The organism is Chlorobaculum thiosulfatiphilum, assembly GCF_006265165.1.
Taxonomy (GTDB): Bacteria; Bacteroidota; Chlorobiia; order Chlorobiales; family Chlorobiaceae; genus Chlorobaculum; species Chlorobaculum thiosulfatiphilum.
Map to the genome: position 1 here is coordinate 1 of NZ_VDCH01000018.1, position 52,181 is coordinate 52,181.

General features: G+C 56.7%; 48 protein-coding genes. 26 read left to right on the forward strand and 22 right to left on the reverse strand.

Annotated features, from left to right (window positions below; genetic code table 11):
- Positions 1–51: 51 nt before the first annotated feature.
- The 4 genes from FGF66_RS08515 to alr form a co-directional block, all read right to left on the reverse strand.
- Positions 52–453, reverse strand: a complete 402-nt coding sequence (locus FGF66_RS08515; protein WP_139457227.1) for a hypothetical protein — start codon at positions 451–453, stop codon at positions 52–54.
- Positions 454–790: 337 nt separating this feature from the next.
- Positions 791–1,654, reverse strand: coding sequence for a hypothetical protein (locus FGF66_RS08520; protein ID WP_139457228.1), 864 nt, complete (start codon positions 1,652–1,654; stop codon positions 791–793).
- The gene (locus FGF66_RS08525; protein ID WP_139457229.1) at positions 1,654–2,169 is read right to left on the reverse strand and encodes a ComEA family DNA-binding protein; all 516 of its coding nucleotides are present in this window, start codon (positions 2,167–2,169) and stop codon (positions 1,654–1,656) included. The genes FGF66_RS08520 and FGF66_RS08525 overlap by 1 nt, the downstream gene beginning before the upstream one ends.
- Positions 2,170–2,317: 148 nt before the next feature.
- Positions 2,318–3,472: an alanine racemase gene (alr, locus tag FGF66_RS08530; protein ID WP_139457230.1), complete on the reverse strand. Its 1,155-nt coding sequence runs from the start codon at positions 3,470–3,472 to the stop codon at positions 2,318–2,320.
- A 180-nt stretch (positions 3,473–3,652) separates the two neighbouring features.
- Between alr and FGF66_RS08535 the strand changes: the two genes are divergently transcribed.
- From FGF66_RS08535 to FGF66_RS08555, 5 genes are all read left to right on the forward strand, one after another.
- Complete coding sequence (locus FGF66_RS08535) at positions 3,653–5,023, forward strand: cystathionine beta-synthase (RefSeq protein ID WP_139457231.1); 1,371 nt, start codon at positions 3,653–3,655, stop codon at positions 5,021–5,023.
- Positions 5,024–5,283: 260 nt separating this feature from the next.
- A complete protein-coding gene (locus FGF66_RS08540; protein ID WP_139457232.1) occupies positions 5,284–5,844 on the forward strand; it encodes a hypothetical protein in 561 nt (186 codons plus the stop codon).
- A gap of 32 nt (positions 5,845–5,876) precedes the next feature.
- Positions 5,877–6,074, forward strand: coding sequence for a 30S ribosomal protein S21 (gene rpsU / locus FGF66_RS08545; RefSeq protein ID WP_139457233.1), 198 nt, complete (start codon positions 5,877–5,879; stop codon positions 6,072–6,074).
- A 76-nt stretch (positions 6,075–6,150) separates the two neighbouring features.
- Entirely contained in the window at positions 6,151–7,455 is a 1,305-nt protein-coding gene (gene aroA / locus FGF66_RS08550; RefSeq protein ID WP_139457234.1) for a 3-phosphoshikimate 1-carboxyvinyltransferase, read from the forward strand.
- Between the two features lie 622 nt (positions 7,456–8,077).
- A complete protein-coding gene (locus FGF66_RS08555; RefSeq protein ID WP_139457235.1) occupies positions 8,078–10,249 on the forward strand; it encodes an ATP-binding protein in 2,172 nt (723 codons plus the stop codon).
- Positions 10,250–10,470: 221 nt separating this feature from the next.
- Here the strand turns inward: FGF66_RS08555 and FGF66_RS08560 are convergent, their stop codons facing one another.
- The 7 genes from FGF66_RS08560 to FGF66_RS08595 all read right to left on the reverse strand — a co-directional run bounded on the left by FGF66_RS08560 (position 10,471) and on the right by FGF66_RS08595 (position 16,669).
- Positions 10,471–11,241, reverse strand: a complete 771-nt coding sequence (locus FGF66_RS08560; protein WP_139457236.1) for an alpha/beta fold hydrolase — start codon at positions 11,239–11,241, stop codon at positions 10,471–10,473.
- A 3-nt stretch (positions 11,242–11,244) separates the two neighbouring features.
- Positions 11,245–11,568 carry a YtxH domain-containing protein gene (locus FGF66_RS08565; protein WP_139457237.1) on the reverse strand — a complete coding sequence of 108 codons (324 nt, stop codon included), beginning with the start codon at positions 11,566–11,568 and terminating at the stop codon, positions 11,245–11,247.
- 275 nt (positions 11,569–11,843) lie between these two features.
- Positions 11,844–13,256, reverse strand: a complete 1,413-nt coding sequence (locus FGF66_RS08570; RefSeq protein WP_139457238.1) for an HD domain-containing protein — start codon at positions 13,254–13,256, stop codon at positions 11,844–11,846.
- Between the two features lie 143 nt (positions 13,257–13,399).
- On the reverse strand, positions 13,400–13,672 hold the full coding sequence (locus FGF66_RS08575; protein WP_069810691.1) for an RNA recognition motif domain-containing protein: 273 nt from the start codon (positions 13,670–13,672) through the stop codon (positions 13,400–13,402).
- Positions 13,673–13,826: 154 nt separating this feature from the next.
- On the reverse strand, positions 13,827–15,329 hold the full coding sequence (locus FGF66_RS08585; RefSeq protein ID WP_139457239.1) for a B12-binding domain-containing radical SAM protein: 1,503 nt from the start codon (positions 15,327–15,329) through the stop codon (positions 13,827–13,829).
- Between the two features lie 165 nt (positions 15,330–15,494).
- Positions 15,495–16,229, reverse strand: coding sequence for an LPS export ABC transporter ATP-binding protein (gene lptB / locus FGF66_RS08590; RefSeq protein WP_170181298.1), 735 nt, complete (start codon positions 16,227–16,229; stop codon positions 15,495–15,497).
- Positions 16,214–16,669, reverse strand: a complete 456-nt coding sequence (locus FGF66_RS08595; RefSeq protein WP_139457241.1) for a hypothetical protein — start codon at positions 16,667–16,669, stop codon at positions 16,214–16,216. The genes lptB and FGF66_RS08595 overlap by 16 nt, the downstream gene beginning before the upstream one ends.
- Positions 16,670–17,085: 416 nt before the next feature.
- Between FGF66_RS08595 and FGF66_RS08600 the strand changes: the two genes are divergently transcribed.
- The 10 genes from FGF66_RS08600 to FGF66_RS08645 all read left to right on the forward strand — a co-directional run bounded on the left by FGF66_RS08600 (position 17,086) and on the right by FGF66_RS08645 (position 27,761).
- A complete protein-coding gene (locus FGF66_RS08600) occupies positions 17,086–17,616 on the forward strand; it encodes a gamma carbonic anhydrase family protein (RefSeq protein ID WP_170181299.1) in 531 nt (176 codons plus the stop codon).
- Positions 17,617–17,739: 123 nt separating this feature from the next.
- Positions 17,740–18,939: a protoporphyrinogen/coproporphyrinogen oxidase gene (locus FGF66_RS08605; RefSeq protein WP_139457242.1), complete on the forward strand. Its 1,200-nt coding sequence runs from the start codon at positions 17,740–17,742 to the stop codon at positions 18,937–18,939.
- A 133-nt stretch (positions 18,940–19,072) separates the two neighbouring features.
- Complete coding sequence (locus FGF66_RS08610; RefSeq protein ID WP_139457243.1) at positions 19,073–20,119, forward strand: mechanosensitive ion channel family protein; 1,047 nt, start codon at positions 19,073–19,075, stop codon at positions 20,117–20,119.
- Between the two features lie 271 nt (positions 20,120–20,390).
- The gene (locus tag FGF66_RS08615; RefSeq protein WP_139457244.1) at positions 20,391–20,819 is read left to right on the forward strand and encodes an FKBP-type peptidyl-prolyl cis-trans isomerase; all 429 of its coding nucleotides are present in this window, start codon (positions 20,391–20,393) and stop codon (positions 20,817–20,819) included.
- Between the two features lie 157 nt (positions 20,820–20,976).
- Positions 20,977–21,774 (forward strand): SDR family NAD(P)-dependent oxidoreductase, encoded by a 798-nt coding sequence (locus FGF66_RS08620; protein ID WP_139457245.1) that lies wholly within the window; start codon positions 20,977–20,979, stop codon positions 21,772–21,774.
- 113 nt (positions 21,775–21,887) lie between these two features.
- Positions 21,888–22,643, forward strand: coding sequence for a four helix bundle suffix domain-containing protein (locus FGF66_RS08625; protein WP_139457246.1), 756 nt, complete (start codon positions 21,888–21,890; stop codon positions 22,641–22,643).
- A gap of 148 nt (positions 22,644–22,791) precedes the next feature.
- Positions 22,792–24,051 (forward strand): DNA cytosine methyltransferase, encoded by a 1,260-nt coding sequence (locus FGF66_RS08630; RefSeq protein WP_139457247.1) that lies wholly within the window; start codon positions 22,792–22,794, stop codon positions 24,049–24,051.
- On the forward strand, positions 24,051–26,213 hold the full coding sequence (locus FGF66_RS08635) for a sensor histidine kinase (protein WP_139457248.1): 2,163 nt from the start codon (positions 24,051–24,053) through the stop codon (positions 26,211–26,213). The genes FGF66_RS08630 and FGF66_RS08635 overlap by 1 nt, the downstream gene beginning before the upstream one ends.
- A 1-nt stretch (position 26,214) precedes the next feature.
- Positions 26,215–27,303, forward strand: a complete 1,089-nt coding sequence (locus FGF66_RS08640; protein WP_139457249.1) for a response regulator — start codon at positions 26,215–26,217, stop codon at positions 27,301–27,303.
- A 2-nt stretch (positions 27,304–27,305) separates the two neighbouring features.
- On the forward strand, positions 27,306–27,761 hold the full coding sequence (locus FGF66_RS08645; RefSeq protein WP_139457250.1) for a very short patch repair endonuclease: 456 nt from the start codon (positions 27,306–27,308) through the stop codon (positions 27,759–27,761).
- A gap of 98 nt (positions 27,762–27,859) precedes the next feature.
- On the opposite strand, the gene FGF66_RS08650 is transcribed toward FGF66_RS08645, so the two are convergent.
- The 5 genes from FGF66_RS08650 to FGF66_RS08670 form a co-directional block, all read right to left on the reverse strand.
- A complete protein-coding gene (locus FGF66_RS08650) occupies positions 27,860–29,134 on the reverse strand; it encodes a Ni/Fe hydrogenase subunit alpha (protein WP_139457251.1) in 1,275 nt (424 codons plus the stop codon).
- Positions 29,124–29,888, reverse strand: a complete 765-nt coding sequence (locus FGF66_RS08655) for an NADH-quinone oxidoreductase subunit B family protein (RefSeq protein WP_139457252.1) — start codon at positions 29,886–29,888, stop codon at positions 29,124–29,126. Before FGF66_RS08655 ends, FGF66_RS08650 begins: the two co-directional genes overlap by 11 nt.
- Before the next feature lie 15 nt (positions 29,889–29,903).
- Positions 29,904–30,728: an FAD/NAD(P)-binding protein gene (locus FGF66_RS08660; protein WP_139457270.1), complete on the reverse strand. Its 825-nt coding sequence runs from the start codon at positions 30,726–30,728 to the stop codon at positions 29,904–29,906.
- Positions 30,729–30,781: 53 nt separating this feature from the next.
- On the reverse strand, positions 30,782–31,861 hold the full coding sequence (locus tag FGF66_RS08665; protein ID WP_139457253.1) for a 4Fe-4S dicluster domain-containing protein: 1,080 nt from the start codon (positions 31,859–31,861) through the stop codon (positions 30,782–30,784).
- A 109-nt stretch (positions 31,862–31,970) separates the two neighbouring features.
- Entirely contained in the window at positions 31,971–33,209 is a 1,239-nt protein-coding gene (locus tag FGF66_RS08670) for a peptidase U32 family protein (RefSeq protein ID WP_139457271.1), read from the reverse strand.
- A 65-nt stretch (positions 33,210–33,274) separates the two neighbouring features.
- Here FGF66_RS08670 and FGF66_RS08675 point away from each other — a divergent pair, with 65 nt between their 5' ends.
- The 4 genes from FGF66_RS08675 to FGF66_RS08690 all read left to right on the forward strand — a co-directional run bounded on the left by FGF66_RS08675 (position 33,275) and on the right by FGF66_RS08690 (position 36,953).
- Positions 33,275–34,060: a hypothetical protein gene (locus FGF66_RS08675; protein ID WP_139457254.1), complete on the forward strand. Its 786-nt coding sequence runs from the start codon at positions 33,275–33,277 to the stop codon at positions 34,058–34,060.
- Positions 34,057–34,857, forward strand: a complete 801-nt coding sequence (locus FGF66_RS08680) for a TrmH family RNA methyltransferase (protein ID WP_139457255.1) — start codon at positions 34,057–34,059, stop codon at positions 34,855–34,857. The genes FGF66_RS08675 and FGF66_RS08680 overlap by 4 nt, the downstream gene beginning before the upstream one ends.
- Positions 34,858–35,007: 150 nt before the next feature.
- Positions 35,008–35,634, forward strand: a complete 627-nt coding sequence (locus tag FGF66_RS08685; protein WP_139457256.1) for a MarC family protein — start codon at positions 35,008–35,010, stop codon at positions 35,632–35,634.
- Positions 35,635–35,831: 197 nt separating this feature from the next.
- Positions 35,832–36,953: a carboxymuconolactone decarboxylase family protein gene (locus FGF66_RS08690; protein ID WP_139457257.1), complete on the forward strand. Its 1,122-nt coding sequence runs from the start codon at positions 35,832–35,834 to the stop codon at positions 36,951–36,953.
- Between the two features lie 52 nt (positions 36,954–37,005).
- Here FGF66_RS08690 and FGF66_RS08695 read toward each other — a convergent pair whose 3' ends face one another.
- From FGF66_RS08695 to FGF66_RS08705, 3 genes are all read right to left on the reverse strand, one after another.
- Complete coding sequence (locus FGF66_RS08695; RefSeq protein ID WP_139457258.1) at positions 37,006–37,848, reverse strand: universal stress protein; 843 nt, start codon at positions 37,846–37,848, stop codon at positions 37,006–37,008.
- Positions 37,849–37,874: 26 nt separating this feature from the next.
- Positions 37,875–40,304 carry a Lon protease family protein gene (locus FGF66_RS08700; RefSeq protein ID WP_139457259.1) on the reverse strand — a complete coding sequence of 810 codons (2,430 nt, stop codon included), beginning with the start codon at positions 40,302–40,304 and terminating at the stop codon, positions 37,875–37,877.
- Positions 40,305–40,463: 159 nt separating this feature from the next.
- Positions 40,464–41,219, reverse strand: coding sequence for a TerC family protein (locus tag FGF66_RS08705; RefSeq protein ID WP_139457260.1), 756 nt, complete (start codon positions 41,217–41,219; stop codon positions 40,464–40,466).
- Between the two features lie 276 nt (positions 41,220–41,495).
- Between FGF66_RS08705 and FGF66_RS08710 the strand changes: the two genes are divergently transcribed.
- From FGF66_RS08710 to FGF66_RS08725, 4 genes are all read left to right on the forward strand, one after another.
- Positions 41,496–42,884, forward strand: coding sequence for an aldehyde dehydrogenase family protein (locus tag FGF66_RS08710; RefSeq protein ID WP_139457261.1), 1,389 nt, complete (start codon positions 41,496–41,498; stop codon positions 42,882–42,884).
- 4 nt (positions 42,885–42,888) lie between these two features.
- On the forward strand, positions 42,889–43,671 hold the full coding sequence (locus FGF66_RS08715; RefSeq protein ID WP_139457262.1) for a patatin-like phospholipase family protein: 783 nt from the start codon (positions 42,889–42,891) through the stop codon (positions 43,669–43,671).
- 96 nt (positions 43,672–43,767) lie between these two features.
- The gene (locus FGF66_RS08720) at positions 43,768–44,235 is read left to right on the forward strand and encodes an aminoacyl-tRNA deacylase (protein WP_139457263.1); all 468 of its coding nucleotides are present in this window, start codon (positions 43,768–43,770) and stop codon (positions 44,233–44,235) included.
- A gap of 172 nt (positions 44,236–44,407) precedes the next feature.
- Positions 44,408–45,538 carry a glycosyltransferase family 4 protein gene (locus FGF66_RS08725; protein WP_139457264.1) on the forward strand — a complete coding sequence of 377 codons (1,131 nt, stop codon included), beginning with the start codon at positions 44,408–44,410 and terminating at the stop codon, positions 45,536–45,538.
- A 220-nt stretch (positions 45,539–45,758) separates the two neighbouring features.
- Here FGF66_RS08725 and FGF66_RS08730 read toward each other — a convergent pair whose 3' ends face one another.
- Together FGF66_RS08730 and FGF66_RS08735 are read right to left on the reverse strand one after the other, a co-directional pair.
- Entirely contained in the window at positions 45,759–46,802 is a 1,044-nt protein-coding gene (locus FGF66_RS08730) for a M14 family metallopeptidase (RefSeq protein ID WP_139457265.1), read from the reverse strand.
- On the reverse strand, positions 46,790–48,223 hold the full coding sequence (locus tag FGF66_RS08735) for a glutamate-cysteine ligase family protein (RefSeq protein ID WP_170181300.1): 1,434 nt from the start codon (positions 48,221–48,223) through the stop codon (positions 46,790–46,792). Before FGF66_RS08735 ends, FGF66_RS08730 begins: the two co-directional genes overlap by 13 nt.
- Before the next feature lie 223 nt (positions 48,224–48,446).
- Between FGF66_RS08735 and gnd the strand changes: the two genes are divergently transcribed.
- Complete coding sequence (gene gnd / locus FGF66_RS08740) at positions 48,447–49,364, forward strand: phosphogluconate dehydrogenase (NAD(+)-dependent, decarboxylating) (RefSeq protein ID WP_139457266.1); 918 nt, start codon at positions 48,447–48,449, stop codon at positions 49,362–49,364.
- Positions 49,361–50,797, forward strand: a complete 1,437-nt coding sequence (gene zwf / locus FGF66_RS08745; protein WP_139457267.1) for a glucose-6-phosphate dehydrogenase — start codon at positions 49,361–49,363, stop codon at positions 50,795–50,797. The genes gnd and zwf overlap by 4 nt, the downstream gene beginning before the upstream one ends.
- 422 nt (positions 50,798–51,219) lie before the next feature.
- On the opposite strand, the gene tnpA is transcribed toward zwf, so the two are convergent.
- Positions 51,220–51,651 carry an IS200/IS605 family transposase gene (gene tnpA / locus FGF66_RS08750; protein ID WP_139457268.1) on the reverse strand — a complete coding sequence of 144 codons (432 nt, stop codon included), beginning with the start codon at positions 51,649–51,651 and terminating at the stop codon, positions 51,220–51,222.
- A 235-nt stretch (positions 51,652–51,886) separates the two neighbouring features.
- Here tnpA and FGF66_RS08755 point away from each other — a divergent pair, with 235 nt between their 5' ends.
- On the forward strand, positions 51,887–52,051 hold the full coding sequence (locus FGF66_RS08755) for a hypothetical protein (protein WP_342779651.1): 165 nt from the start codon (positions 51,887–51,889) through the stop codon (positions 52,049–52,051).
- Positions 52,052–52,181 lie beyond the last annotated feature (130 nt).

Sequence of the window (52,181 nt, forward strand, 5' to 3'; positions counted from 1 at the left end):
GCGTCAAGATATGGATATTTCAGTTAAATCGATAGATTTCAATACCTTATGTCAGTACTGACTTTTTAGAGATGCCCTTAATTCAAATGGCACAACAGTTGTTTGATGCATTGACTCCAGAAAATCAATCTGCTTAAAGATGAGCTTGTCATTTTCTGGTAATTCATCTGGAATTTTTATAAATTTATTTTTAATATATCTGTAATGCTCATATGTTTCTCTTAAGCACATAACAATAAAATTTTTTCCAGTAGTAATCGCTTCATTGTATTCCGTTTTCCAAGTGATTTCTCCGTGACTTTCATTAATGACAAAAACAAGTATATCTACATCGTTGACTGTGGACTTGGAATTGTCAACCCATTTATTTTGTCCGTAGTTATGGTAATAGATATTTCCGCTTAAATAGTTAAAAGGCATGAAACCCATTTCATTAGCCACTTTTTCAAACATGGGAAGTAGATTGTTTAAATCGTTTGCCCCACAAAGCATAACTCTCATTTTTTAGTGCATTTAACGGTTTTTAGGTTAAATTGCTCAATATAGATATTCCATGGTCTCCGCTGATAACCCAGCGCCGCACTCCCATCTTCCGCGATAATCGACAACGCCCAATCCGGTTGCGGATGAACTTCTGTAATTCTCACTTGTCAAGCCCTTTGATTGGAAGTGGTTTTTTCTTCGCGATGAATTTCGACCCATGCAAACGACCATCCTTTCGATTCAGAAAAAGAAAGCAAGCCAACTCTTCAAATCTAAACAACATTCGCAGTTCGTCAAAAATAGCGGATCACCCGCCGTTCAGCGCCATGATCGCTGCGCTGACGGCGCGGATGGTGGCGGTGGGGGATTTTGCTTTGTTGGCTCCTTTTTCCGCCGATACCCACGGGTGCAGCTCCAGCGGTGCGATGGCCCGCGAGGTTTCGCGGCTGATGCGCTCCATGACTTTTGCGCTTGCCGCCGGGCCGGTCACTTTGACGGGCGCTCCGTCGAGCGGGGCTGAGGTCAGCTCCGTGATGGCGAAGTACTCCCGCTCGCTCGCCTCTTTCACCGGCCAGTATTTGAAATAGCCGATCTTGCCGTTCGTCGAAATGGAGAGCGCCGCGTAGCGCTCTTCGAGCTCCAGCACCGCCAGCGTATCGCCGGTTACGGCCGAGAGCCGCGCCACCGCCTCGACGTGCGCCCCGCGCCACTCAACGCGGCACTGTTTCCGCAACTCGTTTTCGATGAATCGCGCCGGCGCGAGCGGATAGAAGAGCAGCATCCGCCGATCCACTCCGGCGGGCTGGCTGGGGGCTGGCTCCAGCGCCATGTCGTGCCACTGCCAGCGCTCGATCTCGTCGAGGAAGTAGCCCGCTTCGATTCTGCAAAGCGTGTCGCGGTACTCCGCCGAACTTCCGGAGGGGAGCCAGGCGGGAAGGGGCATGAGTCCAGCGGGCGAAAAGCTGAGAGCGACAGGCTCGTCGCGCCATTCGCGCAGCATCGAGACGAGCTTTTTGGCGAGCCGGGAAGCTTTCGGGCCGCCGAGTTCGTCCATGCCGCCCTCGATGGTGCGGCACATTGTCATCGTGAACGAGCCGTGGCCGGTCGATTTGACTCGCGCCACGGTGGTGCTGCCCGCATCGAACGCGCAGGCGATCTGGCTTTGGCTCATCAGTCGAGGGTAAGGTGCTGTTGAAGGAGTTCGAGCTTTTTCTTGCCGATTCCTTTGACCTTCAGAAAATCGTTAAAATGTTCGACTTTCCCCCCCTTTTGTTTGCGGAACTCGATGAGCCGCCGGGCCATCACCGGGCCAACGCCGGGGATCCTCTGAAGCTGCGCGGCGGAAGCTGTTCTGAACGCCATCGTTCCGGTAAATTTTTTCTTCGACGAACGCCTCGCCGTTGATCGCGTCGCAGGCTCCTCCTGTTCCGCATTGCCTGCCACCATGCCGGGGGTTTCAGCGGCGACAGCATCGCCGGGTTTCATGGCGAGGCTGAGCAGGCTGTCCACTTCCGCCTCGGAGTAGCGGGCCACTTCGGCCTGCGCGATCGCCTTGTCGGCCTCCTGCACCGAGCCGCTGTACTTCAGCGCTCCGCCGAGCAGGAGGAAAAAGGTGAGCAGCGTAACGGCGGTCATCTCCGCTTTCGTGATGCCGAGTTTCACGGCAACATTATCCAGAAATTTCATAAGGGGTTGAAAGTTCTGTTGTTGTAAGGGGTATTTCAGAGCATCGCAATTCTTCCGTATCCGACAGGATACCGTACGCGAACCATTCCTGTCAGAAACCTGTCATTTTCTTCTGTAGGGACGACTCTTGTGGCCGTCCTCTTGTTCTTCAGACAAAAATTCTTTTCACCCGGCGCGAGACCGAGCAGAGCAGTTCGTAGCTGATCGTTCCGGCGGCGATGGCCTGTTCGCCTGCCGTCGGGCCGTCCCAGCCGAAGAGCACCGCCGTGTCGCCGACCTTGACCGAGCGGTCGCCGCCGAGATCGAGCATCGTCTGATCCATCGTCACCGTGCCGACCTGCGGGAAGCTTTTGCCGCCGATGCAGACTCGCGCACGGTTCGAGAGCGTACGGTGGAAGCCGTCGGCGTATCCGGCGGAGAGCGTCGCGATTCGTGTCGTTCCGGGGGCGTTCCAGGTGCGGCTGTAGCTGATCGATGTTCCCGCCGCGACCTCCTTGACGAAGATCACCCGGCACTGGAACTGCATCACCGGCCTGACCGGCACGGGCGACGGTTCTGCGTCAACCGGGTGGCAGCCGTAGAGCAGAATGCCGGGGCGCACCATGTCGAACCGCGAGTCCGGCATCGAGACGATAGCGCCGCTGTTCGAGGCGTGTTTCGTGACGGTTCTGCCCGTCCGCCGCTCGCAAGCGTTCGTCACATCGAGGAAACGCTCGCGCTGGCGGGCGGTAAATCCTTCGGGCTTGTGACTCTCGGCGAAATGGGTGTAGATGCCGACGAGTTCGAGGTTCGGGCTGGCGTCGATCCGCTCCAGCAATCCCGCCGCCTCTTCGGGCGTGACGCCGAGCCGCCCCATGCCGGTATCCACCTTCACCTGCACCCGGAGCCGCCCTCCGCTCGCGGCGGCAATCGCTTCTGCGGCGCGGACGGTTTCGTGGTCGCACACAGTCATCTCCACGCCGTGTTGCAGGTACAGGGCGATGTGCTCCGTGAGCGGCGAGGCGAAGGCGAGGAGGCGCGAGTCGTGCTGCATCCGGTGCTCCTGGCGCAGCTCGATCGCTTCGTGGATGTTGGCCACGCCGAAATCACGCACCCCTTCCGCTTCGAGCGTCGCCGTGACCTGCGCGGCTCCGTGGCCGTAGGCGTTGGCCTTGACGATGCCCATGATGCGGCACTGCGGCCCGGTGATGGCGCGGATGCAGCGGAGGTTATGCCGGAGGTTGCCGAGCGAGATGAGCGCTTCGGAAAGATATGGCGCGTTCGGCGCGGCGACGGAGGGGTTCTGTTCGTGACTGGCGCTCACAAGAGTGACGGATGGGTTGAAAGTTCAGGCCAGAAGGTTCAGGCCGAAAGCCGGACATGCTCTAAAAAAACGCTTTTTGCCCATGATTTTCAAAACAATGGCGATCCGCAGACGGAAATGGACAATTATTATTATATGTATTATTATTCACGAAAAACCATCATCAGAGCATCGAGCGCCATGACTAACGATATTTTCGACATTTCGGACAACACTCCGCTGGTTCTCATGAAGCAGCTCACCCGGCAGAAGCGCGCCCGGTTCATGGCGAAGCTCGAATACATGAACCCCTGCTTTTCGCACTACTGCCGCGTTTCTGCGGCCATTGTGCGCGACGCCGAAGAGCGCGGGGCGATTCATCCCGGCATGACGCTCGTGGACTGGACCTTCGGCACCAGCGGCATCGCGCTGGCGATGGCCGCCGTCAGCCGGGGCTACAAGGTGTTGCTGGCCGCTCCGGAAAGCATCTGCCGCGAGAAGCAGGAGGTGCTCCGGGCGCTTGGCGCGGAGCTGGTGTTCACCCCGTCGGAGGCGCTGCCCGGCGACCTGCAAAGCTGCGTCGATGTTGCCGAGAATCTCGTCCGCACCCTGCCGAACGCCTGGTTCGCCAACATGTACGAAAATCCGGTCAGCCGTCAGGTGCATCAGGAGGGAACCGGGCCGGAAATCTACCGCCAGAGCGAGGGCCAGGTGACGCACGTCTTCGTTCCGATGGCATCGGGCGCGATGATCTCTGGAATCGGGCGCTACTTCAGGTCGGTCAATCCGCAGGTTCAGATCATCGGCGTCGAGCCGGAAGGCTCGATCTATGGCGATCTGCATGGCGGCAAGAGTCATGGCAGTCCGGCGGCGTTCCGGCTCGAAGACATTGGCGCGGTGAGGCCGACCTCCTTCTGGGATCCCGAAGTGATCGACCGGATCGTGCAGGTCAGCGACGCCGACGCCTTCAACTGCGGTCGCGAGCTGCTGCGCTCCGAGGCGGTGTTCGCGGGCGGAGCCTCCGGCGCGGCGATGGCCGCCGCTCTTCGCGAGGGCGAGGCGTACGGCCAGGACGCGCTCGTGGTGGTGATGATGACCGATTTCGGCGGCTACGACCTGTCGCGCATGTACAGCGACGACTGGATGCGGCAGCGCGGCTTCTACCGGAAGGCGAAGGGGGCGCTCGACCAGATCACCGCCGACGACATTCTGCAACGCAAGGCCCGCAAAGACCTCATCTTCGCCCAACCGGAGCAGACGCTCGCCGAGGTGTTCGAAACCATGAAGCAGAACGATGTCTCCCAGATGCCCATCGTCTCGTTTGGCGCGCCCATCGGCAGCATCAGCGAAAACAGGATTCTCTCCATCCTGATCGAAAACGATACGGCGATGAACGCCAAGGTGGTGGCCTTCATGGAAAAGCCCTTCCCGGTCTGCCAGCCCGACGCCACCATTTCCGAACTATCGGAAAAATTGCAGGCAAACGCCTCCGGCGTACTCATCAGCCTCAGCGATGGCCGCTTGCAACTGATTAATAAATCAGACCTTATCGATGCACTGACCCACAAGTGACGTTGGCCTGAATTATGTGGTTGTTTTTTCGGGTTGATTTACTTATCTAAGCACTCTTGAGCAGAGAGCTTCACGGAACCAGCGCTGACGCTGGTTCTCGCTTGTCTGCCTGTTGAAGCCGCATTTCTTTGGACATGAGGCGCGAATCGATGGCCTGAACCGGGTGACGTTTCCGGAACCCTGTTCAGGAAGGTACTTCCGAACCTCATGCACGCGCATGACAGAGTGTCAGAACAGGCACTCCAACAACAGCGACATTTATGAAGGTAGAGTCCAGAAAAAGGCAGTACATCCTCGAAGGCAAGATCAAGCCTGGTTATTGCGACGGCTGCGGCAGCGTCACCGAGCAGGTATTTGTCGGCGAATGGAAGCCCAGCGACAAGCCCAGGGAGGAGGATCCGCTTTTCGAATCGTCCGATAAAAAGTCGAAAGAGAGAAAATCTGCCGTGCCGGAGGAGGCTTCGGCTGCCGAGAACCAGTACTGGATCCGGTGCACCTCCTGCAACCAGGTGCATCTTCTCAAGGAGTGGCAGATCCAGATCGACAAGGAGATGAGTCCCGACGAGCTGAGGCCGGAGGATTGCCAGCTCTACACTCCTCATGGAATTTACGCGCAGGGCGATGCCGTGTATCACAAAGCCCTCGACGAAGTGGGGGTGGTTCGTGAAAAGCAGGCGACCGGAAGCGGGGCGCATGTCATCATCGTGGAATTTTGCAAAAGCGGCCGGAAACAGCTTCTCGAAAACGTGCAGCTCAACAAGGGCAAGACGAAAAGCTCCGAGTCGGTTACCGATATTATCAAACTCAAATTACGGCGTTAAAAGTCGGATCACAGGCAAGGGGGTGAATTTCATTGGTCAGCGTTCAGGTAAATGAAAATGAATCGATTGACAAAATGCTCAAGCGTTTCAAAAAGAAATACGAGAGAGCAGGCGTTCTGAAGGAGTTTCGCAAAAATGCGTACTTCGTGAAGCCGTCGATCGACAACCGTCTGAAGCGTTCAAGAAGCAAGCGTCGCGCACAGCGCGCGAACGAAGAGCGCAACTCCTGATTTTTCAGGAACTCAGTATTGAAAAGCAGCTCCCTTTGGGGCTGCTTTTTTTTATCAACGATAAAACGAGCCAGCCATGAGCGTCTTTCAGGGCGAAGTTTCGAGCCTTCCACCGGACAAATCGATCTCCCATCGCGCTGCCCTCATCGGCGCGCTTGCCGAAGGCGTGACCGAAATTTCCAACTTTTCGGGCGGATACGACAACCAGTCCACGCTGTCGGTGCTGCGGGATGCCGGAATTTCCGTTCGCCAGGAGGAGCTTTCCGCCGGTGACGGGCGCGTCGTCCGGCGCGTCGTCATCGAGTCGAACGGCCTCTGGAGCTTCCGCGAGCCGTCCGCGCCGCTGATGTGCAACAACTCCGGCAGCACGATGCGCATGATGGCGGGCATCCTCGCCGCGCAGCCTTTTCGGAGCGAGCTGGTGGGCGACGCATCGCTGATGAAGCGCCCGATGAAGCGCGTGGCCGATCCCTTGCGCCAGATGGGGGCGGAAATTTCGCTCTCAAGCGCCGGAACCGCGCCGGTGGTCATCAACGGCACCAAAGCGCTGAAGACGATCGAGTACCATCTTCCGGTGCCCTCCGCGCAGGTGAAGTCGCTCGTGGCCTTCGCGGCGCTGCACGCCGACGGGCAGTCGAAGATCGTCGAGCCGATCCGCTCGCGCGACCACACCGAGCTGATGCTTGGCCTCGAAACCATCGACCGCCCCGACGGTGTGCGCGAGATCATCATCGACGGGCGCAAGCCGATTGCCGCCAAGCCGTTCAGCGTGCCCGCCGATCCGTCGGCGGCCTGCTTCATGATTGCCCTCGGCCTGCTTGGCGAGCGCTCGGAGATCGTGCTGCGCAACGTCTGCCTCAACCCGACGCGCGTGGCCTATATCGAGGTGCTTCAGGAGGCTGGCGCGGGTCTCGGCATCGAGAACGTGCGCTCGGAGGGCGGCGAGCCGGTTGGCGACATCGTCGTGCGGAGCTGCTCCGGCCTCGCGCCGCTGCGCATCAGCGACCACGGCGTCGTGGCGGGCGTGATCGACGAAGTGCCGATGCTCGCCGTGCTCTCGGCCTTCGCCTCGGGCGAATTCGAGCTGCACAACGCCGCCGAGTTGCGCACCAAGGAGAGCGACCGCATCGACGCGCTGGTGGTCAACCTGGAGCGTCTCGGCTTCGAGTGCGAGCAGTACCCCGACGGCTTCGTGGTGAAGGGGCGTCCGAAGAGCAATCAGCAGGAGGTGGAGATCGAGTGCTTCGACGACCACCGCATCGCCATGAGCTTCGCCATCGCCGCCGAAGCCTCGGGCGCATCGCTGCGCCTCTCGGATCGCGAGGTGGCAGGCGTCTCGTTCCCGAACTTCTTCGCGCTGATCGAGTCGCTGAGGCAGTAGGCTTTTATCAATCATTTTTTCATGACTCAGGTTTTTTGTCATTCTGAACGAAGTGAAGAATCCAGTTTTTTCTGAATCTGCTGATAACTAATTAATAAATAGAGGTTTACGCGACATTCTTGATTCTTCGCCCGACTGTGTCGGACTCAGAATGACAGAGGCGGAAAGTCGAAACCCCGACTGGTGATAGACCGGTCGGGGTTTTTCGCGTTTTTGGAGGGGGGATGAAAAAGGAATTCCTGCGGTGAATTTTCGTGATTTGTTTGTGCGGTGGTACAGATTATTTACCTTGATAAAATGTGTTGGCTGAATAATAAGGTAGTATCACCTTTCCCCACAGCAAATGCCTCACGCAAGCTTCATCTCACGGATTACGACCCTCGAAAGCCGGGGCGAACAGTCACTACGGCTGTGCGCTCGCCGGAGCTGCTGGCGTTGGGTTGTTTTGGATTTGGATGGGGGATTGGTGCCAACATAGTTTGGAGAAATTTGAAAGGTAGTTGGATGATGAATAAACGCGACTTTGTTGTGCTTATTCGTTTGATTTTTGGAGTTTGGCGCGGTAGTGTAGCGCAGATAGGCTAGTTGTTTGCAAGGCTAAAATAACACAGATAACAAGATTATGCAGATATTGAAAGTAAAATTTGAGAACTGCTATGGAATAAAAAAACTCGAAAGAGATTTTGATTTTTCATCACGAAAAGTATTTTCATTATATGCACCAAATGGTTCAATGAAAACAAGTTTTGCAAAGACATTTAAAGACTATAGTTTGGAGAGAGATACAAAAGACTTCATATTTGTCGACCGAATTAATGTCAGAGAGATAAAGGATGAAACAAATGCAGACTTAGTTGCAAGTCAAGTTTTTGTTATTGAGCCATACATTGAAAGTTACAGGTCAGACCAAGCTTCAAAACTATTAGTTAATCAGGTATTAAAAGATAGATATGAAGAAATACTTAAGCAAATTGAAAAAGAGAAATCTATTCTTGTGACTAAATTAAAGCAGTTGTCAGGTTTAAAAGGGCGAACAATAACCGTTGAGTCTGAATTGTCGGAAACTTTTGGAAATAAATCTTTCTATGATATTTTATTATCGATAGAAAAAATAATTTTTGAAAGAAATGAGCACCCGTTTTCTTCAATTATCTATTCAAAAATATTTGATCAAAAAGTTGTTGATTTTTTAAACTCAAAAGACTTTAAAAAACAAATAAAAGAATATATCGAAAGGTACAATGCTCTTATTGAATCCTCTAAATACTTTCAAAAGGGTTTTAATCATTCAAATGCCTCTGATATTCAGAAATCATTAAAAAGCAATGGTTTTTTCAAGGCGAAACATTCGGTAAATTTGTTTAATGGGACAAGCAATGATACTGTTGCCTCCGAAGATGAATTGCAAGAACTAATTGCAAAAGAACTTGAATTAGTATTGAGTGATTCAGAAATACAGCAAAAATTTAATGAAATTGATACTAAACTCTCAAATGCTCAATTGAAAGAGTTTCGTGAGTATCTTTTTGATGATAAAGGAATATTGAGCGAATTAGTAGATCTTGATAACTTCAGGAAAGAAATATGGTATTCCTATCTGGTGGATCAAAAGGCGTTAGTCGGCGTATTACTTGATGAATACAAAAAAGGTAAGGAAGAAATAGAAAAAATTGTAGAAGTTGCAAAGTCTGAGCAGACAGAATGGAATGATGTTATAGATATTTTTAATAAAAGATTTTCAGTTCCATTTCAATTAAAGCTGAGAAATCAAGAAGATGTTATATTAAAAAGTGACTCGCCAAACCTTACTTTTATCTTTAGCGATAGGCTGCAAAATCAATCGACTGACGTTGATGAGTCATCCTTGTTAAGTGTTTTGAGTCAAGGTGAAAAAAGAGCTTTTTATTTGCTTAATATTATTTTCGAGGTGCGTGCAAAGAAGAAATCAGGTCAAAAAACATTGTTCATAGTTGATGATATTGCGGATTCTTTTGACTATAAAAACAAGTATGCTATTATTGAATATTTAAAAGAAATTTCAGAAGAACCATTGTTTTACCAAATAATACTAACTCATAACTTCGATTTTCATAGAACTGTAAGCGGTAGATTGGATATGTCACGTCAACATAAGCTCAATACTATAAAAACAGCAAATGGGATTACTCTGGTTCAGGAAAAATATCAAAACAATCCATTTTTACATTGGAAGTCGAATCTTCATGCCGATAACGCAATGTTATTAGCTTCAATTCCATTTGTAAGAAATCTTGCTGAATACTCCGGTAATGATACGGATTTTATTTTGTTGACTTCTATACTTCATTTCAAAAATGATACAGAGACAATCAAAGTGTCAGACATAGAGGCCATCTTTAAAAGAAATCTCGTTGATAAGTCAGTATTGGTGCTTCCTGATCCTAATAAACTTATTGTTGATTTAATTTGTGAAACAGCAGACTTAATATATGTAGATACAAGCGAAATCGTTGAACTGGAAAATAAGATAGTTCTCTCAATGGCGATAAGGTTAAAATCTGAAGCTTATATGGTGAGGGAAATAAATGATAATGCTTTTTGGATTTCAATTACAAAGAATCAGACATTTCAACTCATTAAAAGGTTTAAGAACGACTTCCCATTAAAAACGAATGAGGCAATTCTTTTAGATCAAATTAATTTAATGACGCCAGAAAATATTCACTTAAATTCATTTATGTATGAACCTATTCTAGATATGGCGAATGACCATCTAAAGCAATTGTATAATGATACTAAAACATTACTTGCATAAGAGAAGCAAGGATGTCAAAATTGTATAAGAGCAATAGTCGGTTTGTTGGTGTTGTTGAGTATAGTAAATTTAATAAGCATTGTGATAAACGAACAGTTAATCGCTTCTAAGTTCCCTACAGTATTTATCGCCAAATGTTATAAGTGATTGGTTATAATCATCATGTAAAAAGAAGCAAACCCCCAACTGGTTCATCTGTAACCGGTTGGGGGTTCTCCTTTTTACAAACTCCGCAAATGCTCCAGCAAGATGCCGTTAAACATCGCTGGCTGTTCGAGGTTCGAGAGGTGGCCGGCTTCGGGGATCAGTTCGAGCTTTGAGCCGGGGATGAGGGCGTGCATAGTGGTGGCGATCTCCGGCGGAGTGACCGTGTCATCCATGCCGCAGACGATGAGCGTCGGGCAGGCGATCTCGGTCAGCAGCTCCGTCGAATCCTCGCGCTCGGCGATGGCCCGCATCGCTTCGCTGATCTCCTCCGGCGCTTGGCGGACGATGCTCTCCCGCGTTCTCTCGACGAGCGGCTGGTTCGAGGCGTAGGTCTCCTTCGCGAAGAAGTTTGGCACCATTCTCGCCGCAGCCTCTTCCGATCCCTTCTCCATCACCGCTTTCCTGAATTCCTGCCGTACGGAGAAGACCTGGGGCGTGTCGGCGTTGGCTCGCGTGTCGCAGAACACCAGCGAGGCGGTCAGCTCGGGATAGAGCCGGTAGAAAGCCATCGCCTGGTAGCCGCCCATCGAGAGGCCGACGACGGTCGCGCTCGACCAGCCCAGCGCCTCGATGAGCCGCGCGAGGTCGCGGGCGTAATCATCCATGCTCCATCCGGGGCGCGACGGCGAACTGTCGAAGCCATAGACATACGGCGCGACGACCCGGTAGCCCGACTCGGCGAGCGGGGCGAGCTGCGGCTCCCACATCTGTGCTGAAACCGGGAAAGCGTGTAAAAGCAACACGTTACCGGCGTCTCCGCCCGCCGCTCCTGTGAAGGTCAGCATCGCTCAGTTCTCCTGCGCTTTCGACTGGCCACGAATGTCCCTGATGATGTCGTTGGCCTCGTCGAGAATTTTGCGGGCCTCGTCGCGGGCGCTGTCGATGATCTCCTGCGAGCGGTGCTTGGCCTCATTGCTGTAGGTCGCTTCGGGTTCCGAACCTTCATACAAATCCGCCGCCCGGTCGATGGCGCGTTTGACCTTGCCGCTGATGATCATCTGGGTATCCTCGCCCTTGCGCGGAGCGAAGAGCAGACCCATGATAGTACCGACCGCCGCGCCGAGGATGACTCCGAAAAACATTCCCTTGTAGTATTTGTCCTGATGTTCCATGATCGAAGGAGTTGGGTTGGAAAGTTTACCGTAAGAATATAACAAAAGGCAGGCGCTAAAAAGGTTCATCCCCATTGAATCGGGATTGGGCGTGGGAGGAATCTGTTCCCCGGCTTGAAAGCCGGGGCAATGTGAATGGAAGAGTGCTGAATGTCCGGAGGGTTAAAACCCTCCTGAATGCAAGAGACCGGTTTTTGCGCATCAGCCCCGCCCATCGTCTTTGCCCTCCTTTGTGTCCCTGCTGACCTTCTTGTCCTTTCCCCGGCCTGCAATTTTTATCCGCGCAAAATTTCCAGCACCTCCGCTTCGAGGCCGGAGAGCGTTTCGACCAGGTCGGGGCGGCAGAGCACTCGGAATTTTTTTGTGTAGCGCTCGAACGAGAGGATGAAGTCCGAGCGGAACACCGATTCGCGGAAATCGTCGAAGCGGATGTAGCCGTTCGCGTCGGTCGGCTGGGCCATGTGCCGGTGCTCGCTCTTGGTCGGCCAGACGCGCAGTTCGCGGAAGTCGTCGTAGTCGAACACATCCTTCGAGGCGGGCGCATCGATGAGCACCTCGTGGCCCGCGAGCCGTTGTCCGGTTTTTTTGCCGACGAGATCGCAGATTTCGAGCTCCTTCTCCTTGCGGCGGCGGTGGTCGGCGCTGTAGGCGAACCACGCGGGATCGATCTCCATCTCCGGGCCGGAGTAGGGGCGGATGGTCATGGCCCGTTTATAGACGCGGCGCTCCAGAATCGCGTCGAGCAGCTCCGCCGCCGGGAGGCCGAGGCCGCGAATCGCCCGTTCGAGTTCGTAAAGCACCCGGTCGTCGGAGTTGAAGTAGAACAGTTCGCGCAGCGACGCGGCGGGCAGGCGGCCATCGTCGGCGACCTCTTGCAACAGCCGCCGCAGCATCGCCGCGAAGGTGCGGCTGGTGTGGTGCCAATAGACGTTGCGCATCATCATGTACTTGGCGAAGAGCAGGCTTTCGAGCGGCGCGATCCCTTTTTCGGTGATCGCCAGCCGCTGGCGCTCCGGGTCGGGCACGAACGACTCGATGAGCCGCTCGATGTCGATGCTGCCGTACGGAATATTGCAGTGGTGCGCGTCGCGCATGAGGTAGTCCATCTTGTCGGGATCGAGTGTGCCGCTCACCAGCTTGCCGAGCCGGTGTGCCGTTTTGCCCGCGATGATCTCCGTCACGGCGTCAGCATCGACCCGCCAGTCGTCGTGCAGGATCGCCGCGATGGAGGGCGAGCCGTGATGCTCCTCGTTCAGGAACTGGCCAGTCAGCGATTCGTGATGCGCGAACACCGCGCCCTCGGCACCCGCCGGAGTGATCTCCTCGAGCACGTGAGCGTGGGGGTAGTGGCCGATGTCGTGCAAAAGGCAGGTCGCCAGCAACGTGCGGCAGGTTTCGTCGTCGAACTGCAAGCGCTCGCTTTGCAATTCAAGCGCCAGCGGATTGCTCACCATGCGCTGCAAGATCATTTTCATCAAATGATAGACGCCGATCGAGTGCTCGAAGCGGGTATGGTTCGCGCCGGGATAGACCTGCTGGGCGAACGAAAGCTGGCGGATGCCTTTGAGGCGCAGGAACGACGGGTGGGCGAGAATTTTTTTGAGCGGCGCGCTCAGCGGAATGTGGCCCCAGATGGGGATGCGGATGAATCCGCCCTCGGAGCGGAACAGAAATGGCTCGGCGATCATGGCGCAGGGGATGGTTGACTGGGTTTCGCGCAAGATACGCACGAGCTATCCCCCTGGCAAGATATGACGGTTCGGTTATGACAGGGCAATAAAAAAGCTGCCGTTTTCTACAGCAGCTTTTAGCTTTGATTCTGATCAGAGACTCAGTATCTGGGGCGGGAAACCGGGCGATCTTCGCGCGGCTTGGCCTCGTTTACTCTGATTTTTCTGCCTTTCAGGTCGCTTTCATTCAGCTTGGAGATTGCCTCGTTGGCTTCAGCATCGTTAGGCATTTCAACAAAACCGAACCCTTTCGAGCGGCCCGTGAACTTGTCGATGATGACATTCGATTTGGAAACGGTTCCGAATTCGCCGAACGCATCGCTCAGTTCTGCTTCAGTGATATCGTAATTGAGATTTCCGATGTAGATATTCATGTTTATTCAATGTCTTGGTGCTTTGATAGAAAGAGAATAGCTGCCAAATAATCAAAAGCACAAATCACTTGAAAGCCTCTGGCCCAACCGTTGTCCAGAAACCTAATATTACTCTTTATTGTTTGAACATACAAATCCATGGTTGATTTGACGTTCATATAGTTGCCTGTTGCCGCTCTTTCAAATGCAGGGCGCAGACCTTCCGGAAGTGGTGGCCGTAGATGGCGAGCGTCACGGCCAGTGGCAGCGCCTGCTGGCGGTTGACAGCCGTCCAGGCGAGCATTCGCCAGTAGTGGACGCGCTCCCGCCCGATGACGCCGAGCACGACCGTCGAGCGCAGGAAGGCCATGAACTGGCTCATCCGGAAGCGCCCTTTCAGTTGATGAGGCCGGTACTCCTGCAGCAAGGTGCGGATTCGCTGATAGTAAAATTTGGGCGCGTAGAGCTGGTTCATCATCTCCCGGTACCCTTTGCGCAAAAGTTCGGCATCCATCACCGGCACGATGTTGGTGTTGCTGTCCGCATTGTCGCCGCTCGAATGGGGCAGCAGCCGTCCCTCGCCCTTCAGCCGTTCGTAGAGCTTCGTGCCGGGCAGGGCCTGCAAAATGCCGACCATCGCGGTCACGATGCCGCTGTTCTGGATGAACTCGATCTGTTTCTGAAAAATCGACGGTGTGTCGCTGTCAAATCCCACGATGAATCCGCCTTGCACTTCGATGCCCGCATGCTGGATTCTGCGGATGTTTTCGAGCATGTCGCGCGAGGTGTTGTGCTGCTTTCCGCAGGCCTGCAAGGCCGTGGCTTCCGGCGTTTCGATGCCAATGAACACCTGGTTGAAACCGGCCATCACCATCAACGTCATCAACTCGTCATCATCGGCCAGATTGATCGAACACTCCGTGTAGAACTTGTTCGTTACGCCATTGGCCTTCCTCCAGGCGATCAGCGCTGGCAGAAGCTCCTTTTTCAGGTACGCGCGGTGGGCAATGAAGTTGTCGTCCACGAAAAAGATGCTGTCTTGCCAGCCGCGCTTTCGCAGCCCCTCCAGCTCGGCGATGATCTGCGCACTCGATTTGGTGCGGATTTTGTGACCGAACAACGCGGTGACGTTGCAGAAGTCGCAGCGGTACGGGCAGCCGCGCGAGAACTGGATGGCCATCGAGGCGTACTGTTTCATGTCGAGCAGCTCCCAGTCCGGCACGGGCGTCAGGCCGAGATCGGGGAACTCTTCTGCGGTATAGTGTCGTTTGAGGAGGTCGTTTTCGAGGTCGGCGATGAAGCGCGGAAGAGTGATCTCCGCCTCGTTCAGCACGAAGTGATCGACCTCCGGGAACTCTGCGTAACCGGTCGTGAAAAGCGGCCCGCCCGCCACCACCGGCACTCCGGCGGTTTTGCAGCGCGCGATCACCTCGCGAGCCGACTCCTGCTGTACGGCCATGGCGCTGACGAACGCGATGTCGGCCCAGGCGAGATCATCGCCGTGGAGCGGCCGGACGTTGAGGTCAACCAGACGGCGCTGCCACGCGGACGGAAGCATGGAGGCCACGGTAATCAGACCGAGCGGTGGAAGGGCGGCCTTTTTTTTGACGAACTTGAGGGCGTGCTTGAAACTCCAGAAGGTGTCCGGAAACTCGGGATAGAGAAGTAAAATGTTCATCGGGTCATAGCCTCCGGCAATGGTCGCTCGTGTCGTAGGAATGGAATGCAAAAAAGACGGGCATCTGTCTTTTTATAACAGGGCTTTGAAATTCAAAGTTTCGGGCATGATTTGTTCCGGCCCAACGCCTGCGGCCGGAGCCCTTGCCTTGCTCATTCCTGCCGCTCAGTAGCGGTCGAGCGAGAACTTTTCGCCGAGATAGACCTTGCGGGCTTCAGTATTTTCGGCGATCTCCTTGGGTGTGCCGTGCATGAAGATGCTGCCGTCGAAGAGCAGGTAAGCGTGGTCGGTGATCGAGAGCGTTTCGTGCACGTTGTGGTCGGTGATGAGCACGCCGATGTTGCGCTTCACCAGCCCTTCGACGATCTGCTGAATGTCCTCGACGGCGATGGGATCGACGCCCGCGAAAGGCTCGTCGAGCAAAATGAAGCGCGGATCGAGCGCGAGGGCGCGGGCGATCTCCGTGCGGCGGCGCTCGCCGCCCGACAGCGAATAGCCCATGCTCTTGCGGATGTGGGCGATGCTGAGGTCTTCGAGCATCTTGTCGGTTTTTTCCCGCCGCTCGGCTTTGGAGAGCGAGGTGAATTCGAGTACGCCGAGGATGTTCTCCTCGACGGTCAGCTTGCGGAACACCGACGCCTCCTGCGGCAGGTAGCCGATCCCTTTGCGCGCCCGTTTGTACATCGGCAGATTGGTAATCTCTTCCTGGTCGAGCAGTACCTGCCCCGCGTCGGGCTTCACCAGCCCCACGATCATGTAAAACGTGGTGGTTTTGCCCGCGCCGTTCGGGCCGAGCAGCCCCACGATTTCGCCTTGCTTGACTTCAAGCGTCGAGCTTTTGACCACCTCGCGCTTGTTGTAAACTTTTTTCAGATTTGAACAGCTCAGTATCGATTCCATGGTATCCACATCATGATTTTATTTGCCTGACCATCCTTTCCGAAGCTTTTTTCAGGGGCGCCCGGCTCGCCAAATATAACGATCATCTTGCTCATTTTGATCTGGCAAGCTTGCCGAGCCATCGTCGAGGTCTGTCGGAGAACAGGCAAGCTGTTTTCGTTGCTGTTGCCTACGGGTTTGCCAGAAGCTTTATTCTGCTGACATGGACATAGCCGACTTTGCCCTGCGCGGTTTTGACCTGACACCAGTTCTCGCTCTGATGAAAGGTGCAGAAGCGTTCGTTTTTGTTGATTTTCTGCGACAATCTGGCTGGCGGAGGACTTCATGCTACGGACATAGGTGAAGCCGTCGGGATCGTCGATAACAGCGGGAAGATTGAATGCGTGGAGCGTTTGCGGTAATTGAGGCTGAATGGTAAGTCTGTCATCAGCGATCCTCAAGGGCGGTATCGCTGGCCTTACGGTGCTTTGTGACGGTTCAGCCGGTTGACTGGCTGGCGGCGTGGAGTCTGCCGACGGGTCGGGGTTGACAGGCGGCAGGTCGGGCTTGTTGTTGAGCGTTACCAGAAGCGTGGCGACGGCGGTGATGACAGCGGCACGGGCAGTGATGTCAAAAAATGTTTGTTGTCCTCTGCCATGATAAGGTTATTTCTGATTGATTGACAGCCGGGTCAAGGGGTGATAAAGATTTTCTCTTTCTCTTAGTATCACTCTTTTCCGGTTTTATCGAAAACTCAAAGCAGCGCGAGTCGCCGTCGATTTGTCCATCAATTTGCGTGGCGCACTTTCAAGTCGGGCCAAAAAGCGGTAATGTGAAATTTGAGTTTTTATCGTCGAAAATTTCAACTTTTAGTCTCATGAGAAAGGTCATACCGTACCGGGGGATGCACCCGGAGATTCACGAGTCCGTTTTTCTGGCCGAAGGCTGCTATGTCATCGGCGACGTCAAGATTGGCGCGCATTCGAGCGTCTGGTTCAACACGGTGATCCGCGGCGATGTGTGCCCGATCACCATCGGCGAAAAGACCAGCGTGCAGGACAATGCGACGCTACACGTGACGCATGACACCGGCCCCTTGAAGATTGGCAGCAACGTCACCATCGGCCATGCGGCCACGCTGCACGCCTGCACGGTCGAAGATAACGTGCTGATCGGCATGAGCGCCACGCTGCTCGACCACTGCGTTGTCGAACCCTGGTCGATCGTGGCCGCCGGTTCGCTCGTCAGGCAGGGCTTCCGTTTGCCGACGGGAATGCTCGTCGCCGGAGTTCCCGCCAAAGTGATGCGCCCGATTACCGAGGAGGAGCGCCGGAATATCGCCGAGTCGCCGGAAAATTACGTTCGCTACGTGCAGCATTACCGCGAGGACGGCTACGAAGGACGGTGACACCAAATCAGATCGGTCGGATCGCCGCATTCGGGAGTGCGTTGTAAAGCCTGTTACGTTTTTCTGCAATCATTTCACTACATTGCAAATCATTTTTTCAATCGAACTCTCACCAGCTTTCTCATGGCGCAAAAAGAGGTAGTCATCATCGGCGGCGGCATCAGCGGACTCAGCATGGCATTCTACTGTTCGCAGGCCGGCATGAAAACCACGCTGATCGAAAAGGAGACGGCCGTCGGCGGTTCGTTCTCCTCTCCGCAGTTTTCGAGCAACGGCGACAAATTCTGGCTGGAGATGGGCGCGCACACCTGCTACAGCTCCTACCAGAACCTGCTCGGCATCGTCGAGGCTTGCGGCATCATGGATACGCTCATCCCCCGCGCCAAGGCGCCCTTCACGCTGCTCAAGAACGGCAAGGTGTCGTCGATCATGTCCGGCCTCAATATTTTCGAGCTGCTCCGCTCGGCACCGAACCTCTTTTCCCTCAAGAAGGAGAATATGTCGGTGCGCTCCTACTACTCTAAAATTGTAGGCGAGAACAACTACCGCAACACGGTGAGCCACTTCTTCAATGCGGTGCCGTCGCAGCCGACTGATGATTTTCCGGCGGACATGATGTTCAAGAGCCGCGAGAAGCGCAAGGATGTGCTCAAGAACTACACCTTCAAGACGGGTTTGCAGGGCGTTGCCCGCGCCATCGCCGCACAGAAGGGGATCGACGTTCGCGCCGGTTCGCCCGCGCAGTCGGTGGCGCACGCCGGCGGCAGGTATGTCGTCAAAACCGCCGACGGCCAAGAGTTTTCCGGTGACGCGCTCGTCATCGCGCTGCCCTCGGTCCCGGCGGCGCGGCTGGTGCACGACATCAACCCGGGGCTTGCCGACCACTTCACCAAACTCAGGTATGCCGATGTCGATTCGGTCGGCGTGGTGGTCAAGAAGAAGAATGTTTCGCTCAAGCCGGTGGCGGCGATCATTTCGCCGAACGACACCTTCTTTTCGATGGTGTCGCGCGACACCGTGCCGGACGACAACTTCCGGGGTTTCGCCTTCCACTTCCGCCCCGGCCTCGACGACAACGCCAAGTTCAAGCGCATCATGGAGGTGCTCGGCATCAGTCGCTCCAAGATCGAACACGCGGTTGACAAAAAGAACGTGGTTCCTTCGCTTCGCCTCGGCCACAAGGAGTGGGCCGACAAAACCGATCAGTTGCTCGGCAACGTGCGCAACCTCTACATGACCGGCAACTACTACGGCGGCATGGCCATCGAGGACTGCGTCAGTCGTTCACGCGAAGAGTTCGACCGTATGCAGGTTTCGCGTTGAGCAGTTGCTTCCATCCCTTTTTGAGCGCCTCGGAGACCTCCCCCTTCGGGGCGTTCCTGTTTGCACACGTTCGGGTTCATCGCTACTTTTTCGTGAAACGGACTGAGTGCCCGGAACCCATCAACGGACGACGATGAATGCACAGACCCTGATCGAATCGTGGATCATGCCGGTGGCCGCCGCTACGCTGGCGGTGCTGCTCTACCTCTTTGGCAACGCCCTGCTCAAGCGTACGCTCGACCGCATCCGGCAGACTATCGCCGGAAGCGCTCCGACGCTCGGCCTGCTCGTCATGCCGGTCAGGGTGCTCTTCGTGCTGATCGCCCTCGCTGGTATCGTCTATTATGTGCGGATGCCGGGCGAGATCAAGGAGCTTCTGACGCACATGCTCTCCATCGGCTCGATCGCAGGCGTTTCGTGGTTCGCGCTCAGGATTTTCGCCGCCATCGAAGCGGTGATCCAGCAGCGATACCGTGACGCCGGGAAAAGCAGCATCGAGGCGCGGCGCATCACCACCAACGTAAGCCTTCTCCGGAAAATCGTCAACGTGCTGGTGATCATCGTGGCCATCGCCAGCGTACTCATGACCTTCCAGACCGTGCGGCAGATCGGCCTGAGCATTCTCGCCTCGGCGGGGCTGGCCGGCATCGTCATCGGTTTCGCCGCCCAGCGCAGCCTCCAGACGCTCATCGCGGGTATCCAGATCGCCATCACCCAGCCGGTGCGCCTCGGCGATGTCGTCGTGGTTGAAAACGAAAATGGCCGCGTCGAAGAGATCACCCTCACCTACGTCGTCGTGCGGCTCTGGGATCAGCGGCGCATCATTGTGCCGATCACCTGGTTCATCGACAAGCCGTTCGAGAACTGGACGCGCACCTCCGCCGAACTGACCGGCGCGGTTACGCTCCGCGTCAGCTACGCGGTGCCGGTCGAAGCCGTGCGCCGGGAGTTCGAGCGGATCGCCGCCAAGAGTCCGCTCTGGGATCGGCGGGTCGCGCGGCTCGAAGTCACCGACGCCGCGGACGCCACGATGGAGCTTCGTGCGCTGGTCAGCGCCTCGAACTCCGCCGACCTCTGGGCGCTGCGCTGCCACGTCCGCGAACAACTGATCTCCTTCATCCATTCTCCGCAAACTCTCGAAGACGACGACAACAACGCCGTCGAACTGCCGGTGGAGTGACGGGGGAGGGGCTTCTATCCTCTTTTCATCTTGCCCGCCGATAACGCTCGGCACTGAACGTTTCGACACAAATCGGTGTACTTTCAAGTGGTGTCGCGGCAGATCGATACGGCGAGTCATGCCGGAACTTTTCGGCCCGGCTCTGGCAAAAAGTGTTATCTTGCGGCTTAAATTTTTTTCATACGGGCAGTCGCTGGCTTTCGGTTCCGGTAAGAGTTGATAGTCTTTATGGCGGACGGCCCGATTTTAACTGATTGAAGGAGAAAGAGTTATGGCACAGGCAAAGAAAGGCGACAAGGTTCTGGTTCACTATACCGGCACCTACGATGACGGCACGGTTTTCGACAGCTCCGTCGATCGCGGCCCGTTGGAGGTCACCATCGGCGTCGGCATGGTGATTCCCGGTTTCGACCGCGCGCTGGTCGATATGGAACCGGGCCAGAAAAAGACGGTCAACATTCCCGTGGACGAGGCGTATGGCCCGAGAGCCGAAGAGCTTATCGCCGAAATCAAGCGCGACCAGGTTCCGGCTGACATTCCGCTCGAAATTGGCCAGCAGCTCCAGCTCAGCCTCGCCGACGGCGGCGAAGCGATCGTGCTGATCATCGATTTGACCGACACCACCGTCACGCTCGACGCCAACCATCCAATGGCCGGTCTCGACCTCAACTTCGAACTCGAACTCGTCGAGATTCTCTGATATCCGCTAACCTCCGGCCAGCCTGTCCGTTTCAGCAAGCTGGCCGGAGCGATGCCTCCCCGCTGTTCACAACTTTTTCCTGTTTTCTTGTTCGTTTGTTATTCCTGAGATCGCACGGATCATGCGGCTCACAAGAAATAAAACCCATTTTCACAGGATGCCACCCCTCACCCTCTGCATCACCGGAAGCACTGACGGCATCGGCCTTGCGGCGGCGAAGCGGTTCGCGGCGGCGGGGCATCGGGTGATTGTGCATGGGCGGAGTGCTTCGCGAATCAAGGCTGCGTCGGCGGAGATTGCGCGGGTGACGGGCGCGGAGCCGTTGGGTTTCGTCGAGGCGGACTTTACCGATCTCGATGCGGTCTGTTCGATGGGGCGGGAGCTGGTCGAGCGTTTCCCCGATCTCGCTCTGCTCGTCAACAACGCGGCGGTCTATATGCCGACGCGCACGCTCACGCCGGAGGGGTACGAGACCACCTTTTGCGTTAACTACCTCGCGCCGGAGCTGCTGACCGGCGTCGTCAAGCCGCTGCTCATTGCCAACGGCGGATCGGTGCTGAATGTGAGCTCGGTCGATCACCACAGCGCCGTGTTCGATTCCGCCAACATGCAGGGCGAGCGCGGCTATTCGGGCTATGACGCCTATGCGCGGAGCAAGCTCTTCAATATCATGTTCACCAGCGATTCGGCAAGTGATGTGCGGTCGAACTCGCTCGATCCGGGCGTGATCGCCACCAAGCTGCTGCACGCCGGATGGTCGCTCGCCGGTGACGACGTGTCGGTCGGCGGGGAGGAGGTGTTCGAGACAGTCATGGAGATCACGCGAAATGGCTGGAACGGCGAGTATTTCGAGAACCTCCGCCCGGCTCGCTGCTCACCGATTGCCCTTGATCCTGCCGCCCGGCGGGAACTTGCCGCGCTGACCGGCGAGATGCTGCGGCGCTTCATATTCTGAGAAGAAAGATGTACTTTTACAAAGTATAATCGTTCAAACCCCTGATGTTCTTTGCGCGCCCCTCTACCGGCAAACCCGGTATGCGCAAAGGAACGAACTTATCATACAACACCATGAAAAAGCTGAGACCGAGTGGCGGTTATCGGAGTGCCGCCAGTTTTCAGACGGTGACTCTGATTTACGATGCCACCTGCCTGTTTTGCGAGAAGTTCGTCGATTCCCGGTCGCGGACGCTCGACCAGATGACGCAGGCGGCGCGTTCAGGGCGGCTGAATATCGCGGAAGCCAGCCGCGCTTCGGCGACCTCTTCGCAGACGGAAATGCGGCTGGTCAACGTCGCTCGTTCGAGCCTCGAAGCGCTGCTGCTCGACTTCGAGGACTACCTGCGCCATCGGCGTTTGGCGCAATGGACGCTTTCGAGCGCTGAATTGCAAGCTGTTCGCGAAGTGCCGAAGCGGTTCCGGCAAGAACGGCACGATCAGGCTGATCTGACCGATCTTTCAGATTCGGAGCGCTGGGCGCTGTATGCTCCGTGGCTGGAGCATGAGCGTGCCGAGGTGCGGGCCAACGCGATCATCTGCCTGATCCATCAGACGAGCTACCTGCTCGACCGGCAGATTGCCGCGCTGGAGGAGTCGTCTGCCGAGGCGGGTGGCCACAGCGAGCAGCCTGCCGCCGCCCGCCCGGACTCGCGGGAGCGCCAGAGCAAGGAGCCTCATCGTCAGCCGACGCCATCCGGGGCGACGCCCTCATGCCCGAAATGCGGCAAGCCGATGACGTTGCGCACAGCCAAAGCTGGCCGGAATGCGGGAAAGCCCTTCTGGGGCTGCACCGGCTACCCCGACTGCAAAGAGGTGGTGCGAGTGTGAGAGAGCGGTCGGATCGGTTGATGGACTGTTGCCGAAAAATGAGTATCATTCGATCAGAACGGCGGTTAAAATCTGGAGCGACCCATGAAATACAGTGACTTGATCAAGCCCATTAGTAACGTCAATACCTACGTTTCGGAGATTTAGCATGGGGAAAAAATTGACATTCCTTGACCTGTTCGCTGGTGCTGGTGGTTTATCTGAAGGTTTTATAAAGGCTGGCTTTGAGCCTGTTGCGCATGTTGAATCGGATACGGCAGCTTGTTATACCTTGCGTACCCGAATGTCTTACCACTGGTTAGCCTCATGTGGAAAGCCTGAATTTTATGTTAAATACCTCAAAGGAGACTTAAGTCGCACGGACTTTTATGCTGAAGTTTCTGAAAAAGTGCTGGGATCAGTGATTAATGAAGAAATCGGCACAGCAACTCTGCCAAAGATATTCCATTTGATAGATGAGTTGCTTGACGGACGACAGCTTGACTTAATTATCGGAGGGCCTCCTTGTCAGGCATATTCTCTTGTCGGAAGGTCTCGTGATAAAAACAAGATGATAGGGGATAAGAGAAATTATCTTTATGTCTATTATGCAGAGTTTTTGAAGCGGTATCGCCCAAAATACTTTGTGTTTGAAAATGTCATGGGACTTCTTTCCGCAAAGGATAAGGATGGGAATCCATATTTAGCGGCAATGATAGACCTCTTTCGCAAAAATGGCTATGAGACTGAGTATGAAATCTTATCATCAGAAGAATATGGCGTTTTGCAGAGCAGAAAAAGAGTGATTATTGTTGGGAAAAGGGGGAAAGATACAGGATTTTATCCTGTCCCTGATAAATGGAATCCAGAAGTGAACGTTCAGGAGATATTCTGTGACCTTCCCGCATTAAAAGCAGGAGAAGGTGTATCTGGCCCTGTTCAGGTTAATCCCTATAACGGTAAATGGCAGGTAACAGCAGATATAAGAAATGAGAATATTCCGGTTACTTTGCATCAAGCAAGACCTAATAATGAACAAGACCTTGAGATCTACAGAATTGCTGTTGAACTCTGGAATAGTAAGAAGGCTCGTCTGAATTATAACGCTTTACCATCCAGATTGAAGACACATAAAAACAGAGAGTCGTTCAAGGATAGGTTTAAAGTCGTCGCCTCTGATTTGGCATACTCGCATACGGTTGTTGCTCATATTGCTAAAGACGGCCACTATTACATTCATCCAGACATTAATCAGAATCGTTCGATTACGCCCAGAGAAGCTGCCCGGTTGCAGACATTTCCCGATGATTATTATTTTGAAAGCATCAGCGGTGTGCCTGCCCGTACATACGCTTTTCGTCAGATCGGTAACGCAGTACCAGTACTGCTTGCCCGGAAAATCGCTGATAAAATGAAGGAGGTCTGGTAGTGAGCTTAAGTGGAAGCTATAAAATACGTCCAGCCGGTCGCCATATTCTCACCATAGGCCGCGATCTGATTCAGGACTGCTATGCCGCAGTCGTCGAGCTGGTCAAGAATGCCTATGACGCTGATTCATCAGATGTAAATATTGAATTCAAGGCAAAGCCGGATCGCAGTGGTTATTCTATTGTGATTACAGATCATGGACATGGTATGTCACGCGATACAGTCATCCAAAAATGGATGGTGCCATCCACTCCTGATAAACTGGATCGTCGGGCAAGTCCTGCCGGAAGGGTTATGCAGGGGCGCAAAGGGGTGGGACGCTATGCCGCATCTATTCTCGGTACGGACCTGCTTCTGGAAACGATTACTCCTGAAGGTGAGAAAACTACACTTTTTGTAGAGTGGAGTGCGTTTGAGGCAGCTACGTATCTTGATGATGTAGAGATTCTTATTGAAACTGATGTAGTCTCTGAGCCATCAGGAACTCGGCTGAGCATAAGCGGCAACCAAGAGCTTCTCGAAGAATGGACTCAGCGGCAGTTCGAGAAACTTCGTTTCGAACTAAAAAAACTGATTTCTCCCGTAAGCGCTGCTATCAGTGAGGTTTTGAATGACGACAAGTTCAACATTAACCTTGAGGTCAGTGGATTTCCTGACGTTCATAACATTACAGAAAGCATAGAGCCTTACCCAATCTTCGATTTGTTTGATTATCGGATTGCTGGCAGAATTGCAGCTGATGGGACTGGTACTCTGAAATATTCACTACAGAAAGCTCGGAATACAGCAGAAGAAGCCATTTTGTTCGACGACGGAAAATCGACAGGCTGTGGTGAAATGGTTTTTGATATACGAGTGTATGATCGCGATGCGGATTCCATTTCATCACTGATTGGTCGCGGTCTCAAAGATGAAACGGGCAATTATGTCGGAAAGCATCAGGCTCGACAGCTTCTGAATGAATATAATGGCATTGGCGTTTACCGTAATGGCTTTAGAATTCGTCCTTTGGGGGATGCCGCTTTTGATTGGGTTGAATTAAATAAGAGAAGAGTTCAGAACCCCTCTAAGTTTATTGGCAGCGATCAGGCAATTGGGTATGTCGTGGTTCAATCCGATGAAGAGTCTGGGTTGATAGAGAAAAGTGCCAGAGATGGGCTTAAAGAAAACGCTGCTTATGATTCGCTGAAGAAAATCACAACTCTTATAATTAGTAAGCTTGAAGAAAGAAGGTTTTCTTATCGCCTTCAAGCTGGTCTCGGCAGATCTGCAAAAAATATAGATTCGAAGATTGAGAGATTGTTTTCACCTGATGAGTTAAAAAAAACAGTTCGTTCAACGCTCTTAAAATTTGGTGTTGGCCATGAGGTTGTAGCTGATGTAATCGAAATTATCAGCAAGGATGCTGATGAGAAAAATAAAGTTGCTGATGAGATTCGTCAAGCTGTTGCTATATATCAAGGACAAGCGACTCTTGGGAAAATTATCAATGTTATTCTGCATGAAGGTAGACGTCCGTTGAATTACTTCCAGAACCAGATACCCAATCTGCGTTATTGGTTTGACTCATTCCTGAAAACAAGGGATGTTCAAAAGCTTGAGCAGTTTATGCCTATTGCTGAGGGAGTAGGGGAGAATGCGGAGTTTTTTGTAAAGCTATTCAGTCGACTTGACCCTCTTGCGGCTGGAAAACGTACCGCCAAAAAACCGTTGGAATTGAAAAAAGTTATTTGGAAGTGTTTTTCGGTTTTTAACGAAGAGATGAGGGTTCATGATGTGGTTGCAAAAGTCGAAGGTGCCGACAATATTGTGTTTTCATCTTGGCCACAGGATATCTATGCGATCTTCACAAATCTCATTGACAATAGTATTTTTTGGATGCGGGAGAAGGATTGCGCAGAGAAGGAGATTATTATTAATGTGGTAGCGGATGGTGATTCCCTGAGTTACATTGATTATCGTGATACAGGACCGGGCATTGAACCGTATTTAATTGCCAGTGAAGTGATCTTTGAGCCTTCATTTTCAACCAAGCCATCTGGAACTGGTCTGGGTTTAGCTATTGCCGGAGAAGCAGCAAATAGAAATGGTCTCGAACTCAAAGCCTTTGAGTCTGAGTTGGGTGTATGGTTCAGGCTTCAACCAATAACAGACACTGAATAACATGGAAAATCTTAAAATTTTGCTCGTCGAGGACGCAGAGGATCAACAGAAAATATTTGCAGCTTCTGTTGGTGTATTTAATGATAAAAATAAAGATATTTGCGTTGTAGAATATGAAGTGGCGAACGATTTATCTGAAGCTTTGAGAAAGATGAATGGGTCTTTTGATGGTGTAATTGCCGATCTTAAATTAGGTAATGATGACGATGGCGGAAATACGGTTGTAAGTAAATTTGGAGAAATGTTGGCCCGAATACCAGTAATATTTGTAACAGGTTTTGTTGACCTTGTTGAAGATCACCCATCAGTAATTCATAAACGTGCACGAGGTGATAGCTCGTATGAAGCCGATATATTGAAATTTAAGCAAATCAGCGATACGGGTCTTACTCGGATTATGGGGGGGCGAGGAAAAATTGAAACAGCATTAAGTGATGTTTTTTTAAAAAACCTTCTTCCTCAGATAGAGAAGTGGGTGGTATATGGTGCAAATGATTCTTCAAGAACTGAAAAAGCTTTACTACGTTTTACGCTGAATCACTTACTTCAGCTTTTGGATGATGACGACGAAAAAAGCTTTCCTGAAGAAATGTATTTGTATCCACCCTTGACAGATAAAATCCGTACCGGCAGCATTGTTAAGGAAAAAAGTGGAGAAAAGACATATGTGGTCATGAATCCGGCTTGTGATCTTGTTGTCCGCGTTAACGGAGAATGTAATACAGACAGAATTCTGATAGTGAAAATTGACTCGCAAAAGTTATTGTTCCCAGACCATTCTGCCGCTGGCCTCAGTAAGAGCCAGGAGAATGAACTCAAGAAAGCATACAAAAATAATAAGTCTGCTTATTATCACTGGCTTCCCAGAACTGACTTCTTTGAGGGTGGGTTCCTGAATTTCAGAAAACTATCAACCCTGTCACGTAACGACTTCAATGAAAGGTTCAAGAAACCAGCAGTTCAGATTTCACCCTCTTTTGTTAAGGATATGGTGGCGCGTTTCTCGGCATATTATGCTCGTCAAGGTCAACCTGAAATCGATTTTGAACATTTTATTGATCCTCAAGCAGTAAAAACGGGAAATCAGTAGTAATGGATGTCCATTCGCCCGAGCAGCGCAGCTTCAACATGTCGAGAATCCGGGGAAAAGATACTCAGCCTGAAATAATGGTGCGAAGATGGCTTTGGGCAAATGGTTATCGGTATCGGCTCTACAGGAAAGACCTGCCAGGCAAACCAGATATAGTTTTATCGAAATACCGTGCGGCCATTTTCGTTCACGGATGTTACTGGCATCGGCATGGATGCAGAATGACAACCACTCCTGAGTCCCGCAAAGATTTCTGGATTACCAAATTTAACGACACCATAAAAAGGGATAAAAGCAATGTTAGAGCGCTTTTAGAAAAATCCTGGCGGGTCATGGTGATCTGGGAATGCTCCCTTCACGGGAAAGATGCTGATTTTGACTTGGTGGCTAAGCAAATAAAAGATTTCCTGCATTCCGATGTCCGCTATTTTGCTTCAGGATCACACGTTATTGATTAGTGACTCACTTTTCCCCACACATCTCGACATCATACAGCTTCGCGAGTTCAAAAAGGCATATCCGCGTGTCTTGAACTGCTTCCCGCCGCTCCCCGGCCTCAATGCACCGAGCACGAAATGCAGGGATCATAAGACCTTACCAGCATTTCGCAAAGCTTCTCCACCTCTTTCTCGCCTTTGCCTTGCGCCAGCGCCTGCTCTGCGAGGGCGTGGAGGTCGTGGTGGATGTTGGCGTTGTTTTGCGTGGTCGGGATGATGCAGTCGGCTTTGACCACCTTGCCCTCGTCGCTTGTCTCCATGTAGTGATAGAGCACACCTCGCGGCGCTTCGACGGCTCCGGTAGCGGCTCCGGCTTTTGGTTCGTATCCAATGCGGAAGTCGTTCAGGTCGTCATCAAGCAATTGGTCGATGATCGCTTCGGCGCTGGCGACGATGTGGTGGCATTCGACGAGCTGGGCGATGTTGTTCATGAAGGGGTTGTGGCAGACCGGCTGGAGGCCGAACGCGGCGGCGGCTTCCTTGGCTCGCGGATGGAGCTGGTCGTAGTTGTTGTTGAACCGCGCCAGCGCTCCGGCGGCGGAGGATTCGCGGCTGACTTTCGTGAACTTCGAGGTCGAGAAATCCACTGTGTATTCGTTCGTCATCAGCAGATAGTCGTTCTCGTCGCGCACGACGCCGTCGGTCGAGACGAGGTTGCCGCCGATGAAGGGGTAGCTCTCGCCGTCGCGCAGGGAGATGAATTCAGTTTCGCGCACGAAGTCGGGGATCGTCAAGGTCATGAAGAACTCCGTCGCGCGGTCGAGCATCGGACGGCGGTCGGCGATCATCTGCCTGATTTCGGCGAGGCGCTGCTTCGACGGCGTTTTGCTGACGCCGCCAAGCACGAGGCTGACCGGATGCGTGGCGCGTCCGCAGGTAGCGATGCTCAGTTCATTGCCAAGCTCCTTGAGCATGAGTCCGGCCTCGACCACCTCGGGATGCGACTGCAAGAGTGGCACGACGCTCGGCGTACCCATGAAGTCCGGCGCGGCGAGGAAAAAGAGGTGCAGCGCGTGGCTTTGCAGCGTCTCGCCGTGCATGGCGAGCAGCCGGATGATCCTCGCCGTTTCGGGCGGCGTGATCTGCATGGCGCGTTCGAGCGAGCGGATGCTGGCGAGCGTGTGGCTGATGGAGCAGATGCCGCAGATGCGCGAGGTGAGGAACGGCGTCCGTTCGGCGCTCATCCCCTTGACCATCATTTCAAAGAAGCGCGGTGTCTCGACCACCGCCCACTTCGCTTCGGCAAGCTTGCCGTCCCTGACCGAAATGCGAATATCGCCGTGGCCTTCGACCCTCGGCAGATGGTGAATATCGATGTTGAAGTCAACCTTCATGGCTCAGGTAATCTTCGAAACCGTTGTAGAATGCGAGCTTTTCCCTCATCTCCTCCAGGCTGAGTCCCTTGTCTCGAACCAGCTCCGTGAACGAAGCGTAGTTGATGCCGTCCGCCGGGCCGCGGCAGCCGAGGCACGGGGTCTTGCCGGATGGGCAGACCGCGTCGCAGCCCGCGCGCGAGATCGGCCCGAGGCACACCTCGCCGAGATCGAACAGGCAGGTGTTGAGCCGCTGCTTGCACTCGACGCACACAGGGTACTTCGGCAGCGTCACCAGCGAGCGGGTGACAAGCCCGACCACGACCTCTTCGACCTCCTTCTTGGATACCGGGCAGCCGGGAATCGAGTAATCGACGGTGACGAAGTCGCTGATCTTCGCGGCGGGCATCGTCTCGACCAGCTTGTCCTTGTAGACGGTGCGGATGGTCTCCTCCTGCGGGAATTTGTTCTTGAGCACGTTCACGCCGCCGAAGCAGGCGCAGGCTCCGAAAGCGACCAGCACTTTGGCCTTTTCGCGGATGCTTTTCAGCCGCTTGATTTCGTCGCTGCGGGTGATGCTCCCCTCGACGAGGGCGATGTCGTAGTCGTCGAGCCGTTCGGAGGAGATTTCACGGAAGTTGCGGATGTCGAGCAGCGCGAGGAAATCGGGGAGATTCGACTCCCGGTTCGCGAGCTGCAACTGGCATCCCTCGCAGCAGGTGAAGTCGAACGATGCGATCTTTATCTTCTCCAGTTCGAAACCGAGATGGTTCATGGTGATCTCCTTGCCTTAAATGGCTTCCTTGAGGTTCATGACCGACCAGTAATCGAACACAGGCCCGTCGAGACAGGTGAAGGTCGAGCCGACCATGCAGCGGCAGCATTTGCCCATGCCGCAGTGCATCCGGCGCTCCAGCGACACGAACATCCTGTTCATCGGGATGCCGAGCCGGTCGAGGTGGCTGCACACGAACTTGAACATGACCGGCGGGCCGCAGACGATGGCGAAGGTGTTGTCCGGGTCGATGGGAAACTCGTCGAACAGCGCGGTGATCATGCCGCTCCGCCCTTTCCATGAGTCATCCGGGTGCTCGACGATGGTCATCAGATTCACGTTGCTGACCTTTCGCCACTCTTCGAACTGGTAGTTGAAAAGCAGTTGCGACGGCTCCTTGGCTCCGTAGAGCATACGGACATCCTTGTACCAGTCGCGATGGTTTCCGATCCAGAAGAGGGGGGCGCGAATCGGCGCGATGCCGAGGCCGCCTGCAACCATGAGGACGTTGTGGCCCCGCATCGCTTCCATCGGGAATGAGGTGCCGAACGGCCCGCGGATGGAGACCATCGCGCCCTGTTTGGCTTCGAACATCGCCGAGGTGACGTGACCGGCTTTGCGGATACAGAGTTCGATGAACTCCTGATTGCTCGATGAACTCGAAATCGAGATCGGGGATTCGCCGTAGCCGGGGACTTCAAGCATCAGAAACTGGCCGGGCCTGAAGGTGAAGAGCACGCGCTCCATCGGATCGACGATGCGCAACAGAAACAGCTTCTCCTGCGAGGTCAGGGGGACGATATTGGTGATTTTGCACTTGTACCCCCGATCGGTGATCATGACCTCGCACTTCTTCTGGAAGTCCGGGATCTTGTCGATGAACGGCTCCCGGTTCAGGCTTTGTCCGGGGATGTTGAAACGCATGTCAGGCATGATTCACGCTCCAGTCTGAGGTCGTTGATGACATCTTTCGGGTTGATGTTGGCAAGGCAGGTGCGCCCGCACCGGTTGCAGCCTACGCAGATCTGCTGGTTGTCGTTGGCCGCGAATCCGCGGTAGTGATGATAGTAGCGGTACTTGAGGCGGTCGCCGCTTCGCGGTCTGAAGTTGTGCCCGCCCGCAACCTGCGCGAAATCGACCAGATTGCAGGAGTAAAGATGGCTCTCTCGCGTCGAGCCTTTGAGGTCGAGATCGAATTGCTCCTCGACGCTGTAACAGTAACAGGTCGGGCAGACCATGGCGCAACTGCCGCAGCTCAGGCATTTCTCGCCCCACTTCTGCCAGATCGGCGAGTCGAATTCGATGTCGAGAAAGACCGGCAACCCCGAAACCTCGATGTTGGTCTCAAAGCTGTGCTTGATGAGCTTGCGGCGCTCGATGAGTCGGCAGTTGTCTTCGTCCGTGGGATCGTCGAGCTGGAACTCCTTGAGGCAGGAGAATGCCTTGGCCGAGTTGATCGACAGGTAGTAGCGATCACCAATATCCGAGCAGAAGAGGCTGAATCCGTGGTTGACCGTATGCCGGTTCATCGATTTGCAGAAGCAGTCCGGTAGCGGGAGATGATCCATGCCGATGATGAAGGTGTTTTTCCGGCGGGCCAGGTAGTAGGGTGACGGATAAGGCCCTTTGAGCATCACCTCGTCGAGGATGTTGATGGCGCTGATGTCGCACGGACGCAGACCGATGAGCACGATGGGCTGCGTTTCGTAATTGACCTGCTGTTTCCAGTCGCTGTCGCTGAAGTTGAAACGGGAGAGTTCTCCGCGAAAGGGCATTAGAAGGTGCTTTGCCGAGGAGGTGGTGACGGTGTAGTCGAAGGCGATATCGTCAGCCGACGAGACCGGCATGAACTGGTAGATCGGATCGCCGTGGCGGTCGGTATCGACCTGGCGCGGCCCGTAGGAGGTGTTCGCCCTGACGAGGGCATCGACGAAGGCCCGGAATTCGGGTTTGGAGATGACTTTGTAGATCATTCGCTGTCTCCGGTTTTGGCATGTCGCCCGTTCGTGACGTTTCGGTCTGAGGCTCGGTTTCGCCACTCTAAATGTACGCAAAACGGAGAAACCGGAAAGGGGAATCGTGTTACTTTTTTACCAGAACGTACACTTTGTCGTTTTTTCTCACCCGGTCGCATCTGACTGAAAACACCTCTCCCTGGGCGATTTTTTCCGCAGGCTGGCCGTCGAGGCGCAGACTGGCGTCCGGCACGGTGACGAGGCCTGTCGCGGGGCCTTGAATCGAGAGTGTCACGCCGCTGTCGATGCCGGGCGTGTGCACGAGAACTTCGGCGACGCCCGCTTTGGGGAAGTATTTGCGCACGACGCCGACGTAGCTTTTCGTTTCGGTCGCCACCGATCCCGACGTTCGCGCCCAGGCGTCCGCCGGTTTGCCGAAGAAGAAGCCTTCGGAGAAGCCGCGATTGTAAACTTTTTTCAGCTTCTCTTCGAGTCCGTCGGCCAGCGAGCGGTACGCCTCGGCGAAATCCTCGTCCTCCCGATGCGCGGCGATGAAATCGATCGCTTTTCGATAGGCTGCGGTGGTGGTGGCGACGTACTCGGGGCTGCGGTTGCGCCCTTCGATTTTGAACGCGCCGATGCCCGCGTCGAAGAGCTGGTCGAGAAAGCCGATGGCGCAGAGGTCTTTCGGACTCATCACGTAGTCCGCGCCGAGTTCCAGCTCGAACCCCTCCTCGACATCGGCGATGCGGTACGAGCGGCGGCACGGCTGTACGCACTCGCCGCGGTTGGCCGAGCGTCCGAACAGCTCCTGCGACAGAAAGCATCTGCCAGAAACCGCCACGCACATCGCGCCGTGCACGAAGCACTCGACCGTGACCGGCAGCTTTTCCTTCTCGATGCGGGCGGCGATCGCCGCCGCCTGGTCGAGCGTCAGTTCGCGGGCGAGCACGATCATCCGTGCGCCGAGCGAGGCGTAGAAGCGAAGCGCCTCGAAGTTGCTCACCGAGGCCTGCGTCGAGAGGTGGATCGGCATCCGGTGGCGGCGGCACGCCTCGACGACCGCCAGATCCCAGCAGATCACGGCGTCGAGTCCGGCGGCTTTGGCGGCGGCAATCGTGCGGTCAACCTCGGCGAGTTCCGAGTCGTAGATCACCGAGTTCAGCGCGAAGTAGGCCTTCGCGCCGTGGCTCCGGCAGAGCCGCGCGATGCCGCCGAACTCGCCCGGCGAGAACCCCTTGCTCGCCGCCCGCATGTTGAACCCTTCGGCCCCGAAATAGAGCGCGTCGGCTCCGGCGACGAGAGCGGCTCGCATCGAAGTCCAGTCGCCAGCGGGCGAAATCAGTTCAGGTTTGGGGCGGTGCATGTCGGGGGCGAAAAGGGAATTATTCGTTACTTTAGTGGTCAAAATATAACATCTGATTTGACGATATGAACCAACGCCTTGCCGCCGGTCTGCTTGCCGGTCTCTCCGTCGCCCTCGTCGCCGCTGAAACTCTCGCCCTGCTCGCGGGTCTGGACGCCCGGATGATGCTTCTGTTCCTTTCGCTCTATGCGGGTCTCGTCGGCTTGCTGTTCGCTTTGCGTACGTTGTCGGGGGGGCGGCGCGAGGTGGTCGAGAGCGTCTCGGAGCGGCGCGCGCGAGCCAGGCGCGACGGGCTGGTGGGCAATTTGCTCGATGACTACGAAATCGACGAGGAGTTTCTTGGTCGTGGAGCGCGTAAATCGGGATTCAAAAAGCCGTCAGCATCCACGGCGTCGGGCGCTCCGAAAGAGACCGTTCCCGATGACGAGGAGCTGAAGTCCGCCATCAGGGCCTATGCCGGAATGGTTGGTGGACTGGCAAATCTGCGCGAAACCATCGAGGCGATGGACGACTCCGCCTTTTCGTCGATGGCCAGCAAAATCGGCATGAGCGGCGTCACCCGCGAGCGAGCGCTGGCCGTGGTGATGGAGCTGATCGCGGTGGAGGGCCCGGCGAAAAGCGGCGATGCGCCCTCGCTGTCGCTCTCCATAGACAAGGAGTCATTTGACGATTATATCAAACGCTGCATGAGCGAAGGCGAAAACAATGCCGGTGAAAAGGAGAACGACGGCTTTTCGGTGGGGCTCGATGCGGGCGATCTTTCGTCGAGGCCGGGCACTCCGCCGACCGAATTTTCCCACGACCCGAAGGCGGTCATGGAGCGCTTCAAACGCTCGACGGAAAAGCGATGAGGAGCGACTCCTTTCCGCCGTTGAGCAAGGCGATGCTGGGGCGGCTCGCGCGGCTGGGGCAGAAGAAGCATCGCGACAGCGAGAGGCTGTTTTTGGCCGAGGGGTTGCGCACGGTTACGGAGCTGCTCCAGAGCCTGCCCGATCCGTCGATGCTGTACGCGCTCGTGCTCGACGAAAAGGCGGCGGGCCAGCTCGATGGGCTGGAGCGTTTCGCCGGAAAGACGTGGCTTGGCGGGCTGGATGAGTTCAGGCGGCTCGCCCAGACCGCGACGCCGCAGGGGGTGTGCGCGGCGTTCCGCAAGCCGGAGGGCGGCGAGTTCCGGTCCGCCTCGGCCCGTTCGTTCGTGGTGGCGCTCGACGACGTGCAGGATCCGGGCAACGTCGGCACCATCATCCGCACGGCGGCCTGGTTCGGCGCGGAGGCGGTCATCTGCGGACGCGGCACAGCCGATCCTTTCAGCGCCAAGGCGGTCAGGTCGAGTGCGGGCAGCATCTTCGCGCTTCGCCTCGACACCACTCCCGACCTCGGCAAAACGCTGCGGCGCTTGCAGGCCGACGGCTTCACGGTGGCGGCCTCGGCGCTCGACGGCAAGGACTATCGCGATTTTCCGGCTTGGCCCGCCCGCCGTGTGCTCGTGATTGGCAACGAAGCCAACGGCATCAGCCCGGAAGTGCTCAACCTCGCCGACCGCCGGTTGCTGATCCCACACGAAGGCAATCGCCCCGCCGTCGAATCCCTCAACGCCTCGGTCTCGGCAGGAATTTTGATGGCCGGAATGGCAATGGATAATGGATAATTGATAATGCAGGGGCGAATCTGCGTGTTCGCCCTGTATTCACCCTGCTTGTCCTTTCAGTCCCTGATTGCAGCGCGAGAAACATTTGCTTTGCCGGGGTTGTTCCGGTAACTGATTCCCTTTTGTGAACCGTCGCAGAGCAGCGGAGCCATGTTCAGGACAATCATACTATCGTTCGCCACTTTTTTCGCCACCATAGGCCCGGTCGATCTGGCGGCGATTTTTGCCGCCCTCACGCCATATCATGCCGCAGGCGAACGGCGATTGCTGGCTTTCAGGGCGGTTTCGATCGCCTCCGGTATTCTCCTCTTTTTCGCTTTCGGCGGCATGACGCTGCTTGGCTGGCTCGGCATTTCGCTGGCCGCGCTCAGGATTTCAGGCGGCATTCTGCTTCTGGTTCTGGCCATTTCGATGGTGTTCGGAAAGGATGGCGGTGATCGGCGTTCATCCGAGAAGGAGACGCTGGAGGCGATGCAGAAGAAAGATATTGCCGTGTTTCCGCTGGCCATGCCGCTCATCGCCGGCCCGGCATCGACCGGCGCGGCCGTGCTCCTGATGGCTGGCGCGAAAGGGCATCCTCTCGAACAGGCCGCCGTCATTGTTGGCATGATGGCCGTGCTTGGCCTGACCCTTCTGCTTTTTATGGCAGCGTCAGGCGTACAGCGGGTGCTGGGCGTGACCGGCCTGCACGTCATCAGCCGCATGGCCGGTCTTCTCCTCGCGGCGCTCGCCGTCCAGTTCATGCTTGATGGGATAAGCGAGAGCGGAGTGCTTTGAAAGAGAATTATGAATTATGAGTTATGAATGATGAATTGAACTCCGCGAGAGCCGAGCGCCCCCTCCATGACTGGCAAAAAGACAAAAAGGACAATAGAGACGGCAAGGACAAAAAGGTCGGATGAGCATGAACCCGCTATCGCAGACCTATCGTTCAATTCATAATTCAGCATTCATCATTCATAATTTCCTTCTCCGTGCTTCGCTCGATCGAACAATTCATCTTCAGGAACCTGACGCCGTTGTCGATCCGGTGGCTTCCGGCTCCGGAGATCGCGCGGGCCTCCGGGCTGGCGGCGGAGGTGTACCGTCAGCTCGACCGGGAGTTCATGAGCGTGCCGCCGATTACCCTGCATCATCTGAATCCGCGGCTCATGGCGGGGGTGTGGAGCGCGTGCCGCGAGTCGCTCGTCGCCGGGCCGGATCGCGCGATGAAGGAGCTGATCGCGGTCGCCGTGTCGCAAGCCAACCGCTGCCCCTACTGCGTGCAGGCGCACACCTCGATGCTGCTCGGCGCGGATGACCGTCCAGCGCTCGATGCGCTCGAGGCTGGCGGGCGCACGAATGACGCGCTTGCGAATTTCGCGGCTTGGGCTTCGGCGACGGGCCGCAAAGCCTCGTTTTCCGCCGGGCGATTGCCCTTCACGAAGCGGCAGGCTCCCGCGTTCATGGCCACGGTGGTGCTGTTTCACTACATCAACCGGATGGTCAACATCTTTCTCGACGAGACAATGATGCCCGTCGTCGGCAAGGTGCCGGTGGTCGGAGATCAGGCGTTTCGGATTTTCAGCCGTGTGACATCGGGGCGAATCGTCCGTATCAGTGCCGAGCCGGGGGTGTTCCTGACCGAAAGTCCGGCCATGAAGTTGCCCGAGGCGTTCGGGTGGGCGGCGGATGATCCGGCGGTGGCGGGCGGTCTGCTGCGCTTCGCGGACGTCGTCCGCACTGCCGCCGATGCGTCGGTTGACGTTGAAGTTCAGGCGCTGGTCAAGCGGCAGGTGTCCGCATGGGAAGGCGAGCCGCCGGGCCTCGGCAAGGGATGGCTCGACGCCGCGGTGAGCGAATTGCCGGAGAGGCTGCGTCCCCAGGCGCGTCTGGCGCTGCTCTCCGCCCTGGCCTCATGGGCGGTTGACAGCGGCGAAATCGAGTTGTGCCGTCGAGCTGGTCTCGATGACCGGGCATTGCTCGACACCGCTGCCTGGGGCGCGTTTCTTGCCGCCGAGCGGATCGCCGGGTGGGTGGGGCGGCAGCCTGTTATTGTGCGAAAGGACAGCAAGGACTTCAGGGACGGAAAGGACGAAAGGGGAAGAAGAGCATGACCCCGCCTACTATCGAAGACTTTTCTTCAATTCATAATTCATAACTCATAATTCATAATTTCTCTCCCCTCACCATCAGCACCGGGTAGTCGATGTTGTCGATCAGTTCGCGGAGGGTCTCGGCGGGGAGGTTCATGCCTTCGCCGATGACGAGGAGGCCGGAGTCGATCATTTTTATAAAGGTGGCGAGTTGTTTGCCTTCGGTGAAGGGGAGGTGGTAGTATTCCACTTCGATGGCTCGCCCGTTCAGCAGCGAATTGGTTTCCTCTTTGCAGCGCTCCACGGCGTCCGGGGCGGGGTCGGTGACGAGCAGGTTGAGCGTACTTTTCGGCCCGGCGATTTCGAGCGCCGTCCGGAGGGCGCGTTTCGAGGCTTCCGAGCCGTCGCAGAGCACCAGCAGCGGACCTTCGGCGGCGGTGACGCCGGGGCGCATCAGCATCACGTTCATCGTGCCTTCGAGCGCGGCGCGGGCGGTCGAGCCGAGGCCCTTGCGGCATGACGGCGAGCGTCCGCTGCGGCCAAGCACGAGCATGTCCGCTTCGGGCGCGGCCAGCATGAGCTGCTCGGGCACCATGCCGCGCAGCACACGGAAGGTGTGGTGGAGCGTTCGCGATTCAGCGCTAAGCCGCAACATTTCGCTTGCCTGTTGCGCCTGGAGCCGGAGCAGGCGTTCGAGCTGCGCGGTATCGAGTTTTCCGGTGGTCGCGCTGTAGAGGCGAATCTCTTCGGCGAAGGGCAGGCCCGCCATGTGCAACAGGTCAATGTCTTCGACGAAGATGCCGATCAGCTCCGCCTTCAGCCGCACGGCCATTTCAGCGGCGGCTTCGAGTGACGCCTTGCTGTGCGGCGAGCAGTCGATGGCGACGGCGATCGAGTGGATGATGCGGTGTGTCATCGTTGAAGTCTCTCCTTTGCTCTTCTTTATTTTTCCGGTTCGTCGCCCTGTTTCTTGCCGAACGACTTCTGCTTTTCGGCCATCGCCTTGAGCCTCTCGAACACTTTCGCGTTGACTGTGCCCTCTGGCCATTTGCCGTTTTCATCCATTGCTCCCGCCGGAACGCCGGTCAGAATTTCGATGCCTTCGTCGATGTGCGTGACGGGCCAGATCGAGAACTGTCCCGCTTCGACCGCTTCGACGATGTCTTTCCGGAGCATCAGGTGCCTGACGTTCGAGGCGGGGATCAGGACGCCGTGGCGTCCGTCGAGGCCGCGCTCGTGGCAAAGATCGAAAAATCCCTCGATTTTTTCGTTCACGCCACCGATGGCCTGCACCTGGCCGTGCTGGTTGACCGAGCCGGTGACGGCCAGCCACTGCCGGATCGGAATGCCGGAGATTGCCGAGAGCAAAGCGTAGAGCTCGGTGGAGGAGGCGCTGTCGCCCTCGATGCCGCCGTAGGATTGCTCGAAGACCAGCGTCGCCGAAAGCGAGAGCGGCTCGTCGGCGGCGTAGCGCGAGCCGAGGAATCCCGACAGAATCATCACCCCTTTCGAGTGGATCGGCCCGCCCATTTCGACCTCGCGCTCGATGTCGATCACCTCGCCCTTGCCGAGGCGCACACGAGCCGTGATGCGGCTCGGAGTGCCGAAGCTCTCTTCGCCCAGCGAGTAGACCGACAGGCCGTTGATCTGGCCGACCTGTTCCGACGAGGTGTCGATCAGAATCGCGCCCCGCATCATCGCGTCGCGCATTCGCTCCTGAATGCGCGACGCGCGGTAGCGTTGCGCTTCGAGCATCGCCTCCACATCGGCGGCGCTCACCTGCGCCCGACCGCTTTGCGCCGCGTGGTACTCCGCCTCGTGGGCGAGGTCGCGGATCGCCTGAAGGTTCGTCGTCAGCCGGGTGGCGTCGCCCGCCATGCGCGAGCCGTGCTCGACGATCCGCGCCACCGCGCTGCGCTCGAAGGGCAGAAGCTTGTCGCGTTTGGCAATCGAGCCGACGAGCCGCGCGTAGGCGAGGTGCGTCTCCGCGTTGCGCTCCATATCGTTCTCGAAATCGGCGGCGATCTTGAACAGCTCGTTGAAGTCGGGATCGTAGCTGCTCAGGAGGTAGTAGAGCCGACGTTCGCCGAGCAGCACCACCTTCACGTCGAGCGGAATCGGCTCCGGTTCGAGCGAAATGGTGCTCACCAGGCTGTAGAGCTGCGCGAGCGATTCGATGCGAATCTGCCGCGTGCGGAGCGCTTTCTTGAGCGCCTCCCAGGCGAAGGGTTCCAAGAGGAGCCGCCGCGCGTCGAGGATCAGGTAGCCGCCGTTGGCGCGGTGCAAGGCGCCCGGCTTGATGAGGGTGAAGTCGGTGATGAGCGTGCCCATCTGCGCGGCGTGCTCGATGTCGCCCACGAGGTTCAGGCTGGCGGGTTTGTCTTCGAGAATCACCGGCGCGCCGTCGAGCTTGCTGTTGTCGATCATCACGTTCACCCGGTAGCGCACGACGGAGCGCTTGCGCCCGGCGGGGCTGAAGGGCGGCGGCATCATGCCGAACGGCGACTCGTCCGGCGACTCCTTTTCGAGGAACTGGCTGAAGTTTTCGACCATGTCGCGCTCGACCTCGCCGAAATAGTTCAGCACCGATTCGATCCCTTTGTATCTCGCCCTGATTTCATCCATGAGCGGTTTGAGGGCGAATGCCGAAACCTCGCGGTTCAGCTCCTTGATTTTGTCGGCGGTTTCGCGCTGCCACTTGGGGAACTGCGCCATGATCGATTGCAGGCTGTCGCGGAGGCGGTTGGTCTCTTTTTCGATCTTGTCGCGCTCCTCCTGTTTCATCTGCATGTAAACGTCTGGTGCGATAACCTTGCCCTCGTGAATCGGCGCGAAAGCGAAGCCTCCCGGAGTGCGGATGAGGGTGATTTCGTGTTCCTGCGCATCGTGTTCAATCGACTCGATGGCGCTTGACTGCTTTTCCTGCAACGCCTCGCCGATCTCTTTTTCCCGCGACTGGTACTCTTCGCTGCTGAAGGCGGCGGGCATGACGCCGAAGAGCGACTCGACGAGATGATCCATGTCGTCGCTCAGGCGGCACGCCTGGCCGGGCGGCAGGCGAAGCGCCTTGGGGCTGCGCGGTTTGTCGAAATTGTAAACGTAGCACCAGTCGTCGGGTCGAGCCTCTTTCGGCGCGATGGCGTTGAGGAATTGGAGCACGGTGGTCTCCTTGCCGGTTCCGGACGGGCCGAGGGCGAAGAGGTTGAAACCGTCGCGCCGGATGCCCATGCCGAGCCGGATCGCGTCGAGCGCTCGCTCCTGGCCTGCGATTCCTGTCGAGCCATCGAGATCGGCGGTGGTGCTGAATGCAAATTCACCGGGGTCGCACCGGTTGAAGAGTTGCGCGGGGAGGAGTTTTGCGGGAACAGGCATATCTGATGCTCCTTTTTCCGGATGGCTGAAAGAGCGTCAACCGCAAGCGGCCTTCCGCCGGAATTGGAAAGCCGCCTCTCTTTATGCGGGTCAGTGTTCAGTTAGTGCTCTTTTTCAAAGAACTTTAAGATGCCTGGAAATGGTTCCCCTGAGTCTCTCTCAGACCGTCTCTTCCTCCTCCAGCGCCTTGCGCAGATGCACCGGCGGCTCGGCCTCTTTCTTGCGCAGCCGCAGGTTGAGCATCTCCACCGAGACCGAGAAGGCCATCGCGAAATAGACGTAGCCGCGCGGGAACTCGAATCCGGCCCCTTCGGCCACCAGCGTCGCGCCGACGAGAATCAGAAAGCTCAGGGCGAGCATCTTGATGGTCGGGTGGCGCTCGACGAACTCGCCGATGCTTTTGGAGGCGGCCATCATGACGAAGACCGCAATCATGATGGCGAGAATCATGACCGGAATATCCTTGGCCAGCCCCACGGCGGTGATGACCGAGTCGAGCGAAAAGACGATGTCGATAATGGCGATCTGGATGAGCGTCATGACGAAGTTCGAGGCGGAGCGCTCCTTGACAACCTCTTCGGTGCCTTCGAGGCTCTGGTGAATTTCGTGGGTGCTTTTGGCGAGCAGGAACAGCCCGCCGCCGAGCAGGATGAGGTCGCGCCCGGTGACGGCGTGGCCGAAAGCGGTGAACAGCTCGTTGGTGAGGCGCATCACCCAGGTGATCGAGAGCAGGAGCGCGATGCGGCTGAGCATCGCCAGCCCGAGGCCCAGAACACGGCCCGGCTTCTGCTGTTCGGCGGGCATCCGGCTGACGATGATGGTGAGAAAAATAATGTTGTCGATGCCGAGGACGATTTCAAGCGTCGTCAGCGTCAACAGGGCAATCCAGGCCTCAGGACTGAAAATCCATTCCATATAAGTATCTGCGTTGATTGAGGGTTGTGTCTTTGGCTTCGGGAAGTTACATCCGCAGAACCAGACCGGCAAAAATACGATTCATAATGGCCGATATTGCTACATTTATCGGGATACCTCAGTTTTTTTTGCCGATGGATTGAAGAGCGAGAGAGACACAACATTGTAGGGGCAACCCTTGCGGTTGCCCTCTTTTCAATGTCACGCGACAAGATGGGCAACCGCGAGGGTTGCCCCTACAGAAATATCAGGGCTGCCTGAAATCAAACCGAATCCATGCCTGAATCGTACGACGCCACAACCCCTGCCGGACTTCGGCGCTACTTCGATAGCGGCGCGACACGATCCGCAGCGTGGCGTCGCGGGCAGCTTCGGGGGATCGATGCGTTTCTGCGTGAGCGCGAGGCCGCCATCGCCGAGGCGATTCATGCCGATCTTCGCAAGCCGGTTGCCGAGACCTGGCTGACTGAAACCGCCTGGCTCAGGAGCGAAATCCGGTACGTCCTGAAGCACCTTCGCGGCTGGATGCGTCCGAAAAAAGTCGGCGTACCGTTGCACTACCAGCCCGCGCGCGCGTTCGTCGAGCGTGAGCCGCTGGGCGTCGTGCTCATCATCGGCGCATGGAACTATCCGTTGCAGCTTTGTCTGGCCCCGCTCATCGGCGCTCTGGCCGGTGGGAACTGCGCGGTGGTGAAGCCTTCGGAGATGGCTCCCGCCACGTCGGCTCTGCTCTTCGGGGAGCTGGGGCGTTATGTCGATCCGGAGGCGGTCAGGGTTGCCGAAGGCGATGCGGCGTTCACCGCCAGCTTGCTCGAACACCGCTTCGACCATCTCTTTTTTACGGGCAGCCGCCGGAAAGGGCGCGAGGTGATGGCGGCGGCGGCGCGGCACCTCACGCCGGTGACGCTCGAACTTGGCGGCAAAAGCCCGGTCATCGTCACCGAAAAAGCCGATCTGCGCCTGGCTGCCCGGCGGATCGCGTGGGCCAAGTTCCTCAATGCGGGGCAGACCTGCGTGGCTCCCGACTATCTGCTGGTTCACAAGTCCGTCGAGGAGCAGCTTTTGGCGATGATGAAGGAGGCGCTGAGTGAGTTTTTTGGCGACGATCCGCAATCGAGCGCCGACTATGGCCGGATCGTCGATGCCCGCAACTTCCGGCGGCTCGAAGCGTTGCAGCGCGAGGGAACGCTCGTCGAGGGGGGCGGTTCGAACGAGGCTTCGCGCTATATCGCGCCGACGATTCTCCGAGACGTTCCGGAGGATTCCGGTCTCATGAAGGAGGAGATTTTCGGCCCGCTGTTGCCGGTGCGTTCGTTTACGACGCTTCAGGAGGCCGTCGGCATGGTTCGGGCGCTCGACGATCCGCTCGCCGTCTATCTTTTTTCGCGTGACCGCGCGGAGCTTCGTTATCTGCGCGAGCACACCCGGAGCGGCGGCGTCTGCTGCAACGACCTGCTCTTTCAGGCCTCGATTCCCGGCCTGCCTTTCGGCGGCAGGGGCGCGAGCGGCATCGGCGTCTATCATGGCAGGGCGGGCTTCGAGACCTTCACCGCCGAGCGGAGCGTCCTTGAGCGGGGCGGTTTTCCGGATCCCGATCTGCGCTATCCTCCCTACACGGTAGGCCGGTTCAGCTTGCTCAAGAAAATTGTCACCATCTTTTCATAGGCGAATGAGTACAGCAAGCAAAGTATCGGAACGAACCGGCCTGGCCTTCGGCGGCGGCGTGGTGCTTGGCGCGGCGCACATCGGCGTACTGAAGGCGATGGACGAGACCGGCTTTCGCGCGGATTGCGTCGCGGGCACCAGCATCGGCTCGTTCATCGCGGCGATGCACGCCTTCGGCAAAAGCTGGCGGGAGATCGAAAAGGTTGCTCTTGAGCTGGACTGGTCTGATCTGTCGGGCCTCACCCTCTCCGGCTACGGCCTGCTTTCGATACGCAAATTCGGCGAGATCGTCCGCGCCCAGCTCGGCACCCGCCGCATCGAGGACGCGCCGGTTCCGCTCGCTATCGTCGCCACCGACATCTGCACTGGACTCGAGGTGGTGCTGCGCAAGGGTGACGTGGCCACGGCAGTGATGGCCAGCTCGTCGATTCCCGGCATTTTCAAACCGGTGGAGCTGGGCGAAATGCTGCTGGTCGATGGTGTATTGGTCGAGAACGTGCCGGTCTCTCCGCTCAAGGCGATGGGTGCGAGCCGGATCGTCTGCATCGACCTCTTTGGCCGTCACAGCTTCCGGCGGCCCGAGCATCTGCCCGACCTCTTGCTCAACGCTTTTTACAGCGCCATGCGCGCCATTTCGCAGATTCAGATCCGGGAAGCCGATCTGGTCATCACTCCCGATCTCTCCCGCTTCAGCCTGGTCGATATGTCCGCCGTGCCGGAGATTCTCGATATCGGCTACCGCGAGTCCATGCCATTGCTCGAAGCGTGGCGGGACGAGCACCCGTGACGTTCCGCTCTTTTCGCGCCGGAACCGGGAATGCAAAGGCGGCGGTTTGCGTTCTGAAAAAGCCCGTGTTTCAACACCAAATCAAAGGAGGACGCAATGCCTATCCAAAGATTACGGGAGTTCCTCGACGGCCATCAGGTCAAGTACTTCGTCACCAGCCACTCGCCGGCCTACACGGCGCAGGAGATCGCCGCCGCCGCGCACGTGTCGGGCAACGAGCTGGTCAAGACGGTCATGGTGACGATCGACGGCAACATGGCGATGGTGCTTCTGCACGCTTCGCGCCACCTTGATTTCGACAAGCTCCGCGAACTGTGCGGCTCTCGCGATGTCGTCCTTGCCGAGGAGGTGGAGTTCAGCGGTCTGTTTCCGGAGTGCGAAATCGGCGCGATGCCGCCCTTCGGCAATCTCTACGGCATGGCGGTCTATGCGGACGAAGAACTCGAGGAGGGCATGGATATTGTCTTCAACGCCGGAACTCACCGGGAGCTTGTCAGGCTCTCCTGGTTCGATTACCGCAGACTGGTCAGCCCGGTCATGGGTCGGCTCACCTCCGGTTCGTAGGTCAGCCGGAGCGAGCGGTTTGGCAATCTTCAGCGGTGGCGCGGCTTTTTAAGCGGGAAATAGTACCTTTGACGGAGCCTCAAATGGCGAGGAACGGCCTGCGGTTTTGTAGGCACGTTTCGATGTCCCATGAGTCAGATGCAATGATTTTCAGCTTTTTGCCGCCGCCGATATGAAGGTAGCCTTATATGCGGGAACCTACGTCAAAGACAAGGATGGCGCCGTACGGTCGATCTACCAGCTTGTCTCGTCAATGATCAAAAACGGCCACGAGGTCGTGGTCTGGACGCCCGATTTCACCCCTGGATCGAACGCCTCGGTGCCGGTCAACCTGACGCCGTCGGTGCCCATTCCACTCTATCCCGACTACAAGCTCGGTTTCTACAACGCCGTCACCGAACGGCAGCTCGACGAGTTCGCGCCCGACATCGTCCATATCTCCACCCCCGACATCGTTGGCCGCAAGTTTCTGCGCTATGCCAGGAAAAAAGGCGTTCCGGTCGGCTCGGCCTACCACACCGATTTTCCCTCCTATCTTTCGTACTACCATCTCGGCTTCGCCGAACCGGCGGTCTGGCGCTTCCTCCGGAAATTCTACAATGCCTGCGACGTGACGCTCGCGCCCAACGAAAGCGTCCGCGAGCGGCTCACCGGCAAGGGGATCGAACGGGTGGAACTCTGGTCGCGCGGCATCGACAGGGAGCTGTTCGACCCGTCACGACGCTCCGTAAAGCTCCGCCAGGCTTGGAACGCTGAGGGGCGGACGGTGATCATCTACGCCGGGCGTTTCGTGCCCTACAAGGATGTCGAGGTGGTGATGAGCCTGTATGAGCGCTTCGCGGACGAAGGACTCAGCGAGCGAGTGCGCTTCGTGATGATCGGCTCCGGCCCCGAGGAAGCAGAGATGCGGCGGCGGATGCCCGACGCGGTTTTTACCGGCTACCTGACCGGCGCGGCGCTGCCGGAGGCCTACGCGAGCGGCGACCTGTTCCTTTTCCCCTCGACCACCGAGGCGTTCTGCAATGTGGCGCTCGAAGCGCTCGCCACCGGCCTGCCCGCCGTGGTGTCGGACGTTGGCGGATGCCGTGAGCTCGTCGAGCGCTCCGGCGGCGGTCTGGTCGCCAAAGCCGGGGATATTGGTGATTTCTACAAGTGCTGCGCAAGGCTCATGCAGGACGGCGAACTGTTCCGCGCGATGCGCGAACGTGGCCTGGTCTTCGCCGAGGACAAATCATGGGTGGCGGTCAACGGCCAGCTCATCGCCCGCTACCAGGCGATGATCGCTGCGAAGGCTTCGCGGTGAGCTGTATCCTAATCCCGGTCCCAAGTAAAAAATAAATTCCGCCCATTCCCGTAGGGGCAGCTCTTGCAGCTGCCCATGTGTCGCTGCGCTCATTGGTGAGACAGGTCTTTGTGGCTGTGCCGGTTTTTTTGTACGTGCGGCCTTTAGACTGTTTCAAGCAGGGCAGGCGCGAGGCCTGCCCCTACAACCCAATGCGTCTCCTTGCTCTGACGCTTAATTATCAACCCTTCACCTCGTACGGCTCCATGATGTAGCCGAGGCAGTCCTGCATGATGACTCTCGTGTCGCGGGTGAACATCGAGGGGACGATCGGCAGGCGCGTGAAAATCCGCTCTTCGCTGAAGCGGAGGTAGCGGCTGGTGACGTCGCGTTCGTCGTTGTCGATCACCACGAGCGGCAGTACGCCGTCGCGGCAGCATCCCAGCTCCGCGCCTTCGGGCACTCGCTCGAAGTTGAGGGTTTCGAGGTCTGCGCGCAGGCAGATGTCCGCGCTCTGTGCGTGAGCGCCGAACTCCACGCTCGCGCCCTCGCGCACGATGATCCGCGCCGTGGTGTGGAACAGGTCGCTGAGGTGGTTCGGCGGCGGCGTGAAGAGCGCTTCGGCGGAGAGTTCGAGGCTGTGCCGGAGGTACTGCTCCACGTGGCTCGTTCCGGCGGCGTTGCCCGACACGCCGCATTCGAGCGTCACGGAGGGGCAGATGCGCGACAGCGCGATCGAGATCACCTCGTGCGGCTCGGTGAACCAGACGATGGTTTTGCTGAAGCGTCGCGCCAGGCTGAGCGTGGCGTCGTCGAGCCGGTTGACGCAGCCGTAGTGCGGGTTTTTCCCGGTGTTGTTGTGCAGGTCGATGGCGGCCAGCGGCGCGGCTTTCGTGACCTCCGCCAGCACCTCCCGCGCCAGCCGGTGCTCCGGGTAGCGCCCGTCATGCCAGATGCGGTTGTAGTCGGCCTGCCCCTCGAGCTTGCGCAACCCGTTTTCGGCGGCGGCGACGTTGCCCACGAAGAGCAGCACCGGTCTCGGCAGCGGGCGGCGTGGAGCGTCGTATCCCGCCAAAAGCCGCTGCATCGCCTCGAAGCCGGTGGTTTCGTTGCCGTGCAAGAGGATCGAGACAAAGAGCGGTGGCCCCGGCTCGCCCTCGATGCGGATGAGCGACGGCCCGGGCAGGATGTCGCCGAGCCGCTCGACCGGCGCGTCGACAAAGCCGTCGGGCAGGCGCTCGAAGCGGTGGAGCGCCGGAACGGGGAGGTGGCTCAGAGGCTCCATTCGTGAACGGGAATGTTGCGGCTCTGGTTTTCGAGGCAGGCCTGCGTCAGCGCCCGGAAGTCGGGGCCGTGCTTGCCGACGAACGCTTTCTGCCACCACGCGCCGTTGCGCCGCGACGCTACCCGCTGCGCCAGAATATCGACGAGGTAATAGCGCAGGTCGCGGCTGTCGAATCCCGCCGCCGCCAGCGCCAGAATCGCGCCGGGGATCAGGTGCTGCATGAGGAGCGTCTCGACCGGCATCGAATCGCCCGATGTCCACCTGACCTGCGCGTCGAGGCCGGAGCGGGCGGTGGCGTAGAAATTGGTCCGCGCCTCTTCGAACGATATGGACGATTGTGGAACCTCCGGTTGCAGATGAAGCATCGCGCCGTAGAAAAAGAGGATATTGGCGATGATGTCGGGAATCGACGGCCCCGCCGCCGGGACGCGGTGCTCGATGCGCAGATGCGGGCGGCCATCAGCGCCGAAGCCGATCAGTGGGCGGTTCCAGCGCCAGATGGTTCCGTTGTGCAGCCGCAGATGGTTTAGCATGGCGGGATCGTGGTCAAAGAGAACCGGCAGCAGCACCGGGAAACCGTCGAGATTTTCGAGGAACACCTCCTTCAGCGACTCGCGGACATAATCGTGCCCGAAAGTGACTCGCGACACCGGTCTTCCGGCGGGATCGACGAACGACGGCGTGTTCACGGCCTGCTCGAAGAGCGGGATGCGGGTCTCGTCCCACAGCTCCTTGCCGAACAGGAACGGCGAGTTGGCCGAGAGCGCGGCCATCGGCGCCGAGAGCACGTGGGCGATGTTGTAAAAAGCGGCGGCTTTGCTGAGCGGAACCTGAAAGTGAATCTGCAAAGAGGTGGTTGCCGCCTCGGCCATGACGTCGTGGTGGATCACCTCCAGCCGCTCTTTCGCTCCTTCGATGTGAATTTTGAGTGGATGCAGCGAGCGCGAGCGCAGGATTTCACGGTTCAGGGCGTGAAACCGCTGCATCGACGACATGCTTTCGAGCGTGAGCATCCTGTCCTGCAAGGTTGGTAGAATGCCGGTAAAGAGGGTCTGGCACCCCATTTCGCGGGCGTGGCTGGAGCAGCTTGCCCAGAGCGTCTGAAGCTGCGTTCGCAGAAACTCCGGGAGCTGGCGGTTCAGCGGATGGGGCGGGACGTTGAGTTCGAAGTTGTATTTCGACAGCTCCGCCACGACGAGCGGATCGTTCACCCGCGCGAGGAATTCGTCGTTGCGCGCCGCCGGAGCGCAATCGTTGTCCACGAGCCACCCTTCGAGCTCGAAGCCGCACATCACCTCGTGCTTCTCGAACGCATCTGCGGCAAACCACTCCATCAGCAACCGAGTCTCCTTTCGCAGATTTTGCTGAAACAGCCGGAAATCCTCCGCGCTGAACTCGGTCTTTGCTATTTCACTACCCATCGATAAATCGTTAGTTGAACCAATCTGGGTAATCGCGAAGTCAGTTGCAAATGTTTTCCCGAAATCGAAATCGAAATCGAAATCGTTATCGAAATCGAAATCCGATTCTATTCCGACCACAATCTGGATTTCGACGTGAATTCAGATGTGCGTCATAAAGTCGTTAGTCTCTGGAACCAATAATCACCGCCGGGAGTAACAACTCCTAAAAGGGAGATTTCATATGAAGATAGGGTTTATCGGTCTCGGCAAGATGGGGTTCAACATGGTCGAGCATCTGCTTGAACTTGGCCACGAGGTGGTGGCGTTCGATGTTTCGGCGGAGGCGGTCAAAGCGATTAAGGCCAAAGGCGCGACGGCGGCCAGTTCGTTGCAGCATCTCGTTGGCGAACTCGATGCGCCGCGTGTCGCGTGGATGATGGTTCCCGCCGGGCGTCCGGTCGATGCGGTGATTGGCGGCCTCGCGCCGTTCTTGAAGGCGGGCGATATCGTCATCGATGGCGGGAATTCCCGCTATACCGATTCGGTGGTCCGCGCCGAAAAGCTGCGCGAAGAGGGCGTCCGCCTGCTCGACATTGGCACCAGCGGCGGGCTGGATGGCGCGCGCCACGGAGCCTGCATGATGGCCGGGGGCGATCGTGAAGCTTACACCATCGTCGAGCCGATGCTGCGTGACCTTTGCGTCGAGAACGGCTACGGCTACATGGGCAAGTCCGGCGCGGGGCACTTCGTGAAGATGGTGCACAACGGCATCGAGTACGGCATGATGCAGGCGATCGGCGAAGGGTTCGACCTGCTTCGGGCCAGCGGGTTTGCGCCGGATAACGAGACGGTGGCGCGGGTGTGGTCGAACGGCTCGGTGATTCGCGGCTGGCTCATGGATCTGGCGGGCAAGGCGTTCGCGCAGGACAACGACCTCGGCTGGCTCGGCGGCAAGGTGGCCGATTCTGGCGAGGGGCGCTGGACGGTGGAGGCGGCGGTCGATTTCGGCGTACCGGTGCCGGTGATTGCCGACGCGCTCTTCCGGCGCTTCCGGTCGCAATCATGCGAGAGCTTTTCGGACAAGGTGGTCGCGGCGCTGCGCCACGAGTTCGGCGGCCATGCGTTTCAGTCGCCGGAAGCCGGGGAGGAGAAGCCATGAGCGGCACACTTGAAAACTTCACCATCGTCATTTTCGGCGCGAGCAGCGATCTGGCGTCGCGCAAGCTTTTTCCCTCGATCTTCCAGCTTGCCCGCTGGGGCCACATGCCGGAGAACTTCCGGCTGATCGGCGTTGGGCGGCAGGAGATGCGTCACGACGAGTTCCGCCAGAGCGTTCGCGAGCGCCTTCTGGAGCACTCGCCCGAAGACGCCGGTGACGCGGCTCGGCTCGATGCCTTCTGCCGCCGCCTCTTTTATGCGTGGGTCGATCTTGATGATCCGGCGGGCTACGCGAGGCTGCGCAACGAGATCACGAGCGATGAGGGAAACGGGCGCACCTGCCGTAACCTGATGTTCTATCTGTCGATACCGCCGAGCCTCGCGCCTGCCGTCGTGCGCGGTCTCGGTCAGGCCGGGCTGGGCGGACGTGAGGAGTCATGCGCCGGGTGGCGCAAGCTCATCGCCGAAAAGCCTTACGGCCACGACCTCGAAAGCGCCCGCGAGCTGAACCGCGTCATCGACGAGGTGTTCGAGGAGCGGCAGGTCTATCGCATCGACCACTACCTCGGCAAGGAGCCGGTGCAGAACATCATGGTGTTCCGCTTCTCCAACGGCATTTTCGAGCCGCTCTGGAACCGGCAGTACATCGCGCAGGTCATGATTACCATCGCCGAGGATTTCGGCATCAGGGGGCGCGGCGGCTACTACGAGGAGGCCGGGCTGCTGCGGGACATCATCCAGAACCACGGCTTGCAGTTGCTCACGGCTATCGCGATGGAGCCGCCGGTCGATCTCGAAGCCGACTCGATTCGCGACGAAAAGGCCAAAATCCTGCGCTCGGTGCGCCGCTTCAACCTCGACTCGGTGCTCGATTCGGTGGTGCTCGGCCAGTACGAGGGGTACGTCGGTGAGAAAAATGTCGCGCCGGACTCGAAGGTCGAAACTTTCGCCGCCGTGAAGTTCCACATCGACAACTGGCGCTGGTCGGGCGTGCCGTTCTACATGAAGGCGGGCAAGAATCTGGCGAAGCGCGTGACCGAAATCGTTATTACTTTCCGCTGCCCGCCGCAGAACTACTACGGGCCATCCGGCGGCGCGGCGTGCAGTACGCCGAACCAGGTGGTGCTCGGCATCCAGCCCGACGAGACGGTCGCCATCCGCTTCGGCGCGAAACGTCCCGGCGAGCAGATGATTACCGATCCGGTTTTCATGAAGTTCGACTACCGCGGCACCTTCCAGGGCGAGGGCCTCACGCCCTACCACCGCCTGCTGCTCGACGCCATCGAAGGCAACCAGATGAACTTCATCCGCAAAGACAGCGTCGAACACTCGTGGAGCATCATCGACAGCCTGAAAGATTCAATTGACGGCCAGGCTCCGGAGCTATACCCGGTGCATAGCTGGGGGCCGGAGTCATCGCGGATTTACGGGTGAGATGGTGGGGGGATTTGAATATTCTGACATGGACACTCAAACTTGTATTTGCCATTTCAATTGCCCCTGCGACAAAAAATCGCAATCGCCGCCGTTGTAAGAAATTGGGCTAAAGCCCAGATATATTTTGTGTTATCCGCATACCCCGGACTGAAGTCCGGGGCAATTGTTTAAGAGGTTTAATGGCCGGAGTAATAATTGTCCTGGCTTTTTACACTCAGGAGTCCCGATATGTCGGGACGATGGATATTCAACTCTTCCATTGTCGTTTAGTTGTCCCGGTTTCTTACACTCAGGAGGGTTTCAACCCGACGGACATTCAACTCTTACATTGCAGTTCAATTGCCCCGGCTTTCAAGCCGGGGACTACATGACAAAAAAAATACCGGGCTTCAGCCCAATTTCTTCATACCCCGGAATCATCAGAGCCTATCAGCAAATCCAAACTTCTCGATGAACTCCTGATACTCGTCGGCAAAGGTTTTCACTCTGTGATGTTCAACCTGAGCATCGATATAAGCACGAACCGTGTCGAGCTGTGACTCACTGACGGAAACGGCGAAATAATCATCCTGCCAACCGAACCGGAAAGGGAGCATACCACTTTTGTTCATCCAGCACGATGATTCTCCCTTGAGGGTCTGAATCACTTTGGCAATATTCTGGTTGGAACCAAGAGAGATGAGGAGATGGAGATGGTCATTGCTTCCGTTAATCCTATCGATAAAAATGCCCTGATTGCTGGCATATTTCGCAATGTGGCTGAAGAGGTTTGCGCGAACGTCATGATTCATAATTGCCGAGCGGTTTTTGGTCGCCCAGACGCAATGAACCCAGATTTTGATAAATGGCATTTTAGGAAGAGATTGCAGGGGTTGAAGTCTTCCGATTCAGTTGAAATATAAGAAATTGGGCTGAAGCCCATGAGGAGGGGAGGCTCTTTTTTCCCCGGACTGAAGTCCGGGGCAACATGAATGCAAAAGCCGAAATGTCAGGCGGGATGAATCCCGCCTGAATATGGGAACCGAAGTCAAAAAGAACTGACACTGAAAAATAGCTCGATTTTGCTTCTGAGTCAGCCTCTTTCTTGTGCTCGACGCCATCGAAGGCAACCAGATGAACTTCATCCGCAAAGACAGCGTGGAGTACTCGTGGGAAATAATCGACAGTTTGAAGGATTCAATCGACGGACAGGTTCCAGAGCAATATCCGGTGCATAGCTGGGGGCCGGAATCGTCGCGGATATATGGGTGAGATGGGGGGGGAGTTGAATATTCTGTAGGGGCGGATTTGCGTGTCTTCCCTTTTATTAATCCGGCCAATAAAACTCGCAAATATATTATATTGCGGGTATGGAAAAAATCGATATTAGAAAAGTCTCTGA

What these genes read in the sequence shown, in the direction of transcription:
- FGF66_RS08680 (WP_139457255.1), top strand. Translation starts at nt 34,057, where the DNA reads ATGAGGAGCGACTCCTTTCCGCCGTTGAGCAAGGCGATGCTGGGGCGG.
- FGF66_RS08660 (WP_139457270.1), bottom strand. Translation starts at nt 30,728, where the DNA reads ATGATCACCGATCGGGGGTACAAGTGCAAAATCACCAATATCGTCCCC.
- FGF66_RS08715 (WP_139457262.1), top strand. Translation starts at nt 42,889, where the DNA reads ATGAGTACAGCAAGCAAAGTATCGGAACGAACCGGCCTGGCCTTCGGC.
- FGF66_RS08695 (WP_139457258.1), bottom strand. Translation starts at nt 37,848, where the DNA reads ATGACACACCGCATCATCCACTCGATCGCCGTCGCCATCGACTGCTCG.
- gnd (WP_139457266.1), top strand. Translation starts at nt 48,447, where the DNA reads ATGAAGATAGGGTTTATCGGTCTCGGCAAGATGGGGTTCAACATGGTC.
- FGF66_RS08685 (WP_139457256.1), top strand. Translation starts at nt 35,008, where the DNA reads ATGTTCAGGACAATCATACTATCGTTCGCCACTTTTTTCGCCACCATA.
- tnpA (WP_139457268.1), bottom strand. Translation starts at nt 51,651, where the DNA reads ATGCCATTTATCAAAATCTGGGTTCATTGCGTCTGGGCGACCAAAAAC.
- FGF66_RS08610 (WP_139457243.1), top strand. Translation starts at nt 19,073, where the DNA reads ATGAATGCACAGACCCTGATCGAATCGTGGATCATGCCGGTGGCCGCC.
- FGF66_RS08615 (WP_139457244.1), top strand. Translation starts at nt 20,391, where the DNA reads ATGGCACAGGCAAAGAAAGGCGACAAGGTTCTGGTTCACTATACCGGC.
- FGF66_RS08575 (WP_069810691.1), bottom strand. Translation starts at nt 13,672, where the DNA reads ATGAATATCTACATCGGAAATCTCAATTACGATATCACTGAAGCAGAA.
- FGF66_RS08585 (WP_139457239.1), bottom strand. Translation starts at nt 15,329, where the DNA reads ATGAACATTTTACTTCTCTATCCCGAGTTTCCGGACACCTTCTGGAGT.
- zwf (WP_139457267.1), top strand. Translation starts at nt 49,361, where the DNA reads ATGAGCGGCACACTTGAAAACTTCACCATCGTCATTTTCGGCGCGAGC.
- FGF66_RS08640 (WP_139457249.1), top strand. Translation starts at nt 26,215, where the DNA reads ATGGAAAATCTTAAAATTTTGCTCGTCGAGGACGCAGAGGATCAACAG.
- FGF66_RS08655 (WP_139457252.1), bottom strand. Translation starts at nt 29,888, where the DNA reads ATGAACCATCTCGGTTTCGAACTGGAGAAGATAAAGATCGCATCGTTC.
- FGF66_RS08520 (WP_139457228.1), bottom strand. Translation starts at nt 1,654, where the DNA reads ATGAGCCAAAGCCAGATCGCCTGCGCGTTCGATGCGGGCAGCACCACC.
- FGF66_RS08665 (WP_139457253.1), bottom strand. Translation starts at nt 31,861, where the DNA reads ATGATCTACAAAGTCATCTCCAAACCCGAATTCCGGGCCTTCGTCGAT.
- FGF66_RS08675 (WP_139457254.1), top strand. Translation starts at nt 33,275, where the DNA reads ATGAACCAACGCCTTGCCGCCGGTCTGCTTGCCGGTCTCTCCGTCGCC.
- FGF66_RS08650 (WP_139457251.1), bottom strand. Translation starts at nt 29,134, where the DNA reads ATGAAGGTTGACTTCAACATCGATATTCACCATCTGCCGAGGGTCGAA.
- FGF66_RS08555 (WP_139457235.1), top strand. Translation starts at nt 8,078, where the DNA reads ATGCAGATATTGAAAGTAAAATTTGAGAACTGCTATGGAATAAAAAAA.
- FGF66_RS08515 (WP_139457227.1), bottom strand. Translation starts at nt 453, where the DNA reads ATGTTTGAAAAAGTGGCTAATGAAATGGGTTTCATGCCTTTTAACTAT.
- FGF66_RS08525 (WP_139457229.1), bottom strand. Translation starts at nt 2,169, where the DNA reads ATGAAATTTCTGGATAATGTTGCCGTGAAACTCGGCATCACGAAAGCG.
- FGF66_RS08565 (WP_139457237.1), bottom strand. Translation starts at nt 11,568, where the DNA reads ATGGAACATCAGGACAAATACTACAAGGGAATGTTTTTCGGAGTCATC.
- FGF66_RS08720 (WP_139457263.1), top strand. Translation starts at nt 43,768, where the DNA reads ATGCCTATCCAAAGATTACGGGAGTTCCTCGACGGCCATCAGGTCAAG.
- FGF66_RS08730 (WP_139457265.1), bottom strand. Translation starts at nt 46,802, where the DNA reads ATGGAGCCTCTGAGCCACCTCCCCGTTCCGGCGCTCCACCGCTTCGAG.
- FGF66_RS08700 (WP_139457259.1), bottom strand. Translation starts at nt 40,304, where the DNA reads ATGCCTGTTCCCGCAAAACTCCTCCCCGCGCAACTCTTCAACCGGTGC.
- aroA (WP_139457234.1), top strand. Translation starts at nt 6,151, where the DNA reads ATGAGCGTCTTTCAGGGCGAAGTTTCGAGCCTTCCACCGGACAAATCG.
- FGF66_RS08645 (WP_139457250.1), top strand. Translation starts at nt 27,306, where the DNA reads ATGGATGTCCATTCGCCCGAGCAGCGCAGCTTCAACATGTCGAGAATC.
- FGF66_RS08710 (WP_139457261.1), top strand. Translation starts at nt 41,496, where the DNA reads ATGCCTGAATCGTACGACGCCACAACCCCTGCCGGACTTCGGCGCTAC.
- FGF66_RS08725 (WP_139457264.1), top strand. Translation starts at nt 44,408, where the DNA reads ATGAAGGTAGCCTTATATGCGGGAACCTACGTCAAAGACAAGGATGGC.
- FGF66_RS08560 (WP_139457236.1), bottom strand. Translation starts at nt 11,241, where the DNA reads ATGCTGACCTTCACAGGAGCGGCGGGCGGAGACGCCGGTAACGTGTTG.
- FGF66_RS08630 (WP_139457247.1), top strand. Translation starts at nt 22,792, where the DNA reads ATGGGGAAAAAATTGACATTCCTTGACCTGTTCGCTGGTGCTGGTGGT.
- FGF66_RS08540 (WP_139457232.1), top strand. Translation starts at nt 5,284, where the DNA reads ATGAAGGTAGAGTCCAGAAAAAGGCAGTACATCCTCGAAGGCAAGATC.
- FGF66_RS08625 (WP_139457246.1), top strand. Translation starts at nt 21,888, where the DNA reads ATGAAAAAGCTGAGACCGAGTGGCGGTTATCGGAGTGCCGCCAGTTTT.
- FGF66_RS08735 (WP_170181300.1), bottom strand. Translation starts at nt 48,223, where the DNA reads ATGGGTAGTGAAATAGCAAAGACCGAGTTCAGCGCGGAGGATTTCCGG.
- FGF66_RS08600 (WP_170181299.1), top strand. Translation starts at nt 17,086, where the DNA reads ATGAGAAAGGTCATACCGTACCGGGGGATGCACCCGGAGATTCACGAG.
- FGF66_RS08620 (WP_139457245.1), top strand. Translation starts at nt 20,977, where the DNA reads ATGCCACCCCTCACCCTCTGCATCACCGGAAGCACTGACGGCATCGGC.
- FGF66_RS08570 (WP_139457238.1), bottom strand. Translation starts at nt 13,256, where the DNA reads ATGATCGCCGAGCCATTTCTGTTCCGCTCCGAGGGCGGATTCATCCGC.
- lptB (WP_170181298.1), bottom strand. Translation starts at nt 16,229, where the DNA reads ATGGAATCGATACTGAGCTGTTCAAATCTGAAAAAAGTTTACAACAAG.
- FGF66_RS08535 (WP_139457231.1), top strand. Translation starts at nt 3,653, where the DNA reads ATGACTAACGATATTTTCGACATTTCGGACAACACTCCGCTGGTTCTC.
- FGF66_RS08605 (WP_139457242.1), top strand. Translation starts at nt 17,740, where the DNA reads ATGGCGCAAAAAGAGGTAGTCATCATCGGCGGCGGCATCAGCGGACTC.
- FGF66_RS08705 (WP_139457260.1), bottom strand. Translation starts at nt 41,219, where the DNA reads ATGGAATGGATTTTCAGTCCTGAGGCCTGGATTGCCCTGTTGACGCTG.
- FGF66_RS08670 (WP_139457271.1), bottom strand. Translation starts at nt 33,209, where the DNA reads ATGCACCGCCCCAAACCTGAACTGATTTCGCCCGCTGGCGACTGGACT.